Source organism: Cupriavidus sp. GW821-FHT07C08 (assembly GCF_059419025.1).
Genome location: NZ_JBWKQZ010000001.1, coordinates 337,678 through 392,754, shown reverse-complemented (window position 1 = coordinate 392,754; position 55,077 = coordinate 337,678). Strand labels below are relative to the sequence as shown.

At 65.0% G+C, this 55,077-nt stretch carries 55 protein-coding genes and 2 tRNA genes (2 of these 57 cut by a window edge); 30 read left to right on the top strand and 27 right to left on the bottom strand.

All coding sequences use genetic code 11. From position 1 onward, the window contains the following. From AC07UK_RS01905 to AC07UK_RS01895, 3 genes are all read right to left on the bottom strand, one after another. Positions 1-674, bottom strand: partial view of an efflux RND transporter periplasmic adaptor subunit gene (locus AC07UK_RS01905; protein ID WP_494685349.1) — the 5' end (the start) only. The gene continues 871 nt to the left of window position 1, outside the view; 674 of the gene's 1,545 nt are visible here — the first part of the coding sequence; its start codon is at positions 672-674; its stop codon lies beyond the left edge, outside the window. Beyond that, complete coding sequence (locus tag AC07UK_RS01900; protein ID WP_494685350.1) at positions 671-1,972, bottom strand: TolC family protein; 1,302 nt, start codon at positions 1,970-1,972, stop codon at positions 671-673. Before AC07UK_RS01900 ends, AC07UK_RS01905 begins: the two co-directional genes overlap by 4 nt. Positions 1,973-2,041: 69 nt before the next feature. Next, a complete protein-coding gene (locus tag AC07UK_RS01895; protein WP_494685477.1) occupies positions 2,042-2,440 on the bottom strand; it encodes a hypothetical protein in 399 nt (132 codons plus the stop codon). Positions 2,441-2,682: 242 nt separating this feature from the next. On the opposite strand from AC07UK_RS01895, the gene AC07UK_RS01890 reads away from it, so the two are divergent. The 7 genes from AC07UK_RS01890 to arsB all read left to right on the top strand — a co-directional run bounded on the left by AC07UK_RS01890 (position 2,683) and on the right by arsB (position 8,875). After that, positions 2,683-4,134, top strand: coding sequence for an alkaline phosphatase (locus AC07UK_RS01890; protein ID WP_494685351.1), 1,452 nt, complete (start codon positions 2,683-2,685; stop codon positions 4,132-4,134). Between the two features lie 26 nt (positions 4,135-4,160). Next, the gene (locus AC07UK_RS01885; RefSeq protein ID WP_494685352.1) at positions 4,161-5,546 is read left to right on the top strand and encodes an alkaline phosphatase; all 1,386 of its coding nucleotides are present in this window, start codon (positions 4,161-4,163) and stop codon (positions 5,544-5,546) included. Between the two features lie 101 nt (positions 5,547-5,647). Continuing rightward, the gene (locus tag AC07UK_RS01880) at positions 5,648-6,343 is read left to right on the top strand and encodes a hypothetical protein (RefSeq protein WP_494685353.1); all 696 of its coding nucleotides are present in this window, start codon (positions 5,648-5,650) and stop codon (positions 6,341-6,343) included. Between the two features lie 118 nt (positions 6,344-6,461). After that, entirely contained in the window at positions 6,462-6,776 is a 315-nt protein-coding gene (locus tag AC07UK_RS01875) for an ArsR/SmtB family transcription factor (protein ID WP_013957060.1), read from the top strand. A gap of 13 nt (positions 6,777-6,789) precedes the next feature. Further along, complete coding sequence (locus AC07UK_RS01870; protein WP_494685354.1) at positions 6,790-7,272, top strand: ArsI/CadI family heavy metal resistance metalloenzyme; 483 nt, start codon at positions 6,790-6,792, stop codon at positions 7,270-7,272. A 15-nt stretch (positions 7,273-7,287) separates the two neighbouring features. Then, the gene (locus tag AC07UK_RS01865; RefSeq protein WP_436221962.1) at positions 7,288-7,782 is read left to right on the top strand and encodes an arsenate reductase ArsC; all 495 of its coding nucleotides are present in this window, start codon (positions 7,288-7,290) and stop codon (positions 7,780-7,782) included. Positions 7,783-7,798: 16 nt separating this feature from the next. Beyond that, positions 7,799-8,875, top strand: coding sequence for an ACR3 family arsenite efflux transporter (arsB, locus tag AC07UK_RS01860; protein WP_436221961.1), 1,077 nt, complete (start codon positions 7,799-7,801; stop codon positions 8,873-8,875). Between the two features lie 55 nt (positions 8,876-8,930). On the opposite strand, the gene AC07UK_RS01855 is transcribed toward arsB, so the two are convergent. Then, a complete protein-coding gene (locus AC07UK_RS01855; RefSeq protein ID WP_494685355.1) occupies positions 8,931-9,296 on the bottom strand; it encodes an ArsR/SmtB family transcription factor in 366 nt (121 codons plus the stop codon). 152 nt (positions 9,297-9,448) lie between these two features. Here AC07UK_RS01855 and AC07UK_RS01850 point away from each other — a divergent pair, with 152 nt between their 5' ends. The 4 genes from AC07UK_RS01850 to phbB all read left to right on the top strand — a co-directional run bounded on the left by AC07UK_RS01850 (position 9,449) and on the right by phbB (position 14,543). Next, positions 9,449-9,886 (top strand): YciI family protein, encoded by a 438-nt coding sequence (locus AC07UK_RS01850; RefSeq protein ID WP_436221960.1) that lies wholly within the window; start codon positions 9,449-9,451, stop codon positions 9,884-9,886. 443 nt (positions 9,887-10,329) lie between these two features. Further along, a complete protein-coding gene (locus AC07UK_RS01845) occupies positions 10,330-12,606 on the top strand; it encodes a copper-transporting P-type ATPase (RefSeq protein WP_494685356.1) in 2,277 nt (758 codons plus the stop codon). 368 nt (positions 12,607-12,974) lie between these two features. Continuing rightward, entirely contained in the window at positions 12,975-13,532 is a 558-nt protein-coding gene (gene phaP3, locus AC07UK_RS01840; protein ID WP_436223088.1) for a TIGR01841 family phasin PhaP3, read from the top strand. A gap of 267 nt (positions 13,533-13,799) precedes the next feature. After that, complete coding sequence (gene phbB, locus AC07UK_RS01835) at positions 13,800-14,543, top strand: acetoacetyl-CoA reductase (RefSeq protein ID WP_494685357.1); 744 nt, start codon at positions 13,800-13,802, stop codon at positions 14,541-14,543. A gap of 75 nt (positions 14,544-14,618) precedes the next feature. On the opposite strand, the gene AC07UK_RS01830 is transcribed toward phbB, so the two are convergent. The 3 genes from AC07UK_RS01830 to AC07UK_RS01820 form a co-directional block, all read right to left on the bottom strand. Further along, positions 14,619-15,101, bottom strand: coding sequence for a DUF4440 domain-containing protein (locus AC07UK_RS01830; RefSeq protein WP_494685358.1), 483 nt, complete (start codon positions 15,099-15,101; stop codon positions 14,619-14,621). A 75-nt stretch (positions 15,102-15,176) separates the two neighbouring features. Further along, entirely contained in the window at positions 15,177-16,214 is a 1,038-nt protein-coding gene (locus AC07UK_RS01825) for a transporter (RefSeq protein WP_013957048.1), read from the bottom strand. Positions 16,215-16,299: 85 nt separating this feature from the next. Continuing rightward, positions 16,300-18,063 carry an ABC transporter ATP-binding protein/permease gene (locus tag AC07UK_RS01820; RefSeq protein WP_436221956.1) on the bottom strand — a complete coding sequence of 588 codons (1,764 nt, stop codon included), beginning with the start codon at positions 18,061-18,063 and terminating at the stop codon, positions 16,300-16,302. Between the two features lie 243 nt (positions 18,064-18,306). Between AC07UK_RS01820 and AC07UK_RS01815 the strand changes: the two genes are divergently transcribed. The 3 genes from AC07UK_RS01815 to AC07UK_RS01805 all read left to right on the top strand — a co-directional run bounded on the left by AC07UK_RS01815 (position 18,307) and on the right by AC07UK_RS01805 (position 20,442). Beyond that, a complete protein-coding gene (locus AC07UK_RS01815) occupies positions 18,307-19,224 on the top strand; it encodes a LysR family transcriptional regulator (RefSeq protein WP_494685359.1) in 918 nt (305 codons plus the stop codon). Positions 19,225-19,473: 249 nt separating this feature from the next. Next, positions 19,474-19,905 carry a universal stress protein gene (locus AC07UK_RS01810; protein ID WP_436221954.1) on the top strand — a complete coding sequence of 144 codons (432 nt, stop codon included), beginning with the start codon at positions 19,474-19,476 and terminating at the stop codon, positions 19,903-19,905. A 72-nt stretch (positions 19,906-19,977) separates the two neighbouring features. Then, positions 19,978-20,442 carry a ferritin-like domain-containing protein gene (locus tag AC07UK_RS01805; protein ID WP_153954635.1) on the top strand — a complete coding sequence of 155 codons (465 nt, stop codon included), beginning with the start codon at positions 19,978-19,980 and terminating at the stop codon, positions 20,440-20,442. Between the two features lie 19 nt (positions 20,443-20,461). Here AC07UK_RS01805 and AC07UK_RS01800 read toward each other — a convergent pair whose 3' ends face one another. The 7 genes from AC07UK_RS01800 to AC07UK_RS01770 all read right to left on the bottom strand — a co-directional run bounded on the left by AC07UK_RS01800 (position 20,462) and on the right by AC07UK_RS01770 (position 28,417). Beyond that, the gene (locus AC07UK_RS01800) at positions 20,462-22,027 is read right to left on the bottom strand and encodes a TolC family protein (protein ID WP_494685360.1); all 1,566 of its coding nucleotides are present in this window, start codon (positions 22,025-22,027) and stop codon (positions 20,462-20,464) included. Continuing rightward, a complete protein-coding gene (locus tag AC07UK_RS01795) occupies positions 22,014-23,993 on the bottom strand; it encodes an FUSC family protein (RefSeq protein ID WP_494685361.1) in 1,980 nt (659 codons plus the stop codon). Before AC07UK_RS01795 ends, AC07UK_RS01800 begins: the two co-directional genes overlap by 14 nt. Next, positions 23,974-25,023, bottom strand: a complete 1,050-nt coding sequence (mdtN, locus tag AC07UK_RS01790; protein ID WP_436221951.1) for a multidrug transporter subunit MdtN — start codon at positions 25,021-25,023, stop codon at positions 23,974-23,976. Before mdtN ends, AC07UK_RS01795 begins: the two co-directional genes overlap by 20 nt. Further along, a complete protein-coding gene (locus AC07UK_RS01785; protein WP_013957040.1) occupies positions 25,020-25,283 on the bottom strand; it encodes a hypothetical protein in 264 nt (87 codons plus the stop codon). Before AC07UK_RS01785 ends, mdtN begins: the two co-directional genes overlap by 4 nt. Before the next feature lie 128 nt (positions 25,284-25,411). Next, a complete protein-coding gene (locus AC07UK_RS01780; protein ID WP_436221950.1) occupies positions 25,412-25,690 on the bottom strand; it encodes a hypothetical protein in 279 nt (92 codons plus the stop codon). A 246-nt stretch (positions 25,691-25,936) separates the two neighbouring features. After that, positions 25,937-27,415 carry a DASS family sodium-coupled anion symporter gene (locus tag AC07UK_RS01775; protein ID WP_436221949.1) on the bottom strand — a complete coding sequence of 493 codons (1,479 nt, stop codon included), beginning with the start codon at positions 27,413-27,415 and terminating at the stop codon, positions 25,937-25,939. Between the two features lie 54 nt (positions 27,416-27,469). Continuing rightward, complete coding sequence (locus tag AC07UK_RS01770; protein WP_436221948.1) at positions 27,470-28,417, bottom strand: lactate/malate family dehydrogenase; 948 nt, start codon at positions 28,415-28,417, stop codon at positions 27,470-27,472. A 205-nt stretch (positions 28,418-28,622) separates the two neighbouring features. Between AC07UK_RS01770 and AC07UK_RS01765 the strand changes: the two genes are divergently transcribed. Both AC07UK_RS01765 and AC07UK_RS01760 read left to right on the top strand, forming a co-directional pair. Then, complete coding sequence (locus AC07UK_RS01765) at positions 28,623-29,210, top strand: hypothetical protein (RefSeq protein WP_436221947.1); 588 nt, start codon at positions 28,623-28,625, stop codon at positions 29,208-29,210. A 29-nt stretch (positions 29,211-29,239) separates the two neighbouring features. Beyond that, positions 29,240-30,259: a hypothetical protein gene (locus AC07UK_RS01760; protein ID WP_436221946.1), complete on the top strand. Its 1,020-nt coding sequence runs from the start codon at positions 29,240-29,242 to the stop codon at positions 30,257-30,259. 509 nt (positions 30,260-30,768) lie between these two features. On the opposite strand, the gene AC07UK_RS01755 is transcribed toward AC07UK_RS01760, so the two are convergent. Further along, positions 30,769-30,987, bottom strand: coding sequence for a hypothetical protein (locus AC07UK_RS01755; RefSeq protein ID WP_436223087.1), 219 nt, complete (start codon positions 30,985-30,987; stop codon positions 30,769-30,771). 436 nt (positions 30,988-31,423) lie between these two features. Here AC07UK_RS01755 and AC07UK_RS01750 point away from each other — a divergent pair, with 436 nt between their 5' ends. Further along, positions 31,424-33,094: an MASE1 domain-containing protein gene (locus tag AC07UK_RS01750; RefSeq protein WP_494685362.1), complete on the top strand. Its 1,671-nt coding sequence runs from the start codon at positions 31,424-31,426 to the stop codon at positions 33,092-33,094. After that, positions 33,075-33,740 (top strand): response regulator, encoded by a 666-nt coding sequence (locus tag AC07UK_RS01745; protein ID WP_436221944.1) that lies wholly within the window; start codon positions 33,075-33,077, stop codon positions 33,738-33,740. Before AC07UK_RS01750 ends, AC07UK_RS01745 begins: the two co-directional genes overlap by 20 nt. A 47-nt stretch (positions 33,741-33,787) precedes the next feature. Here AC07UK_RS01745 and AC07UK_RS01740 read toward each other — a convergent pair whose 3' ends face one another. Further along, complete coding sequence (locus AC07UK_RS01740) at positions 33,788-34,711, bottom strand: LysR family transcriptional regulator (RefSeq protein WP_494685363.1); 924 nt, start codon at positions 34,709-34,711, stop codon at positions 33,788-33,790. Positions 34,712-34,824: 113 nt separating this feature from the next. Here AC07UK_RS01740 and AC07UK_RS01735 point away from each other — a divergent pair, with 113 nt between their 5' ends. The 7 genes from AC07UK_RS01735 to AC07UK_RS01705 all read left to right on the top strand — a co-directional run bounded on the left by AC07UK_RS01735 (position 34,825) and on the right by AC07UK_RS01705 (position 43,688). Then, positions 34,825-35,913 (top strand): tartrate dehydrogenase, encoded by a 1,089-nt coding sequence (locus tag AC07UK_RS01735; protein WP_494685364.1) that lies wholly within the window; start codon positions 34,825-34,827, stop codon positions 35,911-35,913. Between the two features lie 149 nt (positions 35,914-36,062). Further along, complete coding sequence (locus tag AC07UK_RS01730) at positions 36,063-37,418, top strand: dicarboxylate/amino acid:cation symporter (RefSeq protein WP_494685365.1); 1,356 nt, start codon at positions 36,063-36,065, stop codon at positions 37,416-37,418. A gap of 51 nt (positions 37,419-37,469) precedes the next feature. Continuing rightward, on the top strand, positions 37,470-38,723 hold the full coding sequence (locus AC07UK_RS01725) for a glycerate kinase type-2 family protein (RefSeq protein ID WP_494685478.1): 1,254 nt from the start codon (positions 37,470-37,472) through the stop codon (positions 38,721-38,723). Next, positions 38,720-40,138 carry a pyruvate kinase gene (pyk, locus tag AC07UK_RS01720; protein WP_436221940.1) on the top strand — a complete coding sequence of 473 codons (1,419 nt, stop codon included), beginning with the start codon at positions 38,720-38,722 and terminating at the stop codon, positions 40,136-40,138. Before AC07UK_RS01725 ends, pyk begins: the two co-directional genes overlap by 4 nt. Positions 40,139-40,148: 10 nt before the next feature. Next, positions 40,149-41,435: a phosphopyruvate hydratase gene (gene eno, locus AC07UK_RS01715; protein ID WP_436221939.1), complete on the top strand. Its 1,287-nt coding sequence runs from the start codon at positions 40,149-40,151 to the stop codon at positions 41,433-41,435. A gap of 53 nt (positions 41,436-41,488) precedes the next feature. Beyond that, positions 41,489-42,475 (top strand): Bug family tripartite tricarboxylate transporter substrate binding protein, encoded by a 987-nt coding sequence (locus AC07UK_RS01710; RefSeq protein WP_494685366.1) that lies wholly within the window; start codon positions 41,489-41,491, stop codon positions 42,473-42,475. A gap of 109 nt (positions 42,476-42,584) precedes the next feature. After that, positions 42,585-43,688, top strand: a complete 1,104-nt coding sequence (locus tag AC07UK_RS01705; protein WP_436221937.1) for a mandelate racemase/muconate lactonizing enzyme family protein — start codon at positions 42,585-42,587, stop codon at positions 43,686-43,688. Here AC07UK_RS01705 and AC07UK_RS01700 read toward each other — a convergent pair. Both AC07UK_RS01700 and AC07UK_RS01695 read right to left on the bottom strand, forming a co-directional pair. Further along, entirely contained in the window at positions 43,673-44,539 is an 867-nt protein-coding gene (locus AC07UK_RS01700) for a c-type cytochrome (protein ID WP_494685367.1), read from the bottom strand. The genes AC07UK_RS01705 and AC07UK_RS01700 overlap by 16 nt on opposite strands. Before the next feature lie 41 nt (positions 44,540-44,580). Beyond that, the gene (locus tag AC07UK_RS01695; protein WP_494685368.1) at positions 44,581-46,131 is read right to left on the bottom strand and encodes a serine hydrolase; all 1,551 of its coding nucleotides are present in this window, start codon (positions 46,129-46,131) and stop codon (positions 44,581-44,583) included. A 356-nt stretch (positions 46,132-46,487) separates the two neighbouring features. Between AC07UK_RS01695 and AC07UK_RS01690 the strand changes: the two genes are divergently transcribed. After that, positions 46,488-46,706 (top strand): hypothetical protein, encoded by a 219-nt coding sequence (locus tag AC07UK_RS01690; protein ID WP_436221934.1) that lies wholly within the window; start codon positions 46,488-46,490, stop codon positions 46,704-46,706. A gap of 213 nt (positions 46,707-46,919) precedes the next feature. Here AC07UK_RS01690 and AC07UK_RS01685 read toward each other — a convergent pair. Beyond that, positions 46,920-47,006: transfer RNA gene (locus AC07UK_RS01685), tRNA-Leu, on the bottom strand. Between the two features lie 103 nt (positions 47,007-47,109). Beyond that, entirely contained in the window at positions 47,110-48,015 is a 906-nt protein-coding gene (locus tag AC07UK_RS01680) for a LysR family transcriptional regulator (RefSeq protein WP_494685369.1), read from the bottom strand. Positions 48,016-48,135: 120 nt separating this feature from the next. Here AC07UK_RS01680 and AC07UK_RS01675 point away from each other — a divergent pair, with 120 nt between their 5' ends. Beyond that, complete coding sequence (locus AC07UK_RS01675; protein WP_436221932.1) at positions 48,136-48,960, top strand: substrate-binding domain-containing protein; 825 nt, start codon at positions 48,136-48,138, stop codon at positions 48,958-48,960. A gap of 59 nt (positions 48,961-49,019) precedes the next feature. Here the strand turns inward: AC07UK_RS01675 and AC07UK_RS01670 are convergent. The 6 genes from AC07UK_RS01670 to AC07UK_RS01645 all read right to left on the bottom strand — a co-directional run bounded on the left by AC07UK_RS01670 (position 49,020) and on the right by AC07UK_RS01645 (position 52,161). Beyond that, a tRNA-Leu gene (locus tag AC07UK_RS01670) sits at positions 49,020-49,106 on the bottom strand. 113 nt (positions 49,107-49,219) lie between these two features. Next, on the bottom strand, positions 49,220-50,032 hold the full coding sequence (locus AC07UK_RS01665) for a MetQ/NlpA family ABC transporter substrate-binding protein (RefSeq protein WP_479946699.1): 813 nt from the start codon (positions 50,030-50,032) through the stop codon (positions 49,220-49,222). 203 nt (positions 50,033-50,235) lie between these two features. Beyond that, on the bottom strand, positions 50,236-50,556 hold the full coding sequence (locus AC07UK_RS01660; RefSeq protein ID WP_114131003.1) for a type II toxin-antitoxin system PemK/MazF family toxin: 321 nt from the start codon (positions 50,554-50,556) through the stop codon (positions 50,236-50,238). Further along, the gene (locus tag AC07UK_RS01655; RefSeq protein WP_436221930.1) at positions 50,550-50,798 is read right to left on the bottom strand and encodes an AbrB/MazE/SpoVT family DNA-binding domain-containing protein; all 249 of its coding nucleotides are present in this window, start codon (positions 50,796-50,798) and stop codon (positions 50,550-50,552) included. The genes AC07UK_RS01660 and AC07UK_RS01655 overlap by 7 nt, the downstream gene beginning before the upstream one ends. A gap of 166 nt (positions 50,799-50,964) precedes the next feature. After that, positions 50,965-51,369, bottom strand: a complete 405-nt coding sequence (locus tag AC07UK_RS01650; protein ID WP_494685370.1) for a VOC family protein — start codon at positions 51,367-51,369, stop codon at positions 50,965-50,967. 117 nt (positions 51,370-51,486) lie between these two features. Then, positions 51,487-52,161, bottom strand: a complete 675-nt coding sequence (locus AC07UK_RS01645) for an SGNH/GDSL hydrolase family protein (protein WP_494685371.1) — start codon at positions 52,159-52,161, stop codon at positions 51,487-51,489. Between the two features lie 136 nt (positions 52,162-52,297). On the opposite strand from AC07UK_RS01645, the gene AC07UK_RS01640 reads away from it, so the two are divergent. After that, complete coding sequence (locus AC07UK_RS01640; RefSeq protein WP_436221927.1) at positions 52,298-52,774, top strand: SRPBCC family protein; 477 nt, start codon at positions 52,298-52,300, stop codon at positions 52,772-52,774. Further along, the gene (locus tag AC07UK_RS01635) at positions 52,771-54,252 is read left to right on the top strand and encodes a DHA2 family efflux MFS transporter permease subunit (RefSeq protein WP_436221926.1); all 1,482 of its coding nucleotides are present in this window, start codon (positions 52,771-52,773) and stop codon (positions 54,250-54,252) included. The genes AC07UK_RS01640 and AC07UK_RS01635 overlap by 4 nt, the downstream gene beginning before the upstream one ends. Before the next feature lie 25 nt (positions 54,253-54,277). Here the strand turns inward: AC07UK_RS01635 and AC07UK_RS01630 are convergent, their stop codons facing one another. Continuing rightward, positions 54,278-54,547, bottom strand: a complete 270-nt coding sequence (locus tag AC07UK_RS01630) for an acyl-CoA-binding protein (RefSeq protein WP_011615505.1) — start codon at positions 54,545-54,547, stop codon at positions 54,278-54,280. 130 nt (positions 54,548-54,677) lie between these two features. Between AC07UK_RS01630 and tsaB the strand changes: the two genes are divergently transcribed. Then, on the top strand, positions 54,678-55,077 hold the 5' portion of the coding sequence (gene tsaB, locus AC07UK_RS01625) for a tRNA (adenosine(37)-N6)-threonylcarbamoyltransferase complex dimerization subunit type 1 TsaB (protein WP_494685372.1). Its footprint extends 359 nt past the window's final position; only the first 400 of its 759 coding nucleotides appear in the window; the start codon lies at positions 54,678-54,680; its stop codon lies beyond the right edge, outside the window.

Sequence of the window (55,077 nt, the reverse complement as noted above, 5' to 3'; positions counted from 1 at the left end):
AATTTTCCGGATCTCTCGACCGCACTGACCTGGCCCGGCGTCATGCCCGCCTGCAGCATGCGAGCCCGCGCCGCGCCGCGCAGGTCGCCCAGGTGTTCACTTCCTGCCATGCGTGACACGGCCAGGTATTCCTCTTGCGCAGCGACCCAGTCGGGCGAGTACAGGGTGACCAGCGCCTGGCCACGCCGGACCGGGTCAAGGGTCGCCCGGACCGCGACGTGCTGCACAAATGCGTTGGTGCGCGCCTGGATGATCTGCACGCTGCGTTCGTCGATGGCGACATTGCCTGGCACCTGCAGCATCGCGGCCAGCCGTCCAGGCTTTGCCTCGGCGGTGCGAATGCCAAGGTTTTGTGCGACATGGCTGTCGACGGTGACACCGCTGCCACTGCCATCGCCGTCCGCGTAGACCGGCACCAGTTGCATCTCCATGAAGGGCGACTTCCCCGGCTTGTCGAAGCGCTGGCCCGGCACCATGGGATCGTGCCAGTACAGGATTTTCCTGCCGGTCTTCGGATCGATGGCGCCGGCCTTGAGCACGGTGGATTCCGCGCCAGGCGTGCCCGACGATTGCGCGGTTTGCGTGCCGCGCGTGAACCCGAAGTGGTAGGCGCCGTAGAGGGCGGTGCAGACGACCACCAGCCCGGCGGCTGCCGCAATGGCGTGCTTCTTCATTTTGCTTCCCTCGCTGCGGCTTCGGTCTGGGCGGTAGGCAACGGCACCAGGTAGTTCAGGTCCGCCCACAGCTTCGCGGTCTTTGCCTCAAGCAGCAGGCGATCCATGGCGGTGTCGATGGCGCGATGGTTGGCTTCGGCGACCGCCACCAAGGTGCCCGTGCTGGCGCGGTAGGCCGTCAGTGCCGCATCCGCCTGTGCCCGGGCGAGCGGCAATGTCTTGTCGTCGTAGCGCCGCAGCCGGTCAAGGTTGCGCTGCAGCTCGGCCAGCCTGGCGCCGACCATGGCCTGGGTATTGCGCCGGACCATTTCCAGCCTGGCCCGGGCGTCATTGGCCTGCGCCAGCCGCGCACTGATTTCGCGGTCCTGGCGGTTGCCCCGGTCCCACGGCAATGGGAAGCTGACATTGAGCGAGCCCATGTTCGAGTAGGCCGAGCCGCGCTGGCTGTACATCAGCTCGACCGTCACGTCCGGCTTGCGGGCTTCCGTTGCTACCTGGATCTCCGATTCGGCCAGTGCCACGTCGCGCTGCGCAGCCGACAGTTCGGGCACGGCCTCGAACTCGCCCCTGGCGAGTTGCCGGGCGCCTGGCGGCACTTCAAGCGGTGGCCGCTCCGACAGCGGGCGCCCCGCGGCGGCGCCGACCCAGCGCTCCAGGTTCAGCGTGGCGGTCGCCAGTGCGGCGCGGTTCTCGTCCTCGCGGTCGTGCAGCTTCTGGATCTCCAGCTCCATCGCCAGCACGTCCGCACGCGAGCCGCGCCCGCTGCGGTAGGCCGCGGTGGCGGCCTGCAGTGCCAGTTCAAGCGGATGGCTGTGATGGCCGAGCAGCACGCCGGCCTGCTCCGCATACCACCGGTCGAGCCAGGCATTGACCGCATTGCGCTGCACGCCTGCCAGCCCCACCGCACGCTGCGCGTCGGCAGCGGCGGCTTCGGCTTCGAAGCGCGCGGCCCTGGCGCGGCGCTTGTCCGCGCGCGTGAATTCCTGCATCACTGAGATCGAGCGCATGGTCATGGAATCCCGGCTCAGCGAGAACGCGTCAGAGCCGTTGACCGGCACGTTGTTGACGCCGAGCTTGAGCACGGGATCCGGCAGGCGGCCGGCGGCTACCGCCATTTGCCCGGCGGCCTCCACGGCGCCGCGCGACGATTCAGCGTCGCCGGCATGGGCGCTTGCGATCGCGACGGCTTCCTCAAGGGAGAGGGAAGGGGCGGATTGCCCGGGCGCGCCTTGCGGCGCCGCCAGGCCCACTGCGGGCGCGCTGAGCAGCGCCACGGTCAGGTGACGTAGAAAAAGCATAAAGCCTCCAGGAACGACGACTGCTGCCCGCATGGAGGCGGGCAGCACCAGGTGACGTCGAACCGGAAGCTAAGTCTGGAAACTGCAGTGAAGGATGGTGAGGGGTGGTGGACCGCGCGCCTCTGCCTCGGCGCGCAGCGCAACGCGAACCTCCGCCAGGACCACGCGCGTTGGCTCAACCACGCGCATCAGCACCGGCATGAAGGCTGGAAGCTGCGGCGAAGCATGGTCGGCGTTCTTGGCATCGGCCTGGCAATGCGCCAGGCAAAGCCCGCTCTGGTCGATGCCCTGCTGGCTGTCGCTGGCGGCCATATCGGCACAGGACTCGGTCATCGCCGCCATCGTGCCGCTATGTTCCGCCTGGTAGCGGCTGCCGGTACAGGCGTACGCCGCCGCTGCCAGCTGGGCTGCCAGGAAGACAACGAGGAGGAAGCCGGCGAACCATGGCCGGCGATGCGTTCTACCCACGAGTGCGGTGCCTGTTTTGGCGACAATATAGCAGTGTTCAGCGCCACCAGGCAGCTTCACTACTGCGGCAGCTCGCCGCACAGGTGGGCCGTTCGCCTGCAACAGGCCGATCTTGGCGAGCTGCCTGATGCTGCACTTTCCGATGTTTGACTGCAGTGGCAACGTTGCCGTCCACATGTGACGCGTCACGGTGCCGAAATATTCGTCGTGCATCCTCCCGGCAAAACCAACGGGGAGGAAATATGAGGCGTCTTTCAATACTGGCGGCACCGCTGCTGGCGCTGGCCGTGGCGTCGTGCGGCAGCGATGATGACAACAACGCGTCGGTCACGCAGCCGCCGGCTGGCGGCAGCACCGCGCCCACCAAGAACGTCGTGTTCTTCCTTGGCGACGGCATGGGCATGACGACCATGACCGCGGCGCGGATCTACAAGGTCGGCGAGGATGGTGAGCTGACCATGGACACGCTGCCCGAGAGCGGGTTCATCCGGACCTATTCGAACAACGCGCAGGTGACCGACAGCGCGCCGTCGATGGCGGCCTACATGACCGGCGTCAAGATGAACAACGAAGTCATCTCGATGACGCCGGAGACCAGTGCCTTTGATGCCAGCGGCAAGGACTACCTGTCCGGCGCGGACAGCACCTGCCCGGCTTCCGGCAACGGCCAGAGCGTGCCGACGCTGCTCGAGCAGATGAAGACGGCAGGCTATGGCACCGGCGTGGTCACCACCACCCGCATCACGCACGCGACCCCCGCCACGACCTACGCGCACGTCTGCCACCGCGATGCCGAGAACACCATCGCCGCGCAACTGGTGCCGAACGGCGCCGGCTACAACAGCGCGCTCGGCGACGGCGTCGATGTGATCTTCGGCGGCGGCCGCAAGCACTTCCAGAGCAAGGCCGCGGGCGGCGCCCGCACCGACGGCCGCGACCTGGTTGGCGAGCTGACGAAGGCCGGCTATACCTACGCCTCCAGCAAGGCCGAGTTCGACAAGATCGATGCCGCCAGCGCCAAGAAGGTGGCAGGCCTGTTCACGTCCAGCCATATGGCCTATGACCTGGACCGCGTGCCCGGCGACGAGCCGAGCCTGGCGGAGATGACCAGCAAGGCCATCGACGTGCTCGCCGCGAAGAAGAAGGGCTTCTTCCTGATGGTGGAAGGCGGCCGCATCGACCACGCCTTGCATGAAACCACCGCGCGCAAGGCGCTGCAGGACACCGTGGCCTTCGACACCGCGATCAAGACCGCCATCGACAAGCTCAACGTGATCGACCCGGGCCTGAAGAACACGCTGATCGTCGTCACCGCCGACCATGACCACACGCTGGTGCTGAATGGCTACGCCAAGCGCACCGGCCCCACCAGCGACAGCAACCCCGGCGTGCTGGGCCTGCTGAAGAACTACGTGACTGGCGCACTGTCCACGGACTCCGGCGGCAATCCCTTCACCATCATCGGTTTCGGCAACGGCGAGAACCGCCCGGTCACGCGCACAGCGCTGACCGATGCACAGGTCTACGACAAGAGCTATCACCAGGAAGCCGCGATCCCGATGGCGGCAGGTGGCGAGACCCATGGCGGCACCGATGTCTTTATCGGCGCACTGGGCAATGGAGCCGAATCCTTCACCGGTGTGATGAACAACACCGAGGTGTTCGGCCTGATCAAGACGGCCATCGGCCTCTAAGCCACTATCGCTGACGAAATAACGCCATGAAACTCATTATTCGAACCGGCCTGTCCGCAGTTGCGGCTGCCTGCGCCTGCATTGCCCTCCCTGCGCAAGCCGCGGGCGAGGCCAAGAATGTCATCTTCTTCCTGGGCGACGGCATGGGCCCGACCACTGTCACCGCTTCGCGCATCTACAAGTATGGCGAGACGGGCAAGCTCAACATGGAGTCGCTCAAGCGCACCGCGCGCGTGAAGACGTATTCGAACGACGCGCAGACCACCGACAGCGCGCCGTCGATGGCGGCCTACATGACCGGCGTGAAGATGAACAACGAAGTCATCTCCATGTCGGCCGATACCAAGGCCAGCGACGGCACCGGCAAGTCCTATGTGACCAGCGCCGGTGACAGCACCTGTCCCAGCGGCAACGGCTCGCCGGTCGTGACCGTGCTGGAACTGGCCAAGGCCGCCGGCAAGTCGGTCGGCGCGGTGACCACTACGCGCGTGACCCACGCGACGCCGGCGGCCACCTTCTCGCACGTCTGCCATCGCGACGGCGAGAACAATATCGCCGCGCAGGCAACGCCCGGCAACGCCGGCTACAACACGGCGCTCAAGGAGGGCCTGGACGTGCTGCTTGGCGGCGGCCGCCGCCAGTTCCTGCCCAGCGCCGCGGGTGGCAAGCGCACGGACGGCGTCGACCTGACCACGCAGTTCCCGGGCTACACCTATGTGACCACCGGCACCGCGTTCAAGGCCGTGGACCCGGCATCCACCAGCAAGCTGCTCGGCCTGTTCAACATGGACCACCTCAACTACGAGCTGGACCGCGTCAAGAACAATGTCGACGAGCCTAGCCTGGCCGACATGACCGAGAAGGCCATCCGCATCCTGCAGAAGAACGGCAACGGCTATTTCCTGATGGTGGAGGGGGGCCGGATCGACCATGCGCTGCATGGCACCAACGCCAAGCGCGCGCTGGAAGACACGATCGCGTTTGACGATGCCATCAAGCGTGCGCTGTCGATGGTGGACCTGTCGAACACGATGATCGTTGTCACCGCCGACCACGACCACACGATGACGATCAACGGCTACTCGCATCGCGGCAACCCGATCCTGGGCACGGTGACGGACATCAAGACCAAGCAGCCGGCCACGGCGGCCGACGGCCTGCCATACACCACGCTGGTGTTCGGCAACGGCGGCGGTCCGCGCAAGTCCCCGCGCGACAACCCCGCGCTGGTGGACACCACGGCCGACGGCTACCTGCAGGAAGTCGGCGTGAACCTCGGCTCGCCGGGGTCGGAAACCCACGGCGGCGGCGATGTGATGCTGTTCTCGACGGGGCCGGGCAATGCCGCGCTCAAGGGCACCATCGACAACACCAAGGTCTTCAGCGTCGTGAAGTCCGCGCTGGGCCTCTGATGCCGGCCGCGGCCGTGCTGCACGACTGAGTACAGTGTCTTTTGATGCCATGCGCGCGCCGGTTTGCCGGCGTGCGCATTTTCGCTTTCTGAACGGATTTCATGAAAACCAAGCAAGCCACTCCCGTCCTCGCACTGCTGCTGGTCTCGGCAGCCTTCACTGCTATGGCGGCAGAGCCAGCCAAGGCCTCCGGCCCCCTGGCGCTGCGCGTGCAGCATGAGTTGTCGGCGCTCGGGGCCGACGGCGTGCGCCGCGACATCTACTTCACCGAACGTGTCTACCGCGAGGGCGGCACGGTCTGGATCGAGCGCGAGATCCCGCACGGGGCCCACGACGAAGCCGAGCACGCCAAGGCAGACAAGGGCCACAAGCACATGGACATGTCGGCCGCCGCGCGCTGGATCGAGCGGCAGCCGTCCGGCAAGCTGTCGGTGCGGCTGGTCAGCGACGCCATGCGCAAGACCTTCGAAGTCAGCCCGGCCGAATACGGCAACATCGGCTTCGACGGCTCGTGGGCGACCGCCTACCACCTGCTGGATCCGGCAGCGCTCAGGACCATGAGCGCAAGCGGCCCTGCGCGCGGCGGTGTGCAGGAGTACCGCGCAAAGCGCGGCGATGAACAGGTGACGGTCCAGTGGGACGTGGCCGGCCAGTATCCACGGCTGGTCCAGTCGCGCAATGCCAGCGGCACGCAGAAGAAGATCACGCGGGTGACCGCCGCTGCCTTGCCGCAACCCGCTCCGTGGAACCGCACACGGCCCTATGCGAAAGGTGAGTACACGGATCTGATGGACTAGGACGCGGGCATCGCGGGCCAGGTTGTCGCAGGAACGACGCGGATGGCGGGCAGGGTGCCGGCAGCGCTTCGCCGGATCGGGTATTGCATCAATCCTATATTTCCAGTATTATAGAAATATGGAAGAGAATGATGTTGTCCGCTCCCTTGCAGCACTGGCCCACGGGCTGCGCCTCCAGGTCTTTCGGATGCTGGTCGTCGCCGGCCCGGGTGGCATGACACCCGGCGCGATGGTCGAGCGGCTGGGCGTGCCCGCAGCCACCTTGTCGTTCCACCTGAAGGAGCTGGCGCACGCCGGCCTGGTGACGCAGGAGCGGGACGGACGCAACCTGATCTATCGTGCCGCTTTCGCGCATATGAATGCGTTGCTCGGCTACCTGACCGCCAATTGCTGCGAAGGCGTCGAGGAAGCGGCGGTTTCCTGTCACTGCTGATGGAGAGGTTCCAATGAAGCGCTTTCACGTTCACGTCCATGTCGACGACCTTGGCAAGAGCATTGCCTTCTATTCGAAGCTCTTTGCCGCTGAACCGACGCGGGTCGAGAGCGACTACGCCAAATGGATGCTCGAGGATCCGCGCATCAACTTCGCGATCTCCACGCGCGGCCAGGGGGCGGGCGTCGACCATCTCGGTTTCCAGACCGATGACGCCGCCGAGCTTGCCGAACTGAAAGCGCGCGCCGAGGCGGCCGACATGGCGCTGCTGGACCAGGGTGAAACCACCTGCTGCTATGCACGCAGCGAAAAGCACTGGGTCACCGATCCGCAAGGCATTGCGTGGGAGCACTTCCATACGCTGGGCAACGTCCCGGTATTTGGCGAAGGCGAGGCCGAAGCGGCATCCGCCGAAGGCTCCGCCTGTTGTGCCCCGCGTGCCCCGCGCGGCAAGCCGATCGGGATTGCGGTGAACTCCAACTCGTCGTGCTGCTGAGCACACCTTCTCTCCATGACCACCAACGTTCTGATCCTCTGCACCCATAACTCCGCCCGCAGCGTGCTGAGTGAAGGGATGCTCAACCATTGGGCCAGGAAGCTCGGCAAGGATGTGCGCGCCTTCAGCGCCGGCAGCGCACCGAGCGGGCGCCTGAACCCGTTCGCACTGGAGGCGCTGACCAATGCCGGTGTCGACGTGAGCGGCTACCGCAGCAAGAGCTGGGACGAATTCGTCGGCGACAATGCGCCGGAAATGCGGATCGTGATCACGGTCTGCGACAGCGCCGCGGCGGAGCAGTGCCCCTATTGGCCTGGCAGCCCGGTCAAGGTGCACTGGGGCTATGCCGATCCGTCCAACGCCCAGGGCGGCGACGAAGGCAAGCGCCTGGCATTCGAGCTGACGCGCGAGGCCATTGGCTACCGCATGCTGCAACTGCTGGCGTTGCCGCTGGAAGGCATGAGCAATGCGCAGCTGCAGGACGCGCTCAACGCGATCGCGAAGAACTGAAGGCGCCGGAACTCCAATGAATCAGCACGCAACCACCCACGCCCCCATTTCGACGAAGCCCGCCATCGGCTTCTTTGAACGCTACCTGACCATCTGGGTTGCCCTGTGCATCATCGTCGGGATTGCGCTGGGGCAGGCGATGCCGGGCGCGTTCCAGGCGATCGGCAGCATGGAGTACGCCCAGGTGAACCTGCCGGTCGGCATTCTCATCTGGATCATGATTATCCCGATGCTGCTGAAGATCGACTTCGGCGCACTGGGCCAGGTGAAATCCCACTGGCGCGGCATCGGTGTGACGCTGTTCATCAACTGGGCGGTCAAGCCGTTCTCGATGGCGCTGCTGGGCTGGCTGTTCGTGCGGCACCTGTTTGCGCCCATGCTGCCCGCCGAGCAGCTCGACAGCTATATCGCCGGGCTGATCCTGCTGGCTGCGGCACCGTGCACGGCGATGGTGTTCGTGTGGAGCCAGCTCTGCAAGGGCGACCCGTATTTCACGCTGTCGCAGGTGGCGCTGAACGATGCCATCATGGTGGTGGCGTTCGCGCCGGTGGTGGCGCTGCTGCTTGGCCTGTCGTCGATCACGGTGCCGTGGGATACGCTGCTGACGTCGGTGGCGCTGTATATCGTGGTGCCGGTGGCGATCTCGCAGCTACTGCGCAAGCTGCTGCTGAGCCAGGGCTTGGCGCATTTCCAGCGGGTCGTGGGCAAGCTCGGACCGTATTCCATCGCCGCGCTGCTGTTGACGCTGGTGCTGCTGTTCGCCTTCCAGGGCCAGGCCATCATCGAGCAACCGCTGGTGATCGCGCTGCTGGCGGTGCCCATCCTGATCCAGGTGTTCCTGAATTCCGGCCTGGCGTACCTGCTGAACCGGAAGCTGGGTGTGGCGCATTGCGTGGCGGGCCCGTCCTCGCTGATCGGCGCCAGCAATTTCTTCGAGCTGGCGGTGGCGACGGCGATCAGCCTGTTCGGCTTCAAGTCCGGGGCGGCGCTGGCAACCGTGGTCGGGGTGCTGATTGAAGTGCCGGTCATGCTGCTGGTGGTCGGCATCGTCAATCGGACCCAAGGCTGGTATGAAGCGGGGCGCAAGGCCTGACGCTCGCCCCAGGGCGCTCTGATCCCGGCGACCGTGATGCTCAGGCTGCCATGGCTCAGGCCGGCTCGGTCGAGACGCCGCGGCGTTTGGTGGCCGCCGGCTTGCATGCCACATCCGGCACGCCGCAGCCTTGCGGATTGCCTTCGCAGCAATGTTCCGTCAGGAAGGCAATGAGCGCGTTCATCGTCTCGAATTGCGCTCGATAGATCACGAACTTGCCTTCCTGTGTGTTCTTGATGAGACCGGCGTGAACCAGTTCTTTCAGATGGAAGGACAGCGTCGCGGGTGCCACACCCAGCGCTTCGCGGATCCGGCCCGCGCTGACGCCGTCCGCGCCGGCCTGGACCAGCAAGCGGAAGATCGCCAATCGGGAATCCTGGGCAAGTGCAGCGAGCGCTGCTACGGCGGTTTCATTCTTCATCGGTCGAACTGTAGAGGCACTGGCGCGGTCGGCGCAAGTCAGGTGCTGTCGAATTCAACTATTCTGATTGGATCCTGGTTCCGGCGCTCGCTGCCGCAGCGGCTCCGCTTCGGTGTTCTGTGGCGCCAACGATTCCGTCAAGGAGGAACACAATGCGTGTCATGGTGATGGTGAAGGCCACGAGCGAATCAGAAAGCGGCAAGATGCCAAGCACGGAGTTGCTTGCGGCAATGGGCAAGTTCAATGAAGAGCTCGTCAAGGCAGGCGTCATGCTTGCGGGCGAGGGCTTGCACCCGAGCGCAAGGGGAAAGCGGGTGCGCTTTTCGGGCGATCAGCGGACTGTGACGGATGGGCCGTTTCCGCAAACCAACGAACTCGTTGCCGGATTCTGGTTGTGGCAGGTCGAGTCAATGGATGAGGCTGTCGAATGGGTCAGGCGCTGCCCCAACCCCATGGAAAGCGAGTCCGAAATCGAGATTCGCCCGCTGTTTGAGGTCGAGGACTTCGGTGCTGAACTCACGCCAGAACTGCGGGAGCAGGAAGAGCGGTTGCGCGCTGACGTAGAAGCGCTTGCGAACAAGGCGCGCTGACGGGAGCCCCAAACGCACAGGGCGAGGCGGTTGCCTCGCCGCCAACGCCGGTTCTTTCGGCGTTGTCCATCTCCACGGCATGGAGCACCGTAGACCTCGGTGTCCTCTTGCGGGGCGTGCCGAATGCTCAAGGTGTACGCGTCCATATCGACCGTAATCATCTCTTTGCCGGCGTGACCTCGCCCCTGAAGGCGACTTCTCATTGGCGTGGCGGCCAACTCATCCCGGACCCAAGCGCGTTGGCCTTTGAGAACAGTCCTGCCACCGTGCCTCCTTGCCCTTGACCTTCCAACGATGGGAACATCTAAGCTGGCGTCATCAGGCGTGACATGGACGTCCCATCTCGAATGGCCGTCATCTTCGCGTAAGGAGCGTGTCATGAAGGTAAAAGGCAAGCCGGATGACGCAGTGGATGCCCGGCCCAACAACTGAAGGAAGCCAGGATGAACAGGACAAGCAACGAACGCGATGCAACCGAGCCTGGCCGCCACAGCGCCGGTGCACATACCTCGGCTCAGGACCAGTCCGGTCCTGGTCATCATCACGAGCATGCGCATCACCATGACCATGTTCATGAACCGGCTGGCACTGGAGCCGGGGCGGCGCAGCCAGCTGCCGAGGGAACGATCTATACCTGCCCCATGCACCCGGAGATCCGCCAGGATCATCCGGGCAACTGCCCAAAATGCGGCATGGCGCTGGAACCATTGTTGCCGGACCTGGATGAAGGCGAGAACCCCGAACTGGTGGATTTTCGTCACCGCTTCTGGAGGACGCTACCGCTCACCGGTGTGGTGTTCGTACTGGCCATGTTCGGGCATCGCCTTGGCTGGATGCAGGTGTCGACCCAGAGCTGGGTAGAGCTTGCATTGGCGACGCCTGTGGTGCTGTGGGCGGGCTGGCCGTTCTTCGTGCGGTGTTTCCAGTCGATCGTCAACCGCAGTCCGAACATGTGGACGCTGATCGGAATCGGCACAGGTGCGGCCTATGTCTACAGCGTCATTGCGACCGTCATACCTGGCGTATTTCCGCAGGTGTTTGCCGAGCATGGCCGCATCGGTGTCTACTTCGAGGCAGCGGCGGTGATCATTTCCCTCACGCTGCTGGGTCAGTTGCTTGAACTCAAGGCCCGCTCCCAGACTTCCGCCGCCATCAAGTCGCTGCTGGGACTGGCGCCCAAGACGGCGAGGCGTATCGGCCCCGACGGAGCCGAAGAGGACGTGCCGCTCACCCATGTCCACGTGGGCGACCTGCTGCGCGTGCGGCCCGGCGAGAAGGTGCCGGTTGATGGCGTGGTAACGGAAGGCTCCAGCGCGGTCGACGAATCGATGATAACCGGCGAGCCCATTCCGACCACCAAGCGCGTCGGCGACCGCGTCATCGGCGCCACGATGAACACGTCGGGCAGCCTCGTCATCCGATCCGAAAAGGTCGGCTCCCAGACCGTGCTGTCCCAGATAGTCCAGATGGTGGCGCAAGCGCAGCGATCGAAGGCGCCGATGCAGCGGATGGCCGACAAGGTTGCCGGCGTCTTCGTCCTCGGTGTCATCGGCATTGCGGTGCTGACTTTTGTCGCGTGGGGACTCTTCGGCCCCGAGCCGAGCTGGGTGTTCGGTCTGATCAATGCGGTCGCGGTGCTGATCATCGCATGTCCGTGCGCGCTGGGTCTCGCCACGCCGATGTCCATCATGGTCGCAAGCGGGAAGGGCGCTTCCAACGGCGTGCTGTTCCGCGATGCCGCTGCAATCGAGAACCTGCGCAAGGTCGATACCCTGATTGTCGACAAGACCGGGACGCTCACCGAGGGTCGGCCGGTTTTTGAGCGCGCGATCGGCGCCAACGGCTATGCCGAGGAGGACGTGCTGCGGTTAGCTGCCAGCCTGGATCAGGGCAGCGAACATCCTCTGGCTGCCGCGATTGTTGAAGCAGCCCGTGAGCGCGGCCTGCAGTTGGAAAAGCCGGAGGGCTTCGAGTCGAGTTCCGGGATCGGGGTAAGAGGCAAGCTGGGCGGCAGGAAGGTCGCGATCGGAAACACGGCGCTCATGCAAGCTGAAGGAATTCCCATTGATCGGCTCGTGGCGCAGGCTGATGCGCTGCGTGCGCAAGGCGCCAGCGTGATGTATCTCGCCGTCGAAGGCACGCTTGTTGGCCTGCTCGCCGTCTCGGACCCGGTCAAGGCCACCACGCCGGAGGCGCTGGCGCATCTCAGGGAAGAAGGTATCCGTGTCGTGATGGCGACCGGTGACGGGATTGCAACGGCAAAGGCGGTGGCCGGGAAACTCGGCATTGACGAGTTCCACGGCGAAGTGAAGCCGGCGGACAAGCTTGAACTTGTCAGTTCCCTGCAACAGGCAGGCGCGGTGGTGGCGATGGCGGGCGACGGCATCAATGATGCGCCGGCGCTGGCGAAGGCGGACGTTGGTATTGCCATGGGCACGGGCACTGATGTCGCGATGAACAGCGCTCAGGTCACGCTGGTCAAAGGGGATTTGCGCGGCATTGCCCGTGCCCGGAAACTCTCGCAAGCGACCATTCGGAACATGAAGCAGAACCTCGGTTTTGCGTTCATTTATAACGCCTTGGGCGTTCCGCTGGCGGCGGGCGTTCTGTATCCAATGACGGGCCAGCTGTTGTCGCCGATGATTGCGGCGCTGGCGATGAGCCTGAGTTCTGCCTCGGTCATTACCAATGCGTTGCGGCTCAGGAAGGCTGCTACATGAGGCGTGCCGTCAGCTCGGGGCGCCGCGATCCTGTTGCCTCGATCCCATTTCCGTTTCTCCTTGTTGTTGTATTCGGCGATCCGTTTCAAGCGTCCGGGGTGAGGTGCGCCCCACACGTGTCATGCACCGCAACATTTCTAAGTAAATACATGTAACGTAAGTGCTGTGTATAGCACTTTTAATGTCATGTTTTTAAGACTTTTTGGGTATATACCTAGGGATCAAATTAGAGGAAAGCCTCTAGGATTCGCACTCGGATGGTGCGCTGCAGGATTGGTGGCGCTGCCAATCCGCAAGCCATACGGTGGCGGATTCACTTTGCATCACTCTTGCGCGAATCCGTTCGATCAATCCACAGGAGATTTCGCATGTCCCCTTTTATGCCCGAGCAATTTGCTGCAGTGCAAAAGTCCAGTCTGAACCAACTGTTCGCGCTGACGAACATGGCTTTTGACGGCTTCCAGAAGTTGACCGAGTTGAACCTGCAGGCAGTCAGGACGACGCTTGCCGAAGGCCAGGGCAATGTCGAAGCGGTGCTGGCCGGAAAGGACCTGCGTGACGTGTTCGCCGTGCAAAGCAACCTGGCCCAGCCCGCCGCGGAGAAGGCGGTTGCGTATGCACGCCACGTGTACGAAATCGCGTCGAACACGCAGGTGGAACTGACCAAGGCAGTCGAGGGCCAGTACGAACAGCACAACCGCAATGTGCAAGCCTTCGTCGACACCTTCGTGAAGAACGCGCCGGCCGGGTCTGAAGCGATCACCGCGCTGCTGCAATCGAGCGTAGCGGCCGCCAGCAGCACCTTTCAATCGTTCCAGGACGCCGCAAAGCAGACGGCTGAAGTCGCCAAGGCCAACTTTGCCAAGACCGCCGCAGCTGCCTCCGGCGCGGCCCAGCAGGCGGCGCCCCGCGCTTCGAAGCAGTAACGGCGTGCGGCCGGCCGTGCCGGCCGGGCCAGCGCGCTGAACAGAGATCGCAGGCTTGCAGGCCAGGGGCATCAGTTCTCCTGGTGTGCAGCACTGCGACGCCAATCTTCCCGCATCGGCATACAAGCCGGGTCCGGAATCATCCGGCCCGGCTCGCCCTCGCTATTTTCGCGCCAGGGCAGTGGGAATGTGCTCGGGATAGTCAGGGCAAACGCCCGTCCCGGCAAGGCAGGGGTCTTTCAACTTTACGAGAATGAAGCAGGCAGCATGATGAAGAGAATTGCACTGGTAACAGGTGGTATGGGTGGGCTGGGAGAAGCCATCAGCATCAAGTTGCACGACGCAGGCCACACCGTGGTGGTGACGCACTCGCCGGGCAATGCGACCGCCCAGGACTGGCTTGCCGCGATGGCCGCCAGCGGCCGCGAGATGCGTGCCTACGAGGTGGATGTCTCCGACTACGATGCCTGCCAGGCTTGCGCTGCGCAGATCCTGGCTGACGTAGGTCGCGTGGATATCCTGGTGAACAACGCCGGCATTACCCGCGACATGGCCTTCAAGAAGATGGACAAGCCGAACTGGGATGCCGTGATGCGGACCAATCTCGACTCGGTGTTCAATCTCACCAAGCCGCTTTGCGAAGGCATGGTCGAACGCGGCTGGGGACGCATCATCAATATCTCGTCGGTCAATGCATCCAAGGGCGCCTTTGGCCAGACCAACTATGCAGCCGCCAAGGCAGGGATGCACGGCTTCACCAAGTCGCTGGCGCTGGAAGTGGCAAGAAAGGGCGTGACCGTCAACACCGTCTCTCCGGGCTACCTTGCCACCAAGATGGTCAACGCCGTGCCCAAGGAAATCATGGAGACCAAGATCCTGCCGCAGATTCCGGTCGGCCGGGTCGGCAAGCCGGAAGAAGTCGCAGCACTGGTTGCCTACCTGTGCTCGGAGGATGCGGCCTACGTGACCGGGTCCAATATCGCCATCAACGGCGGGCAGCACATGCAGTAAAGGCGCTGGGCCAGGCGCCGCCAGGTGAATGCGCGGCGGGGCCCTCGCCCCCGGTAACTGAGGCTCAGGCCTCAGTTACGTCTTCTCCGGCATGGCCGACGAGTGATGGCTTGTAATCAGCCATTGCTTGCCATCCCAGTGATAGGTGTAGGTAAAGCGGGCCTTCACCACGGCGCCCGTTCGTGCGAAGGTGAAGGTGTAGAGCCCGGAATCCACCGCGGAATTGCATCCCAGCTCAATGGTGCGGAAGTCGATCTTCCCGGATGGACCGTTTTGCAGGAAGTGATGGAAATAGTCCTCTTTCTCCGCGACGGTCAAGCGAGGCTTGTTGGATACCGTCGGAAGAAGAATGGACCGTTCCGCATAGTTGGCCACCACCTTGTGTGGATCGCCTGTCTGCAATGACCGATTCCATCGATCAAACAACGCCGAAATCTCCTGCTCCGACGTCATCTTGCAGCTTTCTGTGCGCGACGCCTGCGCAGTGCCTGGCGCGCCCTGGTTCATGGCGCATCCCGCAAGCACGAACGCCAGGGCAGCAATGCGAAGTAGCTTCATGGCCGGGTTCCTCAGGTTAGGGGGTTGAGAGCCAGGGGACACTGCCTGAAGTATGGTACATCCCGCAAGCGTTACCTACCCGGCCTGCTTGCGGAATGCCCAGCGCCCGGCCAGTACCGTGAAACTTGCCACTAGCGCCACCAGTACCCAAAAGCCGTGCGGGTGTCCGGCCAGCGGAATGCCGCCCACATTCATGCCGAAAAAGCCGGCCACGATATTGATCGGAAGCGCCAGCACAGTCACCAGCGTCAGCGTGAACAGCGTGCGGTTGGTTTGCTCGTTGAGCTTGGCGGCAATTTCTTCCTGCAACAGCTTGATGCGTTCGACCAGCGCGGCCAGGTCGTTGAGTACCAGCGAGAATTCCTCGGTCGATTCACGCAACTCCTGCAAGTCCGATTCCTGCAGCCAGGCCGGCGGCCGGTTCAACAGCCGGAACAGGGCGCCGGGCTCGGGCGCCAGCAGCCGTTGCAGCCGCACCAGCCCGCGCCGCATCGAACCCAGGTCGGCGCGGTTGCCGTGCAGGCGCTGCGACAGCAACTGGTCCTCGATCTGGTCGACGTTCACACCGGTCTCGCGCACGATCTGCACCAGCACGTCGGCCTGGTCACGCAACAGGTGCACCACAAGGTCCAGTGGCGAGCGGAATGCCTCGCCGCGCCGCACCGCCTCGCGCAGCCGGTCCACGGAACGCAGCGGCCTGGCGCGGGCCGTCACCAGCAAGCGGTGGTCGGCGTGGGCCCAGAGCGTGGAGATATCCGTCGACGTGACGCCGAAGTTGTAGATCACGTCGTTGACCACGGCCAGCAGGGCGGCGTCCAGGCGCTCGATCCGCGTCGAGCGCGAACCCTGCCGCAGGGCCTCGAAGAATTCGTCCGGCAGGGCCAGCTGGCCCTTCATCCAGCGTTCGCATGCGCTGTGCGACAGGTTGAAGTGCAGCCACAGGAAGGGGCGATGGTGCGCGGCGTCCGGCGGTACTGACGGCATCTGCTGCAGCCATGCCGCTGCGGCGCGGGAATCAATCTCGCGCACCGGTCCGCCGGGTTCGAACAGGAAACCGCTGACCAGACCGACCGGGTCCGAGCCATAGCCGGCCTCGACAATGCCCGCTTGCATGCAAACGCCCTCCACATCAAATGTGCCTCGCGCGACGTTAGCACAGCACGATGATGGTTGGGGCCGCTACAAGGCAGCTGGACGCCTACCACCCCAGGCGATAGTCCCTGGTCGGATGCAGCCACCACTTTCCGTTCCCGGGCAGTTCCAGGACCTGGTGGTGGAATTTCAGCAGAGTGGGGCGGTGGCTGACGCTGACAAGCGTCGCCTGCAGGTCGGCCAGCAACTGGTACATGCTTTCCTCATTGCGGATATCCAGGGCACTGGTCGCTTCGTCCAGCATGACATAGCGCGGTTTTGAGAGCAGTACGCGAGCGATGGTCAGCCGCTGTTGCTCGCCAAGGGACAGGACTTTCCCCCAGTCCACTTCCGTGTCGAGGCCGCCAAACCGGCCAGCGATGTCCTTCAGGTTGACCATCTCCAACAACTTCAGAAGCTCCTCGTCCGGGATCCGCTGGCCAATGTGGTTCGGGTACAGCAGCTGGCTGCGCAGGCTGCCGACCACCATGTAGGGATGCTGCGGCAGGAACAGCATTTCCTGCGGCATTGGCCGCACGATGCATCCCGTGCCGTTGTTCCACAATCCGGCGATCGCGCGCATCAGGGAACTCTTGCCGCCGCCGCTGGCGCCGACGATGAGCAGGCCCTCTCCCGGGTTGACCGACAGGGTCAGGTCGGTGACCAGCGTTCGCTCTTGATTCGGCGTGCGCAAGGTGACATGTTCCAGCGCCAGGCGGGAGTCATGGATGGACTCGATCGTGGTGGCCGGCTTCACGGAGGCTGCTGCCGTCCCGGTCAGCGCGATGGAGAATGTGTCCAGTCGATCCAGCCCCGCCACGAACCGGCTCAGGTCTTCAAAGTTGTCAACGATCACGGTCAGCGCGTTCAGTATGGCGGCGAACGCGCCGGCCGCCTGGATGGCGCTGCCGACTTCAAGCTCGCCGGAAAGCACGCGTGAAGCGACGATGGCACTGGGCAGCAGGATGGTCAGGAAGCCATAGGCATACTGGAACATGTTCAGGCTCAGCTGCCACTTGATGAGGCGGTCGAAGTTCTGGAAGGCCTTGCCGAAACGGCCGCTCACATGGGTTGACTCCAGCGCTTCGCCGCGATAGAACGCGATGGACTCGGCGTTCTCACGCACCCGGATCAGGCTGAAGCGGAAATCCGCCTCCCGCCTTAGCTGGAAGAAGTTCAGGCCGATCAGGACGCGGCCGAAGAAGAAGATGGAGATGAATGTGCCGGCGATGGCATAGATGACAAGAAAGTAGACCAGCTCCCTGGAGATCGACCACAGGACGGCGCTGAATGCAATGAGCTGCAGCAGCGCGCCGATGCCGATCGAAAGGAAAAACAGGGATTGCCGCGTGAAGGTATTGATGTCCTCTGCGATGCGCTGGTCCGGGTTGTCGATCGCGGCATCTGAATTGAGCTTGTAGTAGACCCGGCTTTTGAAATACCGGTCCAGATAGTGACTGGTCAGCCAGCGCCTCCAGAGCAGGCCAAGCTTATTCCTCAAGTAGTAATAAACAGCGTAGATGGGAACTGCCACCATCAGGATATAAAGACACTTCGTGATCGAGGCCCAGAAGCGATCCGCGTCTTGCGCCGCCAGGGCCGAGGTGAATTCACCGGTCTGCTTGACGATCAGTACCTCGGTCTGGGTCTGGCCCAACAGCAGCAGGATCAGCAGGACCAGCAAGCCCGAGGCTTTCCATTTTTCCCGAGAGAACCAGTAAGGTTTTGCAATGGCCCAGTATCGGGTCCACACGTGCCGGGTGGAAGTGACGGGGCGTTTCCCTGGGGCCGAAGTGGTGCCGGTGACCCGCGACTCAGGAACGGCGCTCATATCCCATCTCCCAGCACTAACCGGATTGCATACTCGCCACATGGCCCCGCCACGGGACACGCGGGAGAACGGCAGAAGACTATTGAATGAAATATAGGCTAGCAGAATCGATGCCTGGCTGATTCATGGTACCTGGCCGGGCTCAGGGACTGACCCTGGACAAGCGAATGGAGATCCGGCTTGACGCAGGCCGGGAACCTGATTCCAATCCGGAAGTGACCCTTCCGCTATGACAGCCCCCGCATGGACCGCTTCGACGCGCTGCAACTCTTTACCCGGATCGTGGAACTGGGTTCCTTCACCGGCGCCGCCAGCGCGTTGGACATGCCACGGGCCACCGCGACGCACGCCATCAAGGAACTTGAGGCCCGCATCGGTGCGCGCCTGCTGGAGCGCACCACGCGCCAGGTGCGCCCCACGCTGGACGGCCAGGCGTTCTATGAGCGCAGCAAGCGCGTGCTGCAGGACCTGGAAGACGCCGAGACCTCCCTCAGCACGCAGGTGGCCAACCCGCGCGGCACGCTGCGGCTGGACCTGCATGGCACCCACGCCACCATGATCATCCTGCCGCGCATCGGCGAGTTCCGGGAGCGCTATCCGCATATCGACCTGATCGTCAGCAGCGGCGACCGGCTGGTCGACCTGGTCGGGGAGGGCATCGATTGCGTGGTGCGTGCCGGCCGGCCGCGCGATTCCTCGCTGGTGGCCCGGCGTCTTGCGGATATGCCGGAGGTGCTGTGCGCCAGCCCCGGATACCTGGCCGCGCACGGCACGCCGCAACACCCGTCGGAACTGGCGCAACATATCGGCGTGGGGTTCTTCTCGCGCAACCATGACAACCGTTATCCCTTCACGCTGACCGTCGATGGCGAGGTGCAGGAGTTCAAGGCGCGCGGCTGGATCTCGGTGAGCGATGCCGAGTGCTATACCAGCTCGGCCCTGGCCGGCTGCGGCCTGATCCAGGTGCCGCGCTTCCGCGTGGCAGAGCACCTGCGCGCGGGCCGGCTGGTGCCGGTGCTTGAGGCCTGGCCCTGCCCGGACCTGCCGGTGTCAGCGCTGTATCCGTTCCACCGGCAGCTGGCGCCGCGGGTGCGGGTGTTTGTCGATTGGGTGGCGGGGTTGTACGTGGAGCGGTTCGGGCCGCTCCGGGGGGCGGCCTGAGCCCAATCCGCGCCCGAATCTGCCGCCACGCCAGAGCCTTCGCCGCGCAGATCCGGGTCGATCATGCGCGTTGGGGCCAGTTCATCAAGGATATCGGCTTCAAGATCGATGGGTGAGGGCGCTGCGGCCGCCTCGGCGTGTGCGCAGATGCATTTGCGTGGGTGGCGAGAGGCGGATTCTTGTCCATACTGAACTCTGACTAGTGGGCTGTCGCTGCCCGCCGGGATCAATCGCCCAAGGAGAAGAATCGTGTTCAAGCACATTTTGCTGGCCACCGATGGCTCAGAACTTTCAAGAATGGCAATGGACGCGGCCATTGGCTTTGTCAAAGCCGGTGGCGCCAGGCTGACGGCCTATACATGCATGGAAGAGTATCCCTATGTGGCGTCCGGCGATTCCGGCCATCCCAGGCGCAAGGCCTTCGAGGAGCAGGAGGCCGCACATGCAAGCGCCAGGCTGGAAGAGGTTGTCGCTGCAGCCAAGGCCGCGGGAGTCACATGCGAAACGGATATGACGACCTCGGTACCTTACAAGGGCATCATCGATGCCGCCGCGAGGCACGGGTGTGACGTGATCTTCATGGCGTCGCACGGCCGCAGGGGCCTGGAGGGCCTGCTGGTCGGCAGTGAAACCCAGAAAGTGCTCACCCATTGCCGGGTCCCTGTCCTCGTCTACCGCTAATGAGGGGATTGCGCGGCGCCCGGCTGCGGGCGCCGGCTTGCAGTCCGAACCTACCTCAGGGAGGAATCTGCCATGTCGGAAATCGAACAGCAAAAGGTCGTCGGCGTGCTCAATCGAATACTCGAAGCTGAGCTCGCCGGTGTTGTGCGCTACACGCACTATTCGTTCCTGATATTCGGCTTCGGCCGCATTCCCATCGTGTCGTGGCTGCGTGAGCAGGCGAATGAGTCGCTGCTGCACGCGCACCAGGCCGGCGAATGGATCACGACCCTAGGCGCCTATCCCTCGCTTGGCATCGGCGGACTTCTTGACAGCCACACGACCGATATCGGCGCGATCCTGCGTGAATCGCTTGCGACGGAGATGCAGGCCCTGGATCTGTATCGTGAACTGCTAAGCCTGGTCGAGGGGCGCTCCGTCGCGTTGGAAGAGTATGCGCGGCAGTTGATCCAGCTGGAGGAACTGCACGCGGGAGATGTCGAGAAAATGCTGCGCAAGCCCGGTCTTGCGGCGGCGGTGCAGCCTCGGCAGGGTTGAGCAGTACACCCTGGCGGTATTACCGCACCGGCCATCCACCCCCATCGCGCACCGCGCCGACCGACCCCGTCGCCAGCGCCAATGTCGCAGCAGCGGCGAGCGCCCCGTTATAGGCGTCGGCAGACGCATTGCGCGCCAGCAGCAACTGGTTCTGCGCCAGGTTGGCTTCGGTGACAGACCCCACGCCCTTGCTATACGCGGCGAAGGCAGCGTCATAGGTGGTCTGCGCGGCCTCGGCCAGTGCCCTGGCCGCATCGTAGGCGGCCAGGCTCGATTCGAGCGCGCTCTGGCTGACCACGACCTGGCGCACGGACTCTTCCTTGGCGCGCGTCAGCCTGGCCGACGCGCTGTCGGCGTCGTTGCGCGCCTGTGCCAGCACCGCGGAGCGCACCCCGCCGTCGTAGATCGGTACGGTCACGCCCAGGAACACGCTGGCGCCGTAACGGTAGCCGTTCAGGTTGACCGTGGGCGGCTGCTGGCCAATCGGCGGAATCGCCGTGATTGACGAGCCGCCGGACGCGTACGAGGTGAATGCCGACATGAACACCTTGGGCATGAAGCCGGCCTCTGCCGCCCTGACCTTGGCCTGGCTGGCGCGTTCGATGGCATAGGCCGCCAGCACGTCCGGCCGGCTTGCAATCGCACGTTCAACGATCTGCTCGATCGAGCTGCGCATGGCCGGCGACAGGGGCCGCACCGGCATCTCGGCAATTTGGGGCCTGGAAAGCGGTGAGATGCCGATGGCCGTGACCAGTGCCAGGTAGGCATCGGTCTCGGCCCCTTGCGCCTGCACCGTGGCGAGGTTGGTCTGCGCACGATTCTGCGTGGCCTGGGCGACTTCCACCACGGTGCCGATGCCGCGCTGGTAGCGTGCCTTGGCGGCGGCGAGCACGGCATCGGCGTTGCGCATCGCCTGCTGCACGGTGGTCGCGCGCGAACGCGCGGCCTGGTAGCGGTAGAACGCCGTGCTGACTTCGTGAATGATCTTCTGGTGCGTCGCGGTGAAGCCGATGTTCGCGGCAATCGATGCCTGTTCAGTGGCATCGACAATTCCCGCGCGCTCGCCGAAATCGAACAGCAGCCATTGCAGCGACAGCACCGAGACCGCGCCATGCGTCGACGCGTTTGCGCCCAGCGTGCCCAGCGCCGTGGACGAGGCGCTGTGTCCGTTCTGGTAGCCGCCCATCGCCGCCGCGGAGATGTACGGCAGGTAGCTGCTCCTGGCGATGCCGGCGGCCAGTGCGGCATTGCGCGCGTCGTTCCAGGCAATCCGGGTCAGCGGGTTGGTGGATTCGGCCAGGTCGATCAGCTCGGGCAGCGTGTAAGCGTGCGTGGTATCGAGTGCGGCAGGCGGGGGCACGGACGCCAGCGCGGTGTTGGCCGGCAGCGTGTAGTCGGATGGCCGGGCTGCCGGCGCCGGCTTGCTGGCCGCGCCCGGCACGATCTCGCCGGACGCGGTGGTCTCGGGCTGCCATGGCCGGTCGGAGGCCGGCGGGGCCAGGTCGAGCGACGCGGTGGCACAGCCGGCCAGCGTCACGGCGGCGGCCAGTGTCAGCGGGATCGCCAGCGAATCAGGTTTGCGCATGAATGGAAGTTAAAGAGGTCGCAGCCGGTGCCTCGGCGGGCGAATCCGCCAGGCGCCGGTCGACCAGGGCCAGCAGGGCGTGACGGACCTTGTCGGCTTGTGCATCGTGGGTGCCGTTGGCAGCGTGCGCGGTTGGCGGTACGGCGTCAGTTGCCTGCAGCGTGTGCAATCGCCGTGCAATTTCCGGGTCGCCGGGAAAGCGCTCCGCGAGCAGGAACAGGGGCCCCGCAATCGCATCGAGCGCGGCCAGGCGCCGGCGCCGGTCTTCGACCCAGTCCCGCCCCGGGCCGACCGACGCGGGTTCATAGTTGGCCAAGATCAGGTCCTGCGTGATCTCGCCGTGCCGTGCCATGGCGGCCGCGGCATGGCTGCGTCGTCCATCGGACCGGCGCGCCTCGGTCAGTTGCTGCCATTGCGTGACCAGTGCCGCCAGTGCCGCCTCGATGCGGCTGGCAATACTGACTGGCCAGATCCGCGTGAAGACCAGGTACACAACCAGATTGCCCAGCACCACGCCAATCACCCGGTCGCGCGCAATGGTCAGGTCAAAGCCCGGTCCGGAACCCTGGATGACGCACAGGTAGAACGCAAAGGCCACCTGGAAGCCTGCGTAGGCAATGCGCGGCGAGCCCTGCGCCACCCATGCCGAAATCCACGTGCCGGCAAACACCAGCAGCATCAGCCCGCCCACCGAGGTGAGTGAAGGCACCACGTAGACGATGGCTGCCGTGCCGATCGCCGCGCCGACAAGGCAGCCGGCGAGCCGCAGCGTGAGCTTTTCCACGGTTTCCGCCGCGGTGCCAAGCGACACCAGGTAGCAGGTGATAAAGCAGGTATGAATGCCGGGCCAGTTCAGCTGCTGATACAGCAAGTAGCAGAACATTGCCGCGCCGGTGGTCTTGAGGGCGTAGCGGACATGGGCCGGATTCGAGAACGCGTCGGCATCGAGGAAGCCGCCATGCGCCTTGTCGGCTTGTTCTGGCGGCGCTGGTTCGCCCGGTTCCGCGTAGCGGTTGATGGCGCCGACCAGTTCCGCGGCAACCGCTTCCTGCACGGGCGGCAGCGCTGCAAGACCGGGCACGCTCAGCCCGATTTCCACCGGATAGCCGCCGGCATCGAGCATGCGCGCCATGTCGTCGAGCGTAGTGGCGATGGGCTCCGCAACGGCTGCCGGCAGTTGCGCCCCGGGCTGCCGGCGTGCGACATCTGCCGCTAGCAGGATCGCCATGGTCGATGACGAGGCCTGACGCAGTGCCAGCAGATCCTGCGCGTCGACGCTGCCTTCGATCTTCGCCAGCTTCAGCCAGCCTGCGACGGGCTGGACCCCGTCGCGCAAGGCCTCGTGCAGCGCCTGGGGGTCACCATCGGGAGCCTGCAGGCTGCGTGCAGCAAGCCGCAGGCAATGGGCCAGGCGGTCGGTCGCCAGCCGGCGCGGCGCCGGGCCCAGCACCAGGTTGACCACCACATTGACGCCGAGGGGAATCGCCACCATGAGCCAGGCATAGAGCAGGGCACGCGTGGCGATTTCGCCAGACGGCGCCAGTCCGAGTTCGTCGAGCCCAAAGCCGATGATCATCGCCACGATGGCGCCGACCGGCCGCAGCTTGCTCGCCGAGGCCAGGAACAGTACGGCCGCCGACACTACCGCCATGCACGCCACGCGGCGCAGCGGGTCGTCGACGCTGAAATCGGCGAGCCATATCACCAGGCCGATGATCATGCTGACCAGCACCAGCGCAGCCACGCTCATGACGATGCTGGAGGTGCGGTCGGCCCGGTTGATGAAGAAGATCACATAAGCGGAGATGGCCGCTTCAGGGGTGCCGTAGATACTGGTCACCAGTACCGTCAGGGTGCAGGCCACCGTGATGCGCGTGGCAGCCGCCGCACGGCCGGGGAGCGGTGCCAGCAGGGCCCGGATATCCGCCAGGCCCAGGCGCAACTTGTCAGCTGCAGGCTGCGCCATGCCGGATCTCGACGGTTGCGCTCGCACCCACCCTGGCCAGCGCTTCCGGCGGATCTGCCAGCTTGATGCGCACCGGGAAGCGTTTGGCCACGCGTACCCAGTTCACCGACGGCTGGACATAAGGCAGGGAACGCGGCAGGTTCAGGCGTTCAGTATCGGCGATGCCGACACCGATGCCTTCCACCTTCCCGCGGATGGCCTGGCGCCGGTCGATCATCGAGTAGACCGTGGCACAGTCGCCGACATGGATATCAGCCAGGTAAGTCTCGCGGAAGTTCGCCACCGCGAACCATTCCCCGGTATGCACCAGCAGGAACAGCGACTGGTTGGGCAGCACGACCTCGCCGGACAGCACCGTCAGCCCGCTCACGCGGCCGGCATGCGGGGCGCGCACCACGGTGTCGTCAAGCGCGCGCCGCGCAATCGCCAGTGCCGCCTCGCGCGCATGCACGGTGGCGATGGCGCCGGCTTCATCACCGACCGCCTGCGCCGTGGCGGCGCGCTGCACGTTGGCCTGCTTCAGGGTCACCGCGGCGTCGCGCTGCGCCACCTGCGCCTGGTCCAGCTGCTGCCTGGGCACGTATCCGTCCGCAGCCAGCGGGCGCAACCGTTCCACCGTTCGCGCCGTGAGCGCGTAGTTCTGCTCGGCCCGTGCGATCTGGTCTGACGCCACCGCTGCCGTAGCCTGCTCGGTGGCAATCGTGCGCCGCCGCGTGCCAAGGGTTGCCTGCGCCAGCTCCAGGTCGGCATTGGCCTGGGCCACGGCCAGCTGATACGGCACCGGATCGATCTCGAACAGGACATCGCCCTTGGCCACCAGCTGGTTCTCCGCCACGTGGATGCGCGCAATCCGGCCGCCGACCGGCGACGCTACGTGGACCAGGTCGGCATCGAGCGAGGCATCGTCCGATGCCGGGAAGCGAAGCGTGCGATGGTAGGCGTAGAAGGACAGCAGGGCGGCCAGCAGGACGATGACCAGGGCGATCAGTTTGCCGCGCAGCGGGCTTTTGCGGAGGCCGGCCATTTTCATAGGATGTGTCCCGTACCCAGTAGCCAGACGATTTCAGCAATCATGACGCCAATCGCCGTATTGACCAGAAGCTGGTAGCGGACCGTTTCCGCCCAGCCCGTCATGATGAAGATCCGATAGGACACAACCGCCCCGGCAATGCCAAGCACGGCGCTCAGTAGCCAGAGCGGGAAATAGGCACCGAACAGGCTGAAGGACGGGGCGCCGGCGCAGCCGTAGAGCGATGCCGCCAGCGCGGCGGGCAAAAGCGTGCGTGCCATAAGGGTTGCACCAGGATCGATCCACGCAATATAACAGCGTGGATTCTCGCTTGTCCAAGGCGCGGGCAGCGTGGGCGCGCGGGTTGTTGCGTCGGCGATCAGGGATGATCGCGAACGCATGCGCGCGGCTATGGCAAATGCTTGCCGGGGAGCGTGGGTGCAGCTCCGCGCGCGCTGATCGGACGTGCGCTACGCGGGTCGGCGGCTTGCCTGCCCGGCTTTGCCGTATTGAACCTGCGCCCGGTGGGCATGCCGCGATTGCTGTCGGTGCCGTGCGTCGGACCGGCGAACGCACCAATCCGGACTTCCTCGCCCATCCCCCCGACAACATGCTGCGCAAAGGCGGCCCCCGAGGCGGTAGTCAGCATGGCCATTGCCATCAGCGGGTACGCGTAGATCTTCTTCATATGTGGCTGTTTTTCGTTTGGTGGGCCCGGGCGGGCAAGGTTCAGGCAGCGGAGGGTAATTCAACCGGATGTCCGTGTATGTAAGCTATTGTTAGCGACGCCGGCAGTCGGGCAGGGATGCGTGATTGGCGCGAGTTGTTCCCACAATCAAGGAATGGATAAAAGTGCCTCATAGTGCGCACTTGATGGCGTCCGGAGCCAGCTCCCGGATCAGGGGGCTGGCTCATTTTCCTGCCCGGTGCGGTGTCAGACGTGCCCGAGGAACTGCCACCAAAGCGGGCCGATTACCAGCCAGACGAACATGTAGATAAGGCTCATCAGAAAGCCAGCCTTCCACCATTCCCCCTGGGTGACATAGCCCGCGCCGAACATGACCGGTCCGGAGCCGATGCCATATTGGGTCAGGCAACCGTTGACATTGCTCAGGACGCCGAGGGCGACCGCGGCGGTGAAAGGCGGGATGCCGGCCGCGACCATCAGCGCCATGGACAGGGGGAAGAGCGCGCTGATATGTGCCGTGGCGCTGGCGAAGAAGTAGTGAACGTAGCAATAGATCGCCGCCACCAGCATATAGACGGCCAGCCTGTGGAAGCCCTCGAGGTGCGCCCCGAACTCCTTGCCGAACCAGGAGACCATGCCGTACTCATTGAGCTTGGAGGCCAGCATGATCAGCAGACCGATCCAGATCATGGTGTCCCAGGCGGACTTCTCGTTCAGGGCGTCGTCCCAGGTCAGCACGCCGGTGATGAACAGCAGCGAGACGCCGAGAGCCGCAGCCAGCGTTGCGCCGATGGCCAGGTCCTCACCGAAGATCCAGAGCACCAGCAAGCCAATGAAAATTGCCGCCATGATGATTTCCTTGGCGGAGATGGGGCCCAGGGCGACGAGTTCCCGTTGGGCCAGGGCCGTTGCATCGGGTGTCCGGCGGATCTGCGGCTGGACTATCCACAGCATGGCGACCGGAATGATGGCCAGGCACACCAGGCCGGGAACCGATGCGGCCACTGCCCAGTCGAGCCAGCTGATCGCGACGCCCTGGTCCGCGGCCAGCTTGACCGCAAGGGGATTGCCAGCCATCGCCGTGATGAACATGCCTGCGGTAATGATGTTCGCGTGGAAGGCGCAGAGAATCAGATAGCTTCCCACCTTGCCGCGGGATTCCGGGTCATCGGCATGGCTGCCGAGGACTTCCGCTATCGCCTTGGTAATCGGCAGCATCACCCCGCCGGCGCGGGCGGTGATGCTTGGCATGGCGGGCGAGATCATGAGTTCGGTCAGGGCCAGCCCATAACCAAGTCCCACGGTTCGCTTGCCCAGCAGCCGCATGAACAGCAATGCAATGCGGCGCCCCAGCCCGGTCTTGATCACGCCTCGGGAAATGAAGAAGGCGAGCATCACCAGCCAGACCAGGTCCGTGCCCGTGGATTTGGTGACGTCGGCAAAGGACACGACACCAGCAAGCACGCCGGCCGTGGCGCCGATGATGGCGACGGCCGCCATGGGCAGCGGGGCGGTCATGATGCCGGCGATGGTGGCGACAAATACCGCGAACATGTGCCACGCCTTCAGCTCCAGGCCGGCTGGCGCCGGCAGGAACCAGAGGACGATGCCGATTCCCACCGGGACTAGAAATCTCCAGAGGTCTTTGAGATGCCCTGCGGGGGCCGCTGGTTTCGCGGCCGGCGAGCTTGCAGGCGGTGGAGCCTTGGCGGGCGATACATCCATGATCAGCCTCCTGACGGCGGCGTGGTTCGGTACTCCGGAGCGTGCGCGATGTCCCTACCGGTCCAGCAGCACGCTGTCGGTCGCCTCCTTGACGATGCGCGCGCTGCGCCGCAGGTCCTCGCGCTCGGTGGGGGTGAGTTCCGGGTAAGCCAGCAACTGCGCTCCGCCGCCATTGACCACCATCGGCAGCGACACGCACACCTCTGGCACGCCTTCGACTTCGGGATGCACGATGCCAACCGTGAGAATCAGGTCGGCGTTATGCACGATGGCCTGGCAGATTCGCCCGATCGCACTGGCGATGCCATAGTGGGTAGCGCCCTTGCCTTCCTTGATGAGCTTGGCCGCCTCGTGCACGGAGCGCAGGATCAGGTCGCGGCTGGCTGGCCCCAGCTCCTTGCCGGTCCTGGACAGGAAGGTTTCAAGGGGCATGCCGCAGACCGTTGCACCCGACCATGCGATGACCGCGGATTCGCCGTGTTCGCCGACAACGTAGGCGTGAATCCCCGGCGCCACGACGCCCAGCCGCTCGGACAGTAGCGATCGCAGCCGTCCGGTGTCGAGCGAGGTGCCGGTGCTGATGACGCGCTCCCGCGCGCAGCGCAGGCGCTCAAAAACGACGCCGGCCAACACATCGCAGGGGTTGGTCGCGATGATGTATATGGCATCCGGCGCCAGGGGCGCAATGCGATCCACGATTTCGGCGGCGATGCCCGCATTGGTCTTGGCCAGGTCCAGGCGAGTCTGCCCCGGCTTCACGCCAACGCCGGCGGTGATGACGACAACGTCCGCGTCGCGCGCGTTCTCGTAGTCGCCCGCATAGAAACGATTGTTTCCCCAGAATGCGGCGGAGTGGGCGAGGTCCAGCGCCTGCCCTTCGGCCCGGATTCGGGCAACATCGATGATGACCACCTCCGCGCTCGGGATGGCCACGGCCGCAAACAGGGCCGCCGAGCCGCCAACCAGTCCTGCGCCGACCACGACGATCTTGGGTTGATGCATTGGCAGGCCTCCCACGTGCCTGGGTAGTCGATACCTGAACCAGGGCCCAGTCCGTGAACGCCAACGAAAATGTGGCGTGAGGGGCGCGGGCAGGCGAATAACCGTTCGTATGCTATGGTTTATAGACCTTTCCGGTAGAAGCGCCAGCGTCGTGCCGGCGCCGCCGAACGACGGCATGCCACCAGACGGGGCTCGAGGAGACGTCATGCATCCCAGCAAGCTAATCGTGGCGGCGGTACTTGCCGCGGCAACTCTTCCGGTGCTGGCACAGCCCGAGACTCGCGTGGACACGGTGTCGGGCGTGGGGGCAACCAAGACCACCGGCACGGTCAAGGCCACTGCCACGGTGGTGGCCATCGATGCCGCCACGCGCACCATTTCGCTCAAGAACAAGCAGGGCAAGGTCACGGACGTACAGGTCGGCGAGGACGTGCGCAACTTCGAGCAGCTCCGCGTGGGCGACATGGTCACGGTCGAGTACACGCAAGCCTTGTCAGTGACCCTCGCCAGGCAGAGTGGCATGCGCTCCAGCACCGAACGCGAGACCTCCGACCGGGCCGCTCCTGGCGCCAAGCCCGGCGGCATGGTCGGGCGCGAGGTGACGGTCACTGCCGACGTGGTGGCCGTCAACGCCAAGACCGGCATGGTGACGCTCAAGGGGCCAAGAGGCAAGACGGTGGACGTGCATGTCGAGGACCCGAAGCAACTGAAGGCGGTTCGACGCGGTGACCAGGTGCAGGCCGTCTACACCGAAGCCCTTGCCATTTCTGTCACGCCCAAGCAGGCCCGCTGAGTAAGGCGGCGCCGGGTGGGAGCATGCCGATGGGTTTCCTGGGGTGGTTGCGCCGGCGCAATGCGCAAGCCCACGCGCACGACAAGCAAGAGATTGCCGAGCTGACCGAGCGCGTGACCCGGATCTATCCGCGCTTGCGGCTGGTGTCACGCTACCAGCAGCGGCTTCGGCCTGCGCTCGAGCAAGCGCAGGACTACGTGCGCGAACTGGTCCAGGGTCTTCCCGCGCCGCGGGAGGCCAGCATGCAGGCGTGGGGTGATGATCCCTATATTCACGCCTTCTTCGGCACGCCGCGTGACGTGCAGCTGGCCTTCAGCCGCTCTCCGGAACTGCGAGCGTTCTTCGAACAGTCGCCCGACACGCCGCAGGCGTTTGCGGTGCTGGGGATGGCGATGACCGAGCGGCGCACGCTCGGGGTTGCGCTGGAAGGCGATGTCATGCGCACGGAAGTGCCGCAAACCACCGTCAGTTTCGGCGATCACAAGGTCAGGATCATCGCTCGCAGCGAGGCAGCGCTGCGCGAGGAAATTGTCCGGCGCATGTTCGATCAGCTCAGCATGGAGGGTCTGGCACGTTTCGCTGCCGGCAAGTCGCGCCGCGACGTGCTCGCGCGCGAGCAGGCGCTGCTGGTGGCGCGCCTGCGCCTGCTCCAGCAGCAAGGCACCGGCATGCGTTCGGTGCTCGGCGGCGACGCCGACGCAAGTCCCGGCGAGCAGGCCGGCCTGAGCGGGCAGATTGCCGCGAACGAGCAGGAGCTTGCGCAGCTCGGCCCCGAAACCGGGGCGCTTGACCGTCAACTGGAATGCCTGGCCGAGGTCCTGGCGGACGCAGGCTCCTGCTTTTCCATCGAGCAAAGACACTTGCGGCTTAGTGCCATGAACGTGCTGCTCGCGGCGGACAGCGCGGGGCCGGCATACGACATCGACCTGCTCACTGCCCACGTCCCGGGCGATCCGCCGCTGGTGCGATCCGTCGCACTGGTGCGTTTCGCGCGTGGCGACATGCTGTCGCCCACCGCCCTGATCGAGGAGGCGGAGCGCCTGCTGTGAAAGCGCGGCGGCGACGAGCAGGCGCGGAGTTGCCTGGCATTGCGCGATACTGTGTGCGAAGCACGGCGTTCGGGAGCGCTGAAACATGACTGAGCTGTTTGCGAGGTATACGCGGCAATAAGCCGGATTGTTGTGTCGGCAATGGAGGATTCTCGCGAACGCCTGTTGAGCGGGGATGCCGTGCGATTCCGCATTTGCTGTCGAAGGCTGAGGGCCCTCGCGCAAGCTACGAAATAAATGGAGATGGAGCGGGGGCTTCTCTCGTGCGGTGGCTGGCCAGAAAGAGGAAGCTGCATACGACCATTGGTCGGCGTTCATTTGTCGGCTGCTGCAGCGGCATCGGCGATGCCGCTCCGCTTCCTGCAAAAAAAATCCCCCGAGGCTGCGACTCGGAGGAGTTGCTGGTATGTGGCCGAGGAGGCTGAGTGCCGGCCACGTATTTCTTTCAGGGGACCTTTTTCTGTAGTTCCTTACATGCTGTCGCCAACGAGTCGATCGCGGTTGGTGATTCACGAGCCATCGGTGAACGCGTCGCGTCTATCCGTGACTTTCGCCCCATCTGAATAGACGTCAAACTTTGTGGTCTTTCCCCCATCGGTATATGGGTCTCGAGGCCCCATCGTGCTGGCGCCGTCAGTGTAGACATCCCGCGCCCCGATGCCGGCATAGGCAACTCCGGCACTAAGCGCCGCACTCGCCGCAGCGAGCAGTATGACTGTCTTTACCATTTTTCTTACCTCCATTTCAGGTCGTTGCAAAAACACCGAAACGATTCTTCTTTCGCTTCAGCTTGAGAGTCGCAACTTCGCACAAGTGCAATGAAATGTAGGCCCTGACAGCAAGCATATGAATAAGGCTTTTTTCCGAAAAGAGGCTAGGGGATTGCCCTAGCGGGTGGGCAGGGCAGACTCACCCTGCATTACTGCATGGTGGCGATCGAATCCGTCCGGCCACGCTTACCGTGCGGGGGAGTTCTGAAGTAGATTCATAGTAGTGTTGCGGCACCATGGTCTTGCAGCACTTCGCCTTGCATCGATTCGGTGCAGGCTCGTGATTTGCCGCAGGTGCATGGAACATTCACTTTCGCAAGAGTGTCGTCATTCCGTTTAACGATAGAAATGACTGGATGTGACAGTGTCTGTTCCCGAGGGTTTGAAGCGAACAATGTTTATTATCCCGCGCAACTTAAGGCTCAGACTTTTCGTTCATACCGGATTTGTCGCTTTGGCGTATTACGCAAGTGCAAAGCTGGGACTGGCTTATGCAGTAGTGGGCGGTGCAGTGTCCCTGGTGTGGCCTTCCAGCGGCATCGCCCTCGTTGCGCTCCTTGTCATGGGCTTCGCAGCTGCCCCCGGAATTGCCATTGGCTCCTTTTTTGCCAATATGTCGGTCGGCGTGCCACTACCAATGGCCGCGCTGATTGGCGTCGGCGCGACGGCTGCGGCCTTGACGGCCACATTCTTGTTGACACGCGTGGCCCGATTCCAGATCACCCTCGACCGCATCAGGGACGTACTGGCCTTCATCATCCTGGCGGCGACGGTCAGCACGGCAGTGAGTGCCCTGATTGGCGCGACCGCCCTCCTTGGCGCGGGCCGGGTGTCGGCTTCCGAGTACGGCAAGGCAGTCCTGGAATGGTGGCTCGGTGACATGATGGGGGTGCTGGTGGTGGCGCCGCCCCTGCTCAGCTTGCTTGCGAGTCCTGGCCCTGTGCACTCCGCAAAGCAGGCCGTGGAAGCGTGCGGACTGGCCGCTGCCATCCTCTGGGCGAGTTACCTCATCTTCGGCGCTCCCGAACTTGCCGGGCACGGCTACTATCCTTCAGCCCTGGCGATTCTTCCGTTCATTATCTGGGCGGCTCTGCGCTTCGATCACCTGGGTACCACCTTCGCAACCTTGATGGTCTCAATCGTGGCCATCTGGGGCACCACGAACGGCACCGGTCCCTTTGCCGCAGAGTCTCCAACAGATAGCCTTGTGAGATGGTGCGCCTTCGCGAACGTCGTGGCAGTAACCGGGCTGCTGCTGGTAGCGGCACATGCCCAGGAGAAGCGTGTCCATAGCCTGATGCAGGCATCCCACATCGAACTGGAGCGGCGCGTGCAAGAGCGAACCCGGGACCTGGAGCGGGCAAACCATGAGCTGAAGCAGGAGATGGCGCGTCGTCGTCTGCTGGAAGAGGAACTGATCCGGATCGGCGATCAGCAGCAGAGGCTCATCGGCCGGGAACTGCATGACGGCCTCGGGCAGCACCTCACCAGCCTGGGCTTCTACTGCGCCACCTTGAGTCAAACACTGCACAAGCATGGCCACCCGGCCGCCGCGGACGCGGCTACCATCGTCGGACTGGTGAAGCAGGCGTCCTTGATGACTCGCAAGATTGCCCATGGCCTGGACCCGGTCGCCATGGAATCTGGTGGCCTTGCGGTTGCACTGCAAGGCCTGGCGCAGACGACCTGCGCGCTGGACGGCATAGACTGCACGCTGCGCATCGGATCAGACGTGGACTTGCTGGATCCGCCGATGCAGATCAACCTTTACCGTGCGGCACAGGAAGCCGTGAATAACGCGCTGAAATATAGCAGGGGACACCACATCGGGATCGACCTGGAGCGCGAAGGCGGGATGCAGCGCCTTTCCATCAGTGACGATGGGGTGGGGGTCGACCCGGAAAGAATGGAGCGTGCTTCGGGGCTGGGGCTTCACAACCTGCGTCACCGGGCGAGCCTCCTGGGCGGCTCCTGCACGATCACCCGCAATGCTCTGGGTGGCACCACGGTTGCCATCAGTTATCCGATACCAGAGAGTCCGGGCCATGCAACAGAAGCCATCTAGCCCGGGCCGCGCAACCCAGATCCTGATCGTGGATGACCACCCCATCATCCGGGAGGGGTTAAGCCAAATGCTGAATCTGCATGAGGACCTGCACGTCTGCTGTGCGGCCGGCAGTGCCGAAGATGCGCTGGCGTTGATGACCTGCCAGCCTGACATGGCCATTGTGGACCTCAGCCTGCACTCGAATTCCGGCCTGGATCTCGTCAAGACGCTCCGGCAACACTATCCAAAGCTGGCAATCCTTGTCCTCAGCATGCATGACGAAACACTGTTTGCCGAACGCGCACTGCGGGCAGGCGCCAACGGGTATCTGATGAAACTCGAGGCCACGGAGCATATTGTGAACGCCATCCGCGAGGTGCTGGCAGGCAATGTCTACCTGAGCGCCGCCATGCATGAAAAGCTGGCGCGGGCCCTGAAGGCTCCTCAAAAAACCCCGACGGGCTCGATCGCGAGCCTTTCGGAGCGGGAGTTCGAAGTCCTGCACCTGATCGGACTCGGCTTCAGCACCCGCCAGATCGCCGCGAAGCTGAATCGCAGCGTCAAGACCATCGAGGCACACCAGGCCAACATCAAGGAAAAGCTGGATATTCCCAACGGCAAGGAGCTGATGCGCTTCGCGATTCAGTGGATCGAGAGCCAATAGGCGTTGCGTTTCTTTCGCCTGCGTGAACGCTTGACTGCTTGCCGCCGCTACTTCCCAAACTCACTGAACTTCGCCGCCAGGAACTCCACGAACAGCCGGATCCGGGACGACAGCTGGTGCCGCTGCTGGTAGACGGCGTAGATGTCTGCCTCCGGCGTCACGTATTGCGGCAATACCTGCACCAGGCGCCCGCTGCGCAGGAATCGCTCGATATCCCACTCGGCGCGCATCACGATGCCGTGGCCTTCCAGCGCCCAGTTCACCGCGATTTCGCCGTCATTGGTGGTGAGGTTGCCGCGCACATGGACCGATTCGGTCCGCGCCTTCGCCCCCTTGCCTGAGGTCAGGCGCCATACGCCATAGGCGTCGCTGCCTTGGCGGATGCCGATGCAGTTGTGCAGGCGCAGGTCCGCGGGCGTATGCGGCGTGCCGTGGCTGCGCAGGTATTTGGGCGAGGCGCACAGCAGGCGCCGGTTCGGCGCCAGCTTCCTGGCCACGATGCGGGCGTCGGGCGGCTGGCCGAAGCGGATGCAGACATCGAAGGCGTCTTCGGTCAGCGGCGGCGGGTCGGCGGAGAGCTGGAGCTGGACGTCCACCTCCGGGTAGGCGGCGACATACTCGGAAATCACTGGCGCCACATGCATGCGCCCGAACCCCAGCGTGGCATTGACCCGCAAGAGGCCGCTCGGCCGGCCCTTTGAGCGGGTCAGGATCTGGTCCAGGTCGTCGATGTCGCTGAGGATGCGCCGTGCGTGCTCCAGATAGACCTCGCCCTCCGGCGTCAGGCTCATGCGCCGCGTGGTGCGCGTCACCAGCGGCATGCCGATGCGCGCCTCCATCTGCGCCAGCCGCTTGCTGACCGCGGCCGTTGTGATTCCGAGGCCGCGTGCGGCCGCGCTCAGGCTGCCTGCGGTGGCGACTGAGGTGAAAAAGCCCAGCTCGGAAGGCTGAATACCGGACGATGACGCCATTCCATCTTTAATTTCAGGTTAAGAATGGTTTAACTCTACAAGCGATCCAATACCTTGTCCACGGCCCAGAATCCGCTCTACGCACTCAACGCGATTCAGACCAGGAGACACAGATGAAGACGTACCGCATTGCAACGATCCCCGGCGATGGCATTGGCAAGGAGGTGGTGCCGGCCGGCCGTGAAGTGATGGAGGCGCTGGCGTCTGCCGGCGCAGGCTTCCGCTTTGAATTCGAAGACTTCGACTGGGGCGGCGACTACTATCGCCAGCACGGCGTGATGATGCCGGCCGACGGCCTGGACGCGCTGCGCGACAAGGATGCCATCCTGTTCGGCTCGGCCGGCGACCCGCATATCCCGGATCACATCACCCTGTGGGGCCTGCGCCTGAAGATCTGCCAGGGCTTCGACCAGTACGCCAACGTGCGCCCGACGCGCATCCTGCCCGGCATCGATGCGCCGCTCAAGCGCTGTGCCGCGGAGGACCTGAACTGGGTAATCGTGCGCGAGAACTCGGAAGGCGAATACTCGGGCGTGGGCGGCCGCGTGCACCAGGGCCACCCGATCGAGGCAGCCACCGACGTCAGCATGATGACCCGTGTGGGGGTGGAGCGCATCCTGCGCTTTGCCTTCAAGCTGGCCCAGTCGCGTCCCCGCAAGCTGCTGACGGTGATCACCAAGTCCAACGCGCAGCGCCACGCCATGGTGATGTGGGACGAAGTTGCTGTGCAGGTGGCCAGGGAATTCCCGGACGTCACCTGGGACAAGGAACTGGTCGATGCAGCCACGGCGCGCATGGTGAACCGCCCGGCCTCGCTGGACACCATCGTCGCCACCAACCTGCATGCCGACATCCTGAGCGACCTGGCCGCCGCGCTGGCCGGCAGCCTGGGCATCGCCCCGACCGGCAATATCGATCCGGAGCGCCGCTACCCGTCGATGTTCGAGCCCATCCACGGCTCGGCCTTCGACATCATGGGCAAAGGCCTGGCCAACCCGGTCGGCACCTTCTGGTCGGTGGTCATGCTGCTGGAACACCTCTACGAGAACGAGGCGGCGCAGCGCGTGATGCAGGCCGTCGAAGCCGTGACCGCCAACCCGGCGCTGCATACCGGCGACCTGGGCGGCAAGGCGACCACCGCTGAAGTGACCAAGGCCGTGTGCGACCTCCTCGCCGGCGGCAAAGAGGCGAAGGCGGCCTGAGCGCCAGGCCACGCCAGCCGCGCGTCCCGGCCAGGCCGGGGCGCATCCTGCGGGCCTGCACGGCCCGTACAGCCTTCCGGGCATGAGGAGCAGCCGTTGAGAGCTGCGCCGGGGAGCGCTTTGCCTTAAAGACACAGCAGGAGACAGCAATGATTCATAGGCTGCTTGGCAAGCTCTATGTCCAGGTATTGCTAGGCGTTGGCGCCGGCGTTGCCCTGGGCGTGTGGGCGCCCGATATCGCGAGTGACCTGAAGCCGCTTGGCGACGTGTTCATCAAGCTGATCAAGATGGTGTTCGCGCCCATCATCTTTGCGACGGTGGTGCTCGGCATCGCGCGCATGGAGAACATGAAGGAGCTCGGCCGCGTCGGCGTGCGGGCCCTGATCTACTTTGAGGTGTTGTCGACATTTGCGCTGGCTCTGGGCCTGCTCGTCGTCAACGTGGTCCAGCCGGGCCATGGCATGAATATCGATCCGGCGCATCTGGACACCAAGGCCATCGCCGGCTACACGCATGCCGCGGAGAAACCGCACACGTTCATCGACTTCATGATGAACCTGGTGCCGACCAGCATCGTCGACGCGCTGGCCAAGAACGACATCCTGCAGATCCTGGTCTTTGCCACGTTGTTCGGCATTGCGTTGTCACATATCGGAGCGCGCGCCAGGCCGGTGGTGGATTTCCTGGACTCCTTTACGCACGGCATCTTCACTGTCGTGGGGATGATCATGCGGCTGGCGCCGATCGCGGCGTTCGGCGCGATGGCCTTTACCGTGGGCAAGTACGGCCTGGGCTCGGTGGTCTCCCTGGGCAAGCTGATGGGCACGATGTACATCACCTGCTTCCTGTTTGTGGTGATCGTGCTGGGGGGCGTGGCGCGGCTGTCCGGATTCAGCCTGTGGAAGTTCCTGAAGTACATCCGCGATGAGCTGTTCACCGTGCTCGGCACCAGCTCGTCGGAGTCGGTGGTGCCGCAGCTGATGCGCAAGCTGGAAAACGCCGGCGTCAGCAAGCCAGTGGTGGGGCTGGTGGTGCCTTCCGGCCTGACCTTCAACCCGGACGGGCAGTGCATCTACTACACCATGGCCGCGATCTTCGTGGCCCAGGCGACCAATACGCCGCTGACCATGACGGACCAGCTGGTGGTGCTTGGCGTGCTGCTGCTGACCTCCAAGGGTTCGGCGGGCGTGACCGGCTCCGGCTTTATCACGCTGGCGGCAACGCTGGCGTCCCTGGGCAAGATCCCTGTTGCCGGCATGGTGCTGCTGCTCGGTGTCGACCGCTTCATGTCCGAGGCGCGCGCCATCACCAACACGATCGGCAATGCCGTGGGCACGCTGGCCATTGCACGATGGGTTGGGGCGGTGGACCGCCGGCAACTGGCCGATGCACTGGACGGCAAGCTCGAAGACGAAGCCGATGGGGTGCCGCCGGGCCAGGACGAAACCCCGCTACGCGCACGCATCGCCGCCGCGGCGGATGCCCACGCCAATCTGATGCACTAAGGGGCCGACGTGAGCAAGCCATATTCCGAGCCCACCGTGCTGCTGCAGCGCATGTTCGAAGCGGCGGTCGCCGCCGCGCAGCCTGCCAGGACCCTGGCGCGGCACCTGCCGCCGCCGCCGCCGCGCGGACGCACCATCGTCGTTGGCGCCGGCAAAGCGTCGGCAGCCATGGCGAACGCGCTGGAGGCGGCATGGCCCTGGCCGCTTGAAGGCCTGGTGGTCACCCGCTACGGCTATGCGGCGCCGTGTTCGCGCATCGAGATCGTGGAGGCCGCGCACCCTGTGCCGGACGACGCCGGGCTGGCCGCTTCGCAGCGCATGCTGGAGCTGGTGGCGGGCCTGGGCGAGGACGACCTGGTGATCTGCCTGGTCTCGGGCGGCGGGTCGTCGCTGCTGCCACTGCCGCTTGCCGGCATCACGCTTGACGACAAGCAACGCGTCAATCGCGCGCTGCTCAAATCCGGCGCCACGATTTCGGAGATGAATTGCGTGCGCCGGCACCTGTCCGCCATCAAGGGCGGCCGGCTGGCCGCGGCCTGCTATCCGGCGCGGGTGCTGAACCTGCTGATTTCCGATGTGCCGGGCGATGACCCGATCGATATCGCCTCGGGTCCGACCGTGCCAGACCCGACCACGCGCGCCGATGCGCTGGCCATCGTCAAACGGTGTGCGATCGACCTGCCGCCCAACGTGATGGCGGTGCTGGCGTCCGACGCCGCAGAGACGCTCAAGCCCGGCGACCCGCGCTTGCCGCGCATCCGCACCGAGTTCATCGCCACGCCCCGGCTGGCGCTGGAAGCGGCTGCGCAGGTGGGCCGCGAGGCCGGCTATGCCGTGCACATGTTGGGCGACGCCATCGAAGGCGAAGCCCGCGATGTCGGCAAGGTCCTGGGCGGTATCGCGCTGGAAGCCGCCAGGCATGGCCAGCCGTTTGCCGCGCCGTGCGTGCTGCTGTCCGGTGGCGAGACCACGGTCACCGTGCGCGGCGCGGGCAGGGGCGGCAGGAACGTGGAGTTCCTGTTGTCGCTGGCGCTAACGCTGCGCGGCGAACCCGGCATTCATGCGATCGCGGGCGACACCGATGGTGTCGACGGCCAGGAAGAGATCGCAGGGGCCGTGCTTGGTACCGACACGCTGGAACGTGCCTGGCGCGCCGGCCTGCGCCCGCAGGATGCGCTGGCCGCCAACGACGGCCATGGATTTTTCGAGGCGCTGGGGGATGCCGTAGTTACCGGTCCCACGCTCACCAATGTCAACGACTTTCGCGCGATCTTGCTGACGCGCGCATCTGGAGCATCCGCATGAGACGCCTTCGCAACGCCAAGATCGTGGCCACGCTCGGTCCCGCCAGTACAGACCCGGCCACCATCGAGCGCCTGTTTGACGCCGGTGCCGATGTGTTCCGGCTCAACTTCAGCCACGGCACCCATGCCGACCACCAGCAGCGGCTGCACAGCATCCGCGCCATCGAGCAGGAGCGCGGCCGCCCCATCGGCGTGCTGCTGGACCTGCAAGGACCCAAGCTGCGCATCGGCACCTTTGCCGATGGCCCGGTGAAACTGGCCGCACAGGCGGCATTCCGGCTGGACCTGGATGCCAGCGTGCCGGGCTCGGTTGACCGGGTCAGCCTGCCGCATCCGGAGATCTTCGCGGCGCTGCAGCCGGGCGCGGAACTGCTGGTCGACGATGGGCGCGTGCGCCTGCGCGTGGAGCGGTGCGGTCCGGAGTACGCCGAAACCACCGTGATCAACGGCGGCACGCTGTCCGACCGCAAGGGCGTCAACGTGCCGGGCGTGGTGCTGCCCCTGTCGGCGATGACCGGGAAGGACCGGTGCGACCTGGACTTTGGCCTGTCGCTGGGCGTGGACTGGATTGCGCTGTCGTTCGTGCAGCGCGCCGAGGATATCGAAGAGATCAGGCAGATCGTGGACGGCCGCGCCGGCATTGTCGCCAAGCTGGAGAAGCCCGCAGCCATCCAGAGCCTGGAAGCGATCGTGGCGGCGTCGGATGCGGTCATGGTCGCACGCGGCGACCTGGGCGTTGAAATGCCGGCGGAACAGGTGCCATCGCTGCAGAAGCGCATCGTACGCGCCTGCCGCAAGGCCGGCAAGCCGGTGATCGTTGCCACCCAGATGCTGGAGTCGATGGTCAGCGCGCCGGTGCCGACGCGCGCGGAGGCCTCCGATGTGGCGACCGCCATCTACGACGGCGCCGACGCCGTGATGCTGTCCGCCGAATCGGCCTCGGGCAGCTATCCGGTCGAAGCCGTGCAGATGATGGACAGCATCATCACGCGCACCGAAGCGGACCCGCACTACCACGAAGCCATCCAGGCCTCGCATTCGGAGCCGCGCGCGGAAGCCGCCGACGCCATCGGCTATGCCGTCCGGCACGTGGCGAACCTGCTGCGCGTGCCTGCCGCGGTCACCTACACCAGCTCAGGCTACTCCGCGCTGCGCATGGCGCGCGAACGGCCCGAAGTGCCGATCCTGGGCATGACGCCGCGCGTGGCCACCGCGCGCCGGCTGGCGCTGGCCTGGGGCGTGCATGCGGTGCTCTGTCATGAAGTGGTCGATGTGCTGGAGATGACCGAACTGGCCAGCCGCACCGTGCTGAAAGAGCAGTTCGGCGTGGCCGGGCAGCAGATCGTCATCTCGGCCGGCCTGCCGTTCACCGTGGCCGGCACCACCAACCTGCTGCGCATCGCGCAGGTCCAGTAAGGGGATCCACATGACTGCAATCAGGGAAATCCGCGGCTACGAGCTGCTCGATTCCCGGGGCAACCCGACGGTGGCGGCCCAGGTGGTGCTGGCCGATGGCGCGGAGGGCTTCGCTGCCACGCCGTCCGGTGCATCCACGGGATCGCGTGAAGCGCTGGAATTGCGTGACGGCGACAAGCGACGCTATTTCGGCAAGGGGGTGCAGAAGGCGGTGCAGCACGTCAACGTCGATATCGCGCGAGCGCTCAACGGCCTGGACGCCGCGGACCAGGCCGAGGTGGATGCCTGCCTGATCCGCCTCGATGGAACGCCAGAGAAGTCGCGCCTTGGCGCCAACGCGCTGCTGGCCGTTTCGCTGGCCAGCGCCAAGGCGGCAGCGGCTTCGGCCGGCTTGCCGCTGTACCGTTCGGTTGGCGCCGGCAGGCCAGAGAACCGCCTGCCGCTGCCGATGATGAATATCGTCAACGGTGGTGCGCATGCCGACAACAGCGTCGATATGCAGGAGTTCATGATCCTGCCGGTTGGCGCGCCAAGCTTCTCCGAGGCATTGCGCTGGGGCGCGGAAGTGTTCCATACGCTCAAGGGCGTGCTGAAGGCGCGCGGCTTAGCCACGGCGGTGGGCGATGAAGGCGGATTTGCGCCGGACCTGGCGTCGAACGAGCATGCGCTCGAGGTCATCATGCAGGCCATCGAAGCCGCCGGCTTCCGGCCCGGCCGTGACATTGCACTGGGCCTGGACGTAGCCAGCTCCGAGTTCTATGACGGCGGCCGCTATGCCTTGCAGTCGGAAGGCTGCAGCTATGACGCGCACGGCTTTGTCGACCTGCTGGACAGCTGGGTGCGCCAGTACCCCATCGTCACCATCGAGGACGGCATGGCGGAGCAGGACTGGCAAGGGTGGCGTCTGCTGACCGAGCGCCTGGGCGGGCGCGTGCAGCTGGTGGGCGACGACCTGTTCGTGACCAATGCCGCGATCCTCGAGGAAGGCATCGCGCAAGGCTTGGCCAACGCCATCCTGATCAAGCCGAACCAGATCGGCACGCTGACCGAGACCCTGCAGGCCATCACGGTGGCGGAGCGGGCCGGCTACGCATCGGTGATGTCGCACCGCTCCGGCGAGACGGAAGACACCACCATCGCCGACCTGAGCGTATGCACCGCGGCCACGCAGATCAAGACCGGCTCGCTGAGCCGCTCCGACCGCGTGGCCAAGTACAACCGGCTGCTGTTTATTGAGGCCGAGCTGGGGTGCGCGGCCACCTTTGCGGGGAGGCAGGCAATTTCGCAGGTGAATTAGAGCGTCAACCCGCCGAAGCTGGCGGGAAACATAGAATATTCAGGAGACAAATCATGCGTGGTACTGAACTCGTACGTCGTATTTCCGCGGCGGCCGTGCTGGCTGCCGGCTTTATCCTCAGCGGCGCATGCCTGGCGCAGGAGTGGCCGGCCAAGCCGATCACCCTGGTGGTGCCGTTCCCTTCCGGCGGCACCACCGACGTGCTGGCGCGCGCGCTGGGCGACCAGTTGTCGAAAAGCCTGGGCCAGCCCGTGATCGTCGAGAACCGGCCCGGCGCCGGGGCCACCGTGGGCGCGGACTACGTCGCCAAGGGCAAGCCCGACGGCTACACCCTGCTGATGGGCGCGGTGCACCATACCATCGCCAGCAGCGTCTACAAGAAGCTGCCCTACAGCTTCCAGAAGGACCTGGCGCCCATCGCCACGGTCGCCATGGTGCCCAACGTGCTGGTCATCAATGCTGCGAAGACGCCGGCGAAGAACGTCAGTGAACTGGTGGCCCTGGCGAAGAAGGCATCGCCGGAGTTTGCCTATGGCTCCAATGGCAACGGCACCGCACAGCACCTGATCGGCACCCAGTTCCAGGCCGCTACGGGTGCGCCGCTGCTGCACGTGCCTTACAAGGGTAGCGGCCCGCTGACGACCGATCTGCTCGGCGGGCAGGTGACGATGTCGTTCGATACCCTGACGCCGGTGCTGCAGCACATCAAATCGGGCAAGCTGCGCGCCCTGGCCGTGACCACCGCGCGGCGGTCCAGCGTCCTGCCTGATGTGCCGACGCTGGAAGAGGCGGGGCTGAAGGGCTTTGATATCGGCACCTGGTTTGGCGTGCTGGCGCCGGCCGCCACGCCGGCGCCCATCGTGACGCGGCTGAATGCCGAGATCGTCAAGATCGTGAAATCGCCGGACTTCCAGCAGCGCATGGCGGCGGTCGGGGCCGAGCCGATGGCGAGCACCCCGCAGGAGTTTGCCAAGAGGATCCAGGACGAGACGGTCAAGTTCGCCAGGCTGGTGAAGGACGGGAAGGTGACGATCGAGTAGGTGACCAGCGGTCATTCGATTCCTTGCCTTCTCGCCTATATTGAACTCTGCCCGGCATCGCCTTATGCGATGCACGGGCGGACTGCGGGTAGCGGAAGGAGGGCGCGCCATGAAGATCGCAAGCATCGAAGCCATCGTCCTGCGCGTTCCGTTCACGGTGGGCGGCGTTTCCGCCGCGGGCGTCTGGGGCGGCGCCGGGATGCAGGCCGCCGACTCGCTGCTGCTCAAGGTGACGACCGACGACGGGCTGGTCGGCTGGGGCGAGACCTTCGGATTCGTGGGGATTCCGGCGGTCAAGGCTGCCATCGAACAGATGCTGGCACCTGCCTGCATCGGCCGGGACGCAACCCAGATCGACGCCATCGGCCTGGACCTGCAGCGCAGGTTCCATGTCTTCGGGCGCAGCGGGGCCATCTTCTACGGGCTGTCCGCGCTCGATATCGCCCTGTGGGACCTTTGCGGCAAAGCGGCCGGGTTGCCCGTTCACCAGCTGCTCGGCGGCGCGCGGCGGGACCGCCTGCCTGCCTATGCCAGCCTGATCCGGTATGCCGATCCCGCAACGATGGCGGTCAACGTCAGGCGGGCCATCGCCGATGGCTACCGGAGCCTGAAGCTGCATGAGGTCGACCTGACGGTCATCCGCGCCGCGCGCGAAGTGGCAGGCCCGGATATCGAGATCACGCTGGATACGAACTGCCCGTGGCCGCTCCATGAGGCCATCGACATGGCGCGCGCGCTGGAACCCTTGTCGCTACGGTGGCTGGAAGAGCCCCTGTGGCCGCCGGAGAACTACGCCGGACTGGCCGCCCTGCGCCAGCAGTGCGCCATCCCGGTCGCCGCCGGCGAGAATGCCACCACGCTGATGGAGTTCCAGCACCTGCTCAGCGTGGGCGCCGTCGATGTGGTGCAACCCAGCCCGGCCAAGATGGGTGGCATCAGCGCCTTGCGCAACGTCTTTGCGCTGGCCGAGGCGCACAACACGCAAGTGATGGTCCATACCTTCTATGACGGTCCGGGGCTGCTGGCCAGCATTCACGCCACGGCAGCGCTGGGGGATGCCGCGGCCATGATCGAATGGCGCTACTTCGACATGGACGCGCAAGTGCTTGGCGATGCCGTGGTGCCGCGCGATGGCATGATCGCGGTACCCGCTGGCCCGGGCCTGGGCATCGACCCGGATCCGGAGGTCATTCGGCGCTATCGCGTTGCGTGAGCTGGCGCAGCCGCCTTGCGTCCGGCCATATGACGTAGGTACGCCAGCAGGTCCTTCAAGTCCGCGTTGGACAGCGTCTGTTCGTCGATGGCCGACATGCGCGAGTTAGGCCACCAGCGCAATGACTGCGGGTCACGGATCAGCTTGGCCAGCTTGTCGTCGCCCAGGTACTCCACCGGGTTGTACGGCACGTTCAGGTCGGGGCCGAGGTTGGCATCGCCGACCCGGTTGAGTGAGTGGCACGAGAAGCAGACGCGCTGGAAGGTTGCGAAGCCGCGCATGACCGGTCCATCGGCAGGCTGGCCAGCGGCGGGCCGGATGGCTGCATAGCGCTCGGCGGGCGACGCGGTGATGTCGATGCGCACGATGCTGTAGGTCCAGTGACTCTCGTTGATCGCCGCGGCGGCGCGCCCGGATGGCACGGTCCAGATCAGGCGGAACGGGCCGATGTCCTGGTCCTTGAGCCTTGGCCACGGCGCGGCGGGATTCTCGACCGCCAGCCACGCGCGTGGGCCGTCGGCGCGCTCGGCCAGCAACAGGCGCATCGGCAAGTGGGCAACATAGCCATCGCTGGCCGCGGTCGTGGCACTGGCGCTGTCGTTGACCGGCATGCCCCGCAGCAGGGCTGTCAGGGGGATGGCCTTGAACGTGAGGCGGCGCTTCAGGTTGTCGTCATCCACCGTCACCTCGGCCAGGCGCGGATCGCGCAGCAGTTCGTCGCGGGTCCAGCTGCGCTGCTGCGTGCCTGCCGAAATGGTCAGGGTCGCCGGATCCGCGGCGCACGCCGGACCTGCCAGGAACGCCAGGGCGCAGCCAAGCGCGCCAACGGCCTTTGCCAGCCAGCTACTCATGCGTCATTCTCCTGGTTGAATTGGCCCGGCAACTTGCAGTACTAGCGGACAAACATGCCCAAGCCTTCGTGGTCGTAATACTCCAGCCACACGCGGTCGCTGGAGAACGCCGCCTGCGAGATCGTGCCGGGCGTGGCGTTCTCGTTGTCGAGCGTAAAGGTGAAGACGTCTCCGTCCCAGTGGCTCAGCGGCAGCACCAGCGGGGTGGCGCCCAGCGTCATCACCAGCGTGCCGCCCTGGTCGGCGACCTGCAGCGGGCCGTAGTAGTCGTTCTGGTAGGTGCCGGTGTACGCTGACAGTGCGCGCGCCGGCAGCGGATTGGCGGGGCGCGGCTGGCCGACCAGCCGGCCTTCCGGCGCCAGCAGCGGCGCGAATGCGTCGCCGTAGATCTTGCCCCAGTCGCGGCGGATGGTGCCGAATTGCACCAGGTCGAAGAACTGTGCGCTCAGGGTTTCCGGAACGCCGATGGGCTGCGCGTTGGTCAGCGTCACGATGGCCAGGTTGAGCGCCGGCAACGCGGTGAAGTTGGTGGCCGCGCCGGACACGAAGGCGCCGGAGTGGTTGTAGGAGGTCAGGCCAAGCTCGGTGGTGCCGACATTGAAGCCATAGCCGTAGTAGCCGGCAGGGCGTCCGTCGACGGGCGGGCTGCTCTGCATCTGCTGGCTCAGCGTGGGGGCCAGCGCGGCGGCGTCGACCACGCGTTGCCCGGCGAACTCGCCCTTGGCGAGCAGCATCGCCAGCCATTTCGCCATGTCGTTGACCGAGGCACTGACGCCGCCGGCGGGAGATTGCGCATCCGGCATCCGGCCAGCGCCTTGCACCCAGTTGCCATTGACTCTGACGTGGCCCAGGGCGCGATTGTCGCGTGCTGCAAAGTCGGCGTAGCGCGAACTGGTGCGGGTCATGCCCAGGGGTTGGTAGATGGCTTGCTCGGACAGCGCGGCCCAGTCGATCCCGGCCGCGGTGGCGACCGCCTCGGCGGCGGCGGTCAGGCCAAAGTTGGTGTAGGCGTAGACCGCGTGGAACGGATGCAGCGGCAGGTAGCGCAGTCGCGTCAATACTTGCCGGCGGTCGTACCCCATGTCTTCAAGGAGGTCGCCGCCGTGGTCGGGCAGGCCGGAGCGGTGGGCGTAGAGGTCGCCGATGGTGACGGCCTGCGTGACCTCGGCGTCGGACAGCGCAAACCAGGGCAGGTGCGCGCGCACCGGCGTATCCCAGCCGATGCCGCCACGGCCGACCTGGCGTGCCACCACGGTGGCGCCGACGGATTTCGACACCGATGCCAGCTGGAACACGGTGTCGGCATCGACCGGCGCGGGGTCGGTCACCAGCCGGCGGCCGAAGCCTTTGGCGTAAACGGTCTGGTTGCCGCGCACCACGGCGACGGCCATGCCCGGCACGCGGGAACTGGCCATCAGGTTGGCGGCCAGCTTGTCGAGCTGGGCAATGGCCTGGGTGATCCGGGATTCGGGAACTGGCTCGGGAGGGTTGGGCGGATCGTCATTGCCGCCGCCGCAGGCGGGCAGGGCGGGGATAAGCAGGCCGCCCAGCGCGGCTCCGAGGAAATGGCGACGCTCTTGCAGTTTGCCCACGGTAGTTCTCCGTAGTGATTTTTGTCAGGCGGCCCGGCCGCGCCTTTGGATAGGAATACTACGCGATCGATGGCGGAGTGGCGAATGCGAAACGTCTTATCGTCGCACTATCGCGGGGGCGGGAAACTGCAAGCCTCACCGAAGGGTTCGGTGAGCGGGGGTGACAACCCGGCAAAGCAACAATGACCAGATAAAAAATCCGCGAGCAGGCCGTTTTCCACGGCGGGCCGGGCGGGGCAGCCTTATGGCTGGCCGGTTTTCCGTCACTGTTGCACCGGCAATGTCACCCCCGTTGTCTGGCCCGCCACCTTCTTCATACTTAGGCAGGCGGGCGTTCTCAAAAGGAGAAAAGCGCGATGCAAATGTCTACCCATCACCCTGCAGGATCCCGGCATATCGTGCCGGCCGGCACGATCGACTCCCTTGAGCAAATCAGCGCTGGCCTCAGTGCTCTGCTGTTGCTGGTTGAAATCGAGAGCGAGCGTTCGGAGGGTTGCCACAACGTGTATTCGCTGTTGGCAATGGTGAAGGCGCAGCTGGACCAGACGGCGGCAAAGCTGTGCGCGGATGAATGACGAGTCCGTCGAGGCAAAACAAAAAGCCCGCACTTTCGTGCGGGCTTTTCGCTTTGAAACCTTGGTGCCCAGGAGAGGACTCGGTCACCCAGGCGCGACTCCGGGCAACGCTTGCAAGCGTTGCCTTTTCTCGTCCTCGCGGGAAGTCCTCAAGGACTTCCCTTCCCGGGCTGAAACGAAGAAAGGCTCGCTTGCGTGAGCCTTTCTAAATATTGGTGCCCAGGAGAGGACTCGAACCTCCACAGTGTTGCCACCGCTAGGACCTGAACCTAGTGCGTCTACCAATTCCGCCACCTGGGCAAGGTGAGCGCCGGATTTTACAGCGCGCTGCGGATTTTGCAAGTCCCTCGGCCGGCTTTGGCGCAAGAAATCCAGTTGAGATGCAGTGGGCCACTGTTGCTGGTCAATCGGCGGACATTTCAGCGTCAGAGGTGAGGATGTCAAACAGCACCTTGGCCGCAGGCTGCAACGCCCGGTCGCGACGGCGTATCAGCGCCAGGACACGGTCCACGGCAGGCTCGGTCAGCGCGATGGCGCACAGGCGGGGATGATCGCGTGGCAGTGCCAGGCCCGGCAGCACGGCCATGCCGAGGCCGGCTTCCACCAGCGCCAGCACGCCAACCACGTGGTTGGCTTCGTAATAGATGGTCGGGCGCTGTTCAAGATGGGCGATGGCATTCTCGATCAGGGCGCGATTGCCGCTTTGCCTGGACACGCCGGCCATGCGCTGCCCCGCCAGGTCCGCCCATGCGACCGACTTGCGATCGGCCCAGGGATGGTCGCGCCGCAACACCAGCAGATAGGGCTCGGTACGGATCGGGCGGAACTCGATATTGGGTTCCTGGGAACCCATGAAGTTGAGCCCAAAGTCCGATTCGCCCGACAGCACGCTGGACAGCGCCGCGTTGGCGCTTTCGTCGATCACGCGCACGCGCACGCCAGGATGACGCGCTGCAAACACGCTGATGGCATCCGGCAGCAGATGCGCCGCGGCAGACGGTATCGCCGCCACCGTCACCAGCCCGCGCCGGAGCGCAGCTTCGTCACCAAGGCGGAACACGGCGCTGTCGAGAATATCCAGCGCAGTCCGCGCTTCCTCCAGGAACTGCCTGCCGACGTGTGTCATTTCCACGCGGCGGGTGGTGCGCTCGAGCAGGCGTGAGCCGAGCGTCTTTTCAAGCTTGTCGATCCTGCGGCTCAGCGCGGGTTGCGAGATATGCAGGGCCTCGGCGGCCACCCGGAAACTGCCTTTCTCCGCCGTGGCGATAAATGCCTGCAAATCCTCAAGTGCGAAATTGATGCGTGACATGCATGAAATCATCAGAACATTGCAATTCACAGAATAGTGTTATGCGAATACTCTGGCAATGCAGAAGAACGAAGAAGACTGGCGCTCTTACGGCGCCAGCAACGAAATCTTGGAGACGAAATGAAGCTGACCGCCCTGGCCGCCAGAAAGGCCGCACTGGTTTTCCTGGTATGGCTGGCCGCGCCCGCCTGGGCAGACGATATCCGTGTGATTACCTCGGGCGGTTTCACTGCGGCATACCAGCAACTGGTGCCGCTGTATGAAGCCGCCACGCAGGACCGGATCATCACCGCCTATGGCGCGTCGATGGGCAATGCACCCGATTCCATCCCCAGCCGGCTGGCACGCGGCGAGACCTTTGATGTGGTGATCCTGGCGGACTCGGGTCTCGACAAGCTGATAGCGGAGGGCAAGGTGGCAGCGGGCAGCCGGGTGGACCTGGCTCAGTCGCTGATCGGCATGTCGGTCCGCAAGGGCACGCCCAAGCCCGATATCAGCACCGTGGAGGGCCTGAAGCAGACCTTGCTCAACGCTAAATCGATTGCGTATTCAGCCAGCGCCAGCGGGACTTATCTGTCCGGTGAATTGTTCCAGCGGCTCGGCGTCGCGGACCAGATCAAGGACAAGGCCCGCAAGATCAACAGCGAGCGCGTCGGCGCCGTGGTGGCCCGAGGCGATGCGGAAATCGGCTTCCAGCAAGTCAGCGAGCTGCTGCCGTTCAAGGAGCTGGATTTCGTCGGCCCGCTGCCAGCTGAACTGCAGCAGCGGGTTTTCTTCTCCGCCGGGAGGGTGGCGGGCCACCAGAGCGCGGCGGCTTCGCGGTTTGTAAAGTTCCTGGCGTCCCCGGCGGCAGCCACGATCGTGCGAACGACCGGGCTGGAGCCGGTTGCCACGCCGCTGCCGCCGCCGGCGCCCCCGGTCCTGGGGCAGCCGGAAAAACGCTGAGCCGCTTTAATACGGGCTGAAACGAAGAAAGGCTCGCTTGCGCGAGCCTTTCTAAATATTGGTGCCCAGGAGAGGACTCGAACCTCCACAGTGTTGCCACCGCTAGGACCTGAACCTAGTGCGTCTACCAATTCCGCCACCTGGGCAAGGTGAGCGGCGCATTTTACCGAAGGTTCACAAATTTGCAAGCACCGCCGGCGGGCATGCGCAGCATCGCTGGCCGGACTGCGCTACGGCGATCCGGATGTGCCACGGGCAATCAGAACGACGGCACCATCGCGCCCTTGTACTGTGCCTTCATGAACTGGCGCACGTCTTCAGACTGGTACGCTGCCACCAGCTTCTTGACCCACGGCTTGTCCTTGTCCTGCGTGCGCACGACGATGATGTTGGCGTACGGGCTGTGGATGTCTTCCAGTGCGATCGCGTCCTTGGTCGGCTGCAGGCCGGCGGCGAGCGCGTAGTTGGTATTGATCACGGCGGCGCTGACATCGGGCAGGGCGCGGGCCAGCTGGGCGGCATCCAGTTCCACGAGCTTCAGCTTCTTCGGGTTCTCGGCCACGTCCAGCGGGGTGGCGTTGACACCGTTGGTGCCGGCGCCTGCCTTCAGCTTGATCACGCCTTGCGACTGGAGCAGCAGCAGCGCGCGGTTCTCATTGGACGGGTCGTTGGGCACGGCCACCTTGGCGCCTTGCGGCAGGTCCTTCGGCGACTTCAGGTTCTTCGCGTAGATACCCAGCGGCGAGATATAGGTGTAGCCCACGCTCTGCATCTTGTAGCCGCGCTGCTTCACCTGGCTGTCCAGGTAGGGCTGGTGCTGGAAGCTGTTGGCGTCCAGGTCGCCGGCATCCAGTGCGGCGTTGGGCTGCACATAGTCGTTGAACTCAACGACCTTCACGTTCAGGCCATTGCGCTTGGCCACCTTCTGGACGACTTGCCAGACCTCGGCGTCAGGGCCGCTGACGGTACCGACGCGGATGGTCTGTTCCTGGGCCGACGCGCTGCCGGCGGCGATAAAACCAAGGGCGGACACTGCGACCGCCAGACGCTTGATGAGAGACGTGCTGCGCATAGGAGTTCTGGAGATATTCTGGTTATGTGGCGAGTGAGACTGTCGCCTGGGCAGGGATCGCCTGACCGGGGCGAGGGCCACAGATTAACGCAATTGCGTCCAGATGGCGCAGCGGGAATGAATCTGGCGTCTATTTCTTTTTCATATGCTTATGAATCCAAATGACGCCAGATTGCCGGCATTAAATGCTTCTGTGTCACGGCTCAGTCCGCAAAGACTTCGCGCAATGTCCGCAAGGTGTCTTCAACGATCCTGTCGCTCAGGCCGCCGGCCCGTTTGACCAGCCGGGACTTGTCCACGGTCCGGAGTTGGTCCAGCAGGATCAGGCCAGTCTTGCGCTGGAAGGTCACCGGCACGCGAAACGGTGCCGGCCTGCTGCCGGTGGTCATTGGCGCCACGGTGACGGTGCGCAGGTAGTCGTGCATTTCCGGCGGCGAGAGGATGACGCAGGGGCGTGTCTTCTCGATCTCGCTGCCGACGGTCGGGTCAAGCGCAACCAGCCAGACGTCGCCGCGCGCTACCATTTCAGCTCCGCGTCGTCGGTGTTGGGGAAGTCGCCCAAAACCAGGGCGTCGTCAGCGGCCGCGGCGATGGCCTGGCTGGCTTCCGCCCAGCCTTGCCGCGGTGCTTGCTTGGGGCGCCGGAGCACCAGCGCGTCATTTACGATTTCCATTTCCACTTCATTCTCCAGACCTAGCTGCGCCAGGATTGCCTTGGGGATCAGGACACCTTGTGAGTTGCCCATCTTGCGGATCGTCGCTTTCATTTCTTGTCCCTCATGGTGGTGACCAGTTTTGGTGGCAGCACAATGTTATTACAACGGGGGCGTCAAGGAAACAGGCAAGCGCGATGCCGCATGGAAATGTGACATCCTGGCGACGTCAGGAAAACGCGAATAGTCCGAAAACTAGCGCACCGCCGGCGCCACTGGCTCAGCCGGCCACCGCCCCATACCCCTGACCCTTCCACTCGATAAAACACAACCCATGCCCGAACGGGTCTGACAGCGTTGCCTGCCGCCCCCAGTCAAAGTCCTGCGGCCAGTCCTCGATCTCGGCGCCGGCTTCCAGCGCGCGTTCGATGGCCTGTTCCAGGTTGGCGACGACAAAGTCGAGGTGGACCGGGGTCCAGTGGCGGCGGTAGTCGAGCCGGGTGTCGGCGCGGGTGGGGCGGGTGCCGGCGGGCTTGGCGAGCAGGTAGATCGGGGTATTGCCGCCCAGCATTTCGGCAACGGTGCCGTCGAACAGCTTGCGGTTCAGCCTCAGGCCAAGCCCCTGCGCGTAGAAGTCGATGCCGCGCGGCAGATCGTCGACATCGATATTGATCAGCAACTCCATGACAGCCTCCTGGCGGCGTTCCGTGTGAGAGCGGCCGCATTGTGCGCCGGGTCTCCTGACACCTGCTGTCAGGAGTGATGTTTCAGCCGGCCGCAAGCAGGTGCCAGGAACGGCGCGCTAGCCGCGCAACAACTGCCGCACGACCGGGCGCAGCGCGTCGCCAAGTGCCAGGTGCGCGTCGGCATCCAGGTGCACGCCGTCGACCTCGCTGCTCTGGATCACGGTGCCGGCGTCGAACAGCGGACAGCCCAGTTGCGTGCAGGCCTCGGCCACGGCTTGCGGCAGGCCCGTCCACTTATGTTCGCCGCCGGCAAACTTGGGCGCCAGCGGGCCGCGCGGGGTGAGGATCGGGGGTGGGGTGACGACCAGCACCGGCGGCACCGGCATGCCAGGCTCGATCGGCGCGCTACGGATGGCCTGCACCAGCGTGGCGATGCCCTGGGCGGCGTGCCAGGCGTTGTGCGGGTGCATCGACTGAAAATCGTTGTTGCCCAGCATCAGGACCACCAGTGCCAGCGGCGAGTGGATTTCAATGCGCTGCGCCAGCCCCTGCAGGCCGTTGCGGCCGGGTTTGAAGGGATCGTCCCAGACCGTGCGGCGGCCGTTCAGGCAGTCTTCGATGATGCGCACCGGGGTGCCGCCGTCGGCGTTCAGGCCCAGCTCCAGCCGGCCGGGCCAGCGCACCGGGAACGGCAGGCGCCGGCGCGTGCCGGGCACGATGCCCCATGACAACGAGTCGGCGTAGACAAGGATCTCCAGGGGATCGGTTTCGGCCAGCGGCGCGGCGCTCATGCGGGACTCCAGTTGGCGTGGATTTTGGTCGATAAAGGGCAATGGGCCCGTGTCAAGCCATGTTGCACCGCGCAGACAAAAAGGTCTCCCGAACACGCGGAGACTTCATAATATCGAATCATTGCAGACACGGAGAATGAAGTTGCGTTTCGAGCACTTGGTTGAGATCAACGATCCGGGCAATCCTCAACTGGATCCGCTGACGCCTGACCAGCTCTGGCAAGGGCTGGTGCTGCGCGCCGAGTCGCCCGAACTCTTCGTGCTGGGGCTGGACCGCGCCGAGGTAGTCGGCCGCGGCGACAACTGGATCGATCGCGTGCTGCATTTTGGCGAGGCGTCGATCCAGGATCATGTGGTGTTCGAGCCGCGCCGGCAGGTGCGCTATGAAACCGCGGCCACGGCCGAGCATGCCGGCGGCACGCTCACCATGGCGATCGAGACCCCGGGCCCGGGCGCGCTGCTGCTGCGCTTTGTCTACAACACCACCATGCCGGCGGTCGACGCCAGCGGCGATGACCGCTACGCCGAGATCGTCAAATCCGCCTACCACGAGTCCGATATCGACACCGTGCGCAAGATCCGCGAGATCGCTGACACCGGACGGCTGGGGTGAGCGAGGGCTCCGCCACGCCGGAGGGTTCCGGCCAGCGGCCGGGTCTGCCGACCCGGCTGGCGCTGCGTGAGCGCTACGGCGAGCGGCTGCGCTGGCTGGTGCTGGTGACGCTGATGCTGGGCACGATCTCGTCGATCGTCTCGTCCACCATCATCAACGTAGCGATTCCGGACCTGAGCCGGCACTTCGTGCTGGGGCAGGAGCGCGCGCAATGGGTGGCGGCCAGCTTCATGATCGCGATGACGCTGTCGATGCTGCTGACGCCCTGGCTGCTGAATCGCTACGGGCTGCGCCGCACCTTCCTGGGGGCCTCGCTGCTGCTGGGCGCGGGCGGGTTCTTCGGCGGCTTTTCACCGACCTACGGCGTGATGATCGCGATGCGCGTGGCCGAAGGCATTGCCGCGGGCATCATGCAGCCGCTGCCCAATATCCTGATCCTGCGCGTCTTCGAAGAGCGTGAGCAGGGCAAGGCGATCAGCATGTTCGGCTTTGGCGTGGTGCTGGCGCCGGCGCTGGGGCCCAGCCTGGGTGGTTTCCTGGTCGAGGCCTTCGGCTGGCGCTCGATCTTCTTCGTGGTGGTGCCGCTGACGCTGATTGGCGTGCTGATGGCGCGGCGCTTCATGGCGGTGGACTCGATCATGATGGGCGAGCGCCAGCCGCTGGACTGGCGCGGCCTGGGCCTGGCCGGCATTGCCACGGTCAGCCTGCTCAACGGCGTGGTCGAGATGCGCGAGAGCGTGCTGGCGGGCCTGGCGTTGTCGGGCTTTGGCGTGCTGATGCTGGTGGCGTTCGTGCTGTGGCAGCTGCGCGCGGCCTATCCGCTGATGAACCTGCGGCTCTACAGCTACCGGCAGTTCGCGGCCGGGGCGGTGGTGGCCTTTATCTACGGCGCGGGGCTGTTCGGCTCGACCTACCTGCTGCCGATCTATATGCAGATGGCGCTGGAATACACGCCGTCGCGCGCGGGCCTGGTGCTGTTCCCGGCGGGCGTGGTGCTGGCGCTGACGATTGCCGTATCGGGGCGTTTCACCCACAAGATCGCGCCGCATGTCCAGGTGTCGTTCGGGCTGGCGCTGCTGTCGCTGTCGTTCCTGCTGATGGCGCTGGGCTCGCGCGCCACGCCTTATCTGGTGCTGGTGGCACTGGCGGTGCTGGGGCGGATCGGGCTGGGCTGCATCCTGCCGTCGCTGACGCTGGGGGCAATGCGGGGGGTGGACTTCACGCTGATCGCGCAGGGCTCGAGCTGCATCAACTTCCTGCGCCAGCTGGGCGGCGCCATCGGCGTGAGCCTGGCCGGCGTGGGGCTGCAATGGCGGCTGGCGGAGCACGGCGCGGTGCTGGGCCAGGCCGGCGACGCCGCCGTGCAGGCAGCGCGCATCCGGGCCTTCGATGAAACCTTCCTGGCGGTGGGCGTGGTGATCGCCAGCGCGATGTTCGCGGCGTGGCGGATCCGGCCGCGGCCGGTGCCGGCGGCCTGAAGCCGCCGGGCCTGGCTGCGCCGGCTTAGCTGGCTGCGCCGCTGCGCAGTTCTTCCACCAGCGCGATGTACTGCTCCATCGCCTGTTCGCGCGCGGTGCCGCGCAGGGCTTCCCAGGCTTCAAACTTGTAGCGGCCGACAAAGTCGGTCATGCCAGGCTTGTCGCCGTGGGCATCGCCTTCGCTGCCTTGCTTGAACAGGGCGTACAGGCGCAGCAGGGACATATTGCTGGGGCGCTCGCTCAGTTGCTTGACGTCGATCTGGGCCTGGTCGAAGCGTGCCTGCAGGTCGCTCATGGGGGTTCCTCCGTAGGTGCTGTCTGGATTGCGAAAGTGCAGGCCGATGATAGCCGCCCGGCGCCGCCGCGCCGTCCGTATAAAACCGAAGAAGCCCTCGATTCCGGGCGTCACCGGATACAATCGCGCCATGTCCTGGATTCTTGCTGTTGAAACTTCTACGGAGTGGTGCTCGGTTGCGCTCGGACGTGCGGTGCCGGGTGCCGGAGTCGAGTGCCTGGTGCGCCATGAGCACACTGGCGCACGCTCGTCGGCACGCGTGCTGCCGGCTGCCGGCGAGCTGCTGGCCGAAGCCGGCATCGCGCTGGCGGACTGCGCTGCGATTGCCTTTGGCGCCGGCCCGGGCTCGTTTACCGGCCTGCGCACTGCCTGCGGCGTGGCGCAGGGGCTGGCCTTCGGCGCCGGGCTGCCGGTGGTTCCGGTCAATACCCTGATGACCTGCGCCGAGCGCGCGCGGGCCGCCACCCCGGCGCTGCCGGACGATACCGCGGTGCTGGTGGCGCTGGACGCGCGCATGGATGAAGCCTATT

Excerpts from the sequence above, each read along its gene's own strand:
- eno (WP_436221939.1), top strand. The coding sequence starts at position 40,149 with ATGACTGCAATCAGGGAAATCCGCGGCTACGAGCTGCTCGATTCCCGG.
- AC07UK_RS01815 (WP_494685359.1), top strand. The coding sequence starts at position 18,307 with ATGGACCGCTTCGACGCGCTGCAACTCTTTACCCGGATCGTGGAACTG.
- AC07UK_RS01765 (WP_436221947.1), top strand. The coding sequence starts at position 28,623 with ATGCATCCCAGCAAGCTAATCGTGGCGGCGGTACTTGCCGCGGCAACT.
- AC07UK_RS01885 (WP_494685352.1), top strand. The coding sequence starts at position 4,161 with ATGAAACTCATTATTCGAACCGGCCTGTCCGCAGTTGCGGCTGCCTGC.
- AC07UK_RS01655 (WP_436221930.1), bottom strand. The coding sequence starts at position 50,798 with ATGAAAGCGACGATCCGCAAGATGGGCAACTCACAAGGTGTCCTGATC.
- AC07UK_RS01770 (WP_436221948.1), bottom strand. The coding sequence starts at position 28,417 with ATGCATCAACCCAAGATCGTCGTGGTCGGCGCAGGACTGGTTGGCGGC.
- AC07UK_RS01820 (WP_436221956.1), bottom strand. The coding sequence starts at position 18,063 with ATGAGCGCCGTTCCTGAGTCGCGGGTCACCGGCACCACTTCGGCCCCA.
- AC07UK_RS01780 (WP_436221950.1), bottom strand. The coding sequence starts at position 25,690 with ATGAAGAAGATCTACGCGTACCCGCTGATGGCAATGGCCATGCTGACT.
- AC07UK_RS01870 (WP_494685354.1), top strand. The coding sequence starts at position 6,790 with ATGAAGCGCTTTCACGTTCACGTCCATGTCGACGACCTTGGCAAGAGC.
- AC07UK_RS01650 (WP_494685370.1), bottom strand. The coding sequence starts at position 51,369 with ATGGAGTTGCTGATCAATATCGATGTCGACGATCTGCCGCGCGGCATC.
- AC07UK_RS01875 (WP_013957060.1), top strand. The coding sequence starts at position 6,462 with ATGGAAGAGAATGATGTTGTCCGCTCCCTTGCAGCACTGGCCCACGGG.
- AC07UK_RS01845 (WP_494685356.1), top strand. The coding sequence starts at position 10,330 with ATGAACAGGACAAGCAACGAACGCGATGCAACCGAGCCTGGCCGCCAC.
- phbB (WP_494685357.1), top strand. The coding sequence starts at position 13,800 with ATGATGAAGAGAATTGCACTGGTAACAGGTGGTATGGGTGGGCTGGGA.
- AC07UK_RS01785 (WP_013957040.1), bottom strand. The coding sequence starts at position 25,283 with ATGGCACGCACGCTTTTGCCCGCCGCGCTGGCGGCATCGCTCTACGGC.
- AC07UK_RS01900 (WP_494685350.1), bottom strand. The coding sequence starts at position 1,972 with ATGCTTTTTCTACGTCACCTGACCGTGGCGCTGCTCAGCGCGCCCGCA.
- AC07UK_RS01760 (WP_436221946.1), top strand. The coding sequence starts at position 29,240 with ATGGGTTTCCTGGGGTGGTTGCGCCGGCGCAATGCGCAAGCCCACGCG.
- AC07UK_RS01705 (WP_436221937.1), top strand. The coding sequence starts at position 42,585 with ATGAAGATCGCAAGCATCGAAGCCATCGTCCTGCGCGTTCCGTTCACG.
- AC07UK_RS01740 (WP_494685363.1), bottom strand. The coding sequence starts at position 34,711 with ATGGCGTCATCGTCCGGTATTCAGCCTTCCGAGCTGGGCTTTTTCACC.
- AC07UK_RS01855 (WP_494685355.1), bottom strand. The coding sequence starts at position 9,296 with ATGAAGAATGAAACCGCCGTAGCAGCGCTCGCTGCACTTGCCCAGGAT.
- AC07UK_RS01725 (WP_494685478.1), top strand. The coding sequence starts at position 37,470 with ATGTTCGAAGCGGCGGTCGCCGCCGCGCAGCCTGCCAGGACCCTGGCG.
- AC07UK_RS01755 (WP_436223087.1), bottom strand. The coding sequence starts at position 30,987 with ATGGTAAAGACAGTCATACTGCTCGCTGCGGCGAGTGCGGCGCTTAGT.
- AC07UK_RS01735 (WP_494685364.1), top strand. The coding sequence starts at position 34,825 with ATGAAGACGTACCGCATTGCAACGATCCCCGGCGATGGCATTGGCAAG.
- AC07UK_RS01850 (WP_436221960.1), top strand. The coding sequence starts at position 9,449 with ATGCGTGTCATGGTGATGGTGAAGGCCACGAGCGAATCAGAAAGCGGC.
- AC07UK_RS01795 (WP_494685361.1), bottom strand. The coding sequence starts at position 23,993 with ATGGCGCAGCCTGCAGCTGACAAGTTGCGCCTGGGCCTGGCGGATATC.
- AC07UK_RS01745 (WP_436221944.1), top strand. The coding sequence starts at position 33,075 with ATGCAACAGAAGCCATCTAGCCCGGGCCGCGCAACCCAGATCCTGATC.
- arsB (WP_436221961.1), top strand. The coding sequence starts at position 7,799 with ATGAATCAGCACGCAACCACCCACGCCCCCATTTCGACGAAGCCCGCC.
- AC07UK_RS01890 (WP_494685351.1), top strand. The coding sequence starts at position 2,683 with ATGAGGCGTCTTTCAATACTGGCGGCACCGCTGCTGGCGCTGGCCGTG.
- AC07UK_RS01660 (WP_114131003.1), bottom strand. The coding sequence starts at position 50,556 with ATGGTAGCGCGCGGCGACGTCTGGCTGGTTGCGCTTGACCCGACCGTC.
- AC07UK_RS01665 (WP_479946699.1), bottom strand. The coding sequence starts at position 50,032 with ATGCGCAGCACGTCTCTCATCAAGCGTCTGGCGGTCGCAGTGTCCGCC.
- AC07UK_RS01730 (WP_494685365.1), top strand. The coding sequence starts at position 36,063 with ATGATTCATAGGCTGCTTGGCAAGCTCTATGTCCAGGTATTGCTAGGC.
- AC07UK_RS01640 (WP_436221927.1), top strand. The coding sequence starts at position 52,298 with ATGAAGTTGCGTTTCGAGCACTTGGTTGAGATCAACGATCCGGGCAAT.
- AC07UK_RS01675 (WP_436221932.1), top strand. The coding sequence starts at position 48,136 with ATGAAGCTGACCGCCCTGGCCGCCAGAAAGGCCGCACTGGTTTTCCTG.
- AC07UK_RS01880 (WP_494685353.1), top strand. The coding sequence starts at position 5,648 with ATGAAAACCAAGCAAGCCACTCCCGTCCTCGCACTGCTGCTGGTCTCG.
- phaP3 (WP_436223088.1), top strand. The coding sequence starts at position 12,975 with ATGTCCCCTTTTATGCCCGAGCAATTTGCTGCAGTGCAAAAGTCCAGT.
- AC07UK_RS01630 (WP_011615505.1), bottom strand. The coding sequence starts at position 54,547 with ATGAGCGACCTGCAGGCACGCTTCGACCAGGCCCAGATCGACGTCAAG.
- pyk (WP_436221940.1), top strand. The coding sequence starts at position 38,720 with ATGAGACGCCTTCGCAACGCCAAGATCGTGGCCACGCTCGGTCCCGCC.
- AC07UK_RS01700 (WP_494685367.1), bottom strand. The coding sequence starts at position 44,539 with ATGAGTAGCTGGCTGGCAAAGGCCGTTGGCGCGCTTGGCTGCGCCCTG.
- AC07UK_RS01830 (WP_494685358.1), bottom strand. The coding sequence starts at position 15,101 with ATGAAGCTACTTCGCATTGCTGCCCTGGCGTTCGTGCTTGCGGGATGC.
- AC07UK_RS01865 (WP_436221962.1), top strand. The coding sequence starts at position 7,288 with ATGACCACCAACGTTCTGATCCTCTGCACCCATAACTCCGCCCGCAGC.
- mdtN (WP_436221951.1), bottom strand. The coding sequence starts at position 25,023 with ATGAAAATGGCCGGCCTCCGCAAAAGCCCGCTGCGCGGCAAACTGATC.
- AC07UK_RS01750 (WP_494685362.1), top strand. The coding sequence starts at position 31,424 with ATGTTTATTATCCCGCGCAACTTAAGGCTCAGACTTTTCGTTCATACC.
- AC07UK_RS01710 (WP_494685366.1), top strand. The coding sequence starts at position 41,489 with ATGCGTGGTACTGAACTCGTACGTCGTATTTCCGCGGCGGCCGTGCTG.
- AC07UK_RS01800 (WP_494685360.1), bottom strand. The coding sequence starts at position 22,027 with ATGCGCAAACCTGATTCGCTGGCGATCCCGCTGACACTGGCCGCCGCC.
- AC07UK_RS01645 (WP_494685371.1), bottom strand. The coding sequence starts at position 52,161 with ATGAGCGCCGCGCCGCTGGCCGAAACCGATCCCCTGGAGATCCTTGTC.
- AC07UK_RS01690 (WP_436221934.1), top strand. The coding sequence starts at position 46,488 with ATGCAAATGTCTACCCATCACCCTGCAGGATCCCGGCATATCGTGCCG.
- AC07UK_RS01825 (WP_013957048.1), bottom strand. The coding sequence starts at position 16,214 with ATGCAAGCGGGCATTGTCGAGGCCGGCTATGGCTCGGACCCGGTCGGT.
- AC07UK_RS01680 (WP_494685369.1), bottom strand. The coding sequence starts at position 48,015 with ATGTCACGCATCAATTTCGCACTTGAGGATTTGCAGGCATTTATCGCC.
- AC07UK_RS01775 (WP_436221949.1), bottom strand. The coding sequence starts at position 27,415 with ATGGATGTATCGCCCGCCAAGGCTCCACCGCCTGCAAGCTCGCCGGCC.
- AC07UK_RS01805 (WP_153954635.1), top strand. The coding sequence starts at position 19,978 with ATGTCGGAAATCGAACAGCAAAAGGTCGTCGGCGTGCTCAATCGAATA.